Annotated in this window: 56 protein-coding genes and 1 tRNA gene (2 of these 57 only partly in view); 24 read left to right on the top strand and 33 right to left on the bottom strand. The window is 71.3% G+C overall.

Annotation, left to right across the window (positions count from 1 at the left end; all coding sequences use genetic code 11):
• The 9 genes from ACYVP9_RS03045 to ACYVP9_RS03005 all read left to right on the top strand — a co-directional run.
• Positions 1-251, top strand: partial view of a 3'(2'),5'-bisphosphate nucleotidase CysQ gene (locus ACYVP9_RS03045; protein ID WP_460603212.1) — the end only. It extends 532 nt beyond the left edge of the window; the window shows 251 of its 783 coding nt (coding positions 533-783); its start codon lies off the left edge, out of view; the stop codon is at positions 249-251.
• A gap of 123 nt (positions 252-374) precedes the next feature.
• Entirely contained in the window at positions 375-1,205 is an 831-nt protein-coding gene (locus ACYVP9_RS03040) for a ferritin family protein (protein WP_460603211.1), read from the top strand.
• Complete coding sequence (locus ACYVP9_RS03035; protein ID WP_460603210.1) at positions 1,205-2,059, top strand: ferritin family protein; 855 nt, start codon at positions 1,205-1,207, stop codon at positions 2,057-2,059. Before ACYVP9_RS03040 ends, ACYVP9_RS03035 begins: the two co-directional genes overlap by 1 nt.
• A 31-nt stretch (positions 2,060-2,090) precedes the next feature.
• Entirely contained in the window at positions 2,091-2,492 is a 402-nt protein-coding gene (locus ACYVP9_RS03030; protein ID WP_460603209.1) for a cupredoxin domain-containing protein, read from the top strand.
• A gap of 182 nt (positions 2,493-2,674) precedes the next feature.
• Positions 2,675-3,106 (top strand): STAS domain-containing protein, encoded by a 432-nt coding sequence (locus ACYVP9_RS03025; RefSeq protein ID WP_460603208.1) that lies wholly within the window; start codon positions 2,675-2,677, stop codon positions 3,104-3,106.
• An 18-nt stretch (positions 3,107-3,124) separates the two neighbouring features.
• Positions 3,125-4,909 carry an AMP-dependent synthetase/ligase gene (locus tag ACYVP9_RS03020; RefSeq protein ID WP_460603207.1) on the top strand — a complete coding sequence of 595 codons (1,785 nt, stop codon included), beginning with the start codon at positions 3,125-3,127 and terminating at the stop codon, positions 4,907-4,909.
• Position 4,910: 1 nt separating this feature from the next.
• On the top strand, positions 4,911-5,960 hold the full coding sequence (locus ACYVP9_RS03015; protein ID WP_460603206.1) for a potassium channel family protein: 1,050 nt from the start codon (positions 4,911-4,913) through the stop codon (positions 5,958-5,960).
• A 4-nt stretch (positions 5,961-5,964) separates the two neighbouring features.
• Entirely contained in the window at positions 5,965-7,956 is a 1,992-nt protein-coding gene (locus ACYVP9_RS03010; RefSeq protein ID WP_460603205.1) for a potassium transporter Kup, read from the top strand.
• Positions 7,957-7,970: 14 nt separating this feature from the next.
• Positions 7,971-8,363 (top strand): hypothetical protein, encoded by a 393-nt coding sequence (locus tag ACYVP9_RS03005; protein WP_460603204.1) that lies wholly within the window; start codon positions 7,971-7,973, stop codon positions 8,361-8,363.
• On the opposite strand, the gene ACYVP9_RS03000 is transcribed toward ACYVP9_RS03005, so the two are convergent.
• Genes ACYVP9_RS03000 through ACYVP9_RS02985 form a run of 4 tightly spaced genes read right to left on the bottom strand, consistent with a single transcriptional unit; the run spans position 8,338 to position 11,772 of the window.
• The gene (locus ACYVP9_RS03000) at positions 8,338-9,354 is read right to left on the bottom strand and encodes an agmatine deiminase family protein (protein WP_460603203.1); all 1,017 of its coding nucleotides are present in this window, start codon (positions 9,352-9,354) and stop codon (positions 8,338-8,340) included. The genes ACYVP9_RS03005 and ACYVP9_RS03000 overlap by 26 nt on opposite strands.
• Positions 9,351-10,325 carry a nitrilase-related carbon-nitrogen hydrolase gene (locus tag ACYVP9_RS02995; RefSeq protein ID WP_460604278.1) on the bottom strand — a complete coding sequence of 325 codons (975 nt, stop codon included), beginning with the start codon at positions 10,323-10,325 and terminating at the stop codon, positions 9,351-9,353. The genes ACYVP9_RS03000 and ACYVP9_RS02995 overlap by 4 nt, the downstream gene beginning before the upstream one ends.
• A 35-nt stretch (positions 10,326-10,360) precedes the next feature.
• Positions 10,361-11,035 carry an NADPH-dependent F420 reductase gene (locus ACYVP9_RS02990; RefSeq protein WP_460603202.1) on the bottom strand — a complete coding sequence of 225 codons (675 nt, stop codon included), beginning with the start codon at positions 11,033-11,035 and terminating at the stop codon, positions 10,361-10,363.
• A 38-nt stretch (positions 11,036-11,073) separates the two neighbouring features.
• Positions 11,074-11,772, bottom strand: a complete 699-nt coding sequence (locus ACYVP9_RS02985) for a peptidoglycan recognition protein family protein (RefSeq protein WP_460603201.1) — start codon at positions 11,770-11,772, stop codon at positions 11,074-11,076.
• 60 nt (positions 11,773-11,832) lie between these two features.
• On the opposite strand from ACYVP9_RS02985, the gene ACYVP9_RS02980 reads away from it, so the two are divergent.
• Both ACYVP9_RS02980 and ACYVP9_RS02975 read left to right on the top strand, forming a co-directional pair.
• A complete protein-coding gene (locus ACYVP9_RS02980; RefSeq protein ID WP_460603200.1) occupies positions 11,833-12,216 on the top strand; it encodes a GNAT family N-acetyltransferase in 384 nt (127 codons plus the stop codon).
• Positions 12,213-12,968, top strand: coding sequence for an endonuclease/exonuclease/phosphatase family protein (locus tag ACYVP9_RS02975; RefSeq protein WP_460603199.1), 756 nt, complete (start codon positions 12,213-12,215; stop codon positions 12,966-12,968). Before ACYVP9_RS02980 ends, ACYVP9_RS02975 begins: the two co-directional genes overlap by 4 nt.
• Here the strand turns inward: ACYVP9_RS02975 and ACYVP9_RS02970 are convergent.
• The 5 genes from ACYVP9_RS02970 to ACYVP9_RS02950 all read right to left on the bottom strand — a co-directional run bounded on the left by ACYVP9_RS02970 (position 12,961) and on the right by ACYVP9_RS02950 (position 18,789).
• Entirely contained in the window at positions 12,961-13,494 is a 534-nt protein-coding gene (locus tag ACYVP9_RS02970) for a hypothetical protein (protein WP_460603198.1), read from the bottom strand. The genes ACYVP9_RS02975 and ACYVP9_RS02970 overlap by 8 nt on opposite strands.
• Before the next feature lie 76 nt (positions 13,495-13,570).
• Positions 13,571-14,260 carry a fructosamine kinase family protein gene (locus tag ACYVP9_RS02965; protein ID WP_460603197.1) on the bottom strand — a complete coding sequence of 230 codons (690 nt, stop codon included), beginning with the start codon at positions 14,258-14,260 and terminating at the stop codon, positions 13,571-13,573.
• On the bottom strand, positions 14,257-15,348 hold the full coding sequence (locus tag ACYVP9_RS02960) for a DNA topoisomerase IB (protein ID WP_460603196.1): 1,092 nt from the start codon (positions 15,346-15,348) through the stop codon (positions 14,257-14,259). Before ACYVP9_RS02960 ends, ACYVP9_RS02965 begins: the two co-directional genes overlap by 4 nt.
• A 42-nt stretch (positions 15,349-15,390) precedes the next feature.
• Positions 15,391-17,382 carry a purple acid phosphatase family protein gene (locus ACYVP9_RS02955; protein WP_460603195.1) on the bottom strand — a complete coding sequence of 664 codons (1,992 nt, stop codon included), beginning with the start codon at positions 17,380-17,382 and terminating at the stop codon, positions 15,391-15,393.
• Between the two features lie 99 nt (positions 17,383-17,481).
• Complete coding sequence (locus tag ACYVP9_RS02950) at positions 17,482-18,789, bottom strand: PP2C family protein-serine/threonine phosphatase (RefSeq protein ID WP_460603194.1); 1,308 nt, start codon at positions 18,787-18,789, stop codon at positions 17,482-17,484.
• A 74-nt stretch (positions 18,790-18,863) separates the two neighbouring features.
• Between ACYVP9_RS02950 and zwf the strand changes: the two genes are divergently transcribed.
• Complete coding sequence (zwf, locus tag ACYVP9_RS02945) at positions 18,864-20,252, top strand: glucose-6-phosphate dehydrogenase (RefSeq protein ID WP_460603193.1); 1,389 nt, start codon at positions 18,864-18,866, stop codon at positions 20,250-20,252.
• A 3-nt stretch (positions 20,253-20,255) separates the two neighbouring features.
• Here the strand turns inward: zwf and ACYVP9_RS02940 are convergent, their stop codons facing one another.
• The 4 genes from ACYVP9_RS02940 to ACYVP9_RS02925 are packed head-to-tail and all read right to left on the bottom strand — an operon-like array spanning position 20,256 to position 23,927.
• Entirely contained in the window at positions 20,256-20,897 is a 642-nt protein-coding gene (locus ACYVP9_RS02940) for a class I SAM-dependent methyltransferase (RefSeq protein ID WP_460603192.1), read from the bottom strand.
• The gene (locus tag ACYVP9_RS02935) at positions 20,894-21,997 is read right to left on the bottom strand and encodes a prenyltransferase (RefSeq protein ID WP_460603191.1); all 1,104 of its coding nucleotides are present in this window, start codon (positions 21,995-21,997) and stop codon (positions 20,894-20,896) included. Before ACYVP9_RS02935 ends, ACYVP9_RS02940 begins: the two co-directional genes overlap by 4 nt.
• Positions 21,994-22,701 carry a class I SAM-dependent methyltransferase gene (locus tag ACYVP9_RS02930; RefSeq protein ID WP_460603190.1) on the bottom strand — a complete coding sequence of 236 codons (708 nt, stop codon included), beginning with the start codon at positions 22,699-22,701 and terminating at the stop codon, positions 21,994-21,996. Before ACYVP9_RS02930 ends, ACYVP9_RS02935 begins: the two co-directional genes overlap by 4 nt.
• A complete protein-coding gene (locus tag ACYVP9_RS02925) occupies positions 22,695-23,927 on the bottom strand; it encodes a glycosyltransferase family 4 protein (protein WP_460604277.1) in 1,233 nt (410 codons plus the stop codon). Before ACYVP9_RS02925 ends, ACYVP9_RS02930 begins: the two co-directional genes overlap by 7 nt.
• A 132-nt stretch (positions 23,928-24,059) precedes the next feature.
• Here ACYVP9_RS02925 and ACYVP9_RS02920 point away from each other — a divergent pair, with 132 nt between their 5' ends.
• Positions 24,060-25,052 (top strand): SGNH/GDSL hydrolase family protein, encoded by a 993-nt coding sequence (locus ACYVP9_RS02920; protein WP_460603189.1) that lies wholly within the window; start codon positions 24,060-24,062, stop codon positions 25,050-25,052.
• A gap of 2 nt (positions 25,053-25,054) precedes the next feature.
• Here the strand turns inward: ACYVP9_RS02920 and paaK are convergent, their stop codons facing one another.
• Genes paaK through paaZ form a run of 7 tightly spaced genes read right to left on the bottom strand, consistent with a single transcriptional unit; the run spans position 25,055 to position 32,028 of the window.
• A complete protein-coding gene (gene paaK / locus ACYVP9_RS02915) occupies positions 25,055-26,356 on the bottom strand; it encodes a phenylacetate--CoA ligase (protein ID WP_460603188.1) in 1,302 nt (433 codons plus the stop codon).
• Positions 26,340-27,386: a 1,2-phenylacetyl-CoA epoxidase subunit PaaE gene (gene paaE, locus ACYVP9_RS02910; RefSeq protein ID WP_460603187.1), complete on the bottom strand. Its 1,047-nt coding sequence runs from the start codon at positions 27,384-27,386 to the stop codon at positions 26,340-26,342. The genes paaK and paaE overlap by 17 nt, the downstream gene beginning before the upstream one ends.
• On the bottom strand, positions 27,383-27,871 hold the full coding sequence (gene paaD / locus ACYVP9_RS02905) for a 1,2-phenylacetyl-CoA epoxidase subunit PaaD (RefSeq protein WP_460603186.1): 489 nt from the start codon (positions 27,869-27,871) through the stop codon (positions 27,383-27,385). Before paaD ends, paaE begins: the two co-directional genes overlap by 4 nt.
• A complete protein-coding gene (gene paaC / locus ACYVP9_RS02900; RefSeq protein ID WP_460603185.1) occupies positions 27,865-28,716 on the bottom strand; it encodes a 1,2-phenylacetyl-CoA epoxidase subunit PaaC in 852 nt (283 codons plus the stop codon). The genes paaD and paaC overlap by 7 nt, the downstream gene beginning before the upstream one ends.
• A gap of 8 nt (positions 28,717-28,724) precedes the next feature.
• Complete coding sequence (gene paaB / locus ACYVP9_RS02895) at positions 28,725-29,078, bottom strand: 1,2-phenylacetyl-CoA epoxidase subunit PaaB (protein ID WP_460603184.1); 354 nt, start codon at positions 29,076-29,078, stop codon at positions 28,725-28,727.
• Positions 29,075-30,010 carry a 1,2-phenylacetyl-CoA epoxidase subunit PaaA gene (paaA, locus tag ACYVP9_RS02890; RefSeq protein WP_460603183.1) on the bottom strand — a complete coding sequence of 312 codons (936 nt, stop codon included), beginning with the start codon at positions 30,008-30,010 and terminating at the stop codon, positions 29,075-29,077. The genes paaB and paaA overlap by 4 nt, the downstream gene beginning before the upstream one ends.
• Positions 29,998-32,028, bottom strand: coding sequence for a phenylacetic acid degradation bifunctional protein PaaZ (gene paaZ / locus ACYVP9_RS02885; protein ID WP_460603182.1), 2,031 nt, complete (start codon positions 32,026-32,028; stop codon positions 29,998-30,000). Before paaZ ends, paaA begins: the two co-directional genes overlap by 13 nt.
• Positions 32,029-32,140: 112 nt before the next feature.
• Between paaZ and paaI the strand changes: the two genes are divergently transcribed.
• Complete coding sequence (gene paaI, locus ACYVP9_RS02880; RefSeq protein WP_460604276.1) at positions 32,141-32,524, top strand: hydroxyphenylacetyl-CoA thioesterase PaaI; 384 nt, start codon at positions 32,141-32,143, stop codon at positions 32,522-32,524.
• The gene (locus ACYVP9_RS02875) at positions 32,521-33,129 is read left to right on the top strand and encodes a TetR/AcrR family transcriptional regulator (RefSeq protein ID WP_460603181.1); all 609 of its coding nucleotides are present in this window, start codon (positions 32,521-32,523) and stop codon (positions 33,127-33,129) included. Before paaI ends, ACYVP9_RS02875 begins: the two co-directional genes overlap by 4 nt.
• Here ACYVP9_RS02875 and ACYVP9_RS02870 read toward each other — a convergent pair.
• The 3 genes from ACYVP9_RS02870 to ACYVP9_RS02860 are packed head-to-tail and all read right to left on the bottom strand — an operon-like array spanning position 33,119 to position 34,988.
• Positions 33,119-33,967 (bottom strand): mycofactocin-coupled SDR family oxidoreductase, encoded by an 849-nt coding sequence (locus ACYVP9_RS02870; RefSeq protein ID WP_460603180.1) that lies wholly within the window; start codon positions 33,965-33,967, stop codon positions 33,119-33,121. The two genes, ACYVP9_RS02875 and ACYVP9_RS02870, sit on opposite strands and share 11 nt — an antisense overlap.
• A complete protein-coding gene (locus tag ACYVP9_RS02865; protein WP_460603179.1) occupies positions 33,967-34,380 on the bottom strand; it encodes a DUF3237 domain-containing protein in 414 nt (137 codons plus the stop codon). The genes ACYVP9_RS02870 and ACYVP9_RS02865 overlap by 1 nt, the downstream gene beginning before the upstream one ends.
• Complete coding sequence (locus tag ACYVP9_RS02860) at positions 34,377-34,988, bottom strand: TetR/AcrR family transcriptional regulator (protein ID WP_460603178.1); 612 nt, start codon at positions 34,986-34,988, stop codon at positions 34,377-34,379. The genes ACYVP9_RS02865 and ACYVP9_RS02860 overlap by 4 nt, the downstream gene beginning before the upstream one ends.
• A gap of 96 nt (positions 34,989-35,084) precedes the next feature.
• On the opposite strand from ACYVP9_RS02860, the gene ACYVP9_RS02855 reads away from it, so the two are divergent.
• Both ACYVP9_RS02855 and ACYVP9_RS02850 read left to right on the top strand, forming a co-directional pair.
• Positions 35,085-35,966 carry a sugar phosphate isomerase/epimerase family protein gene (locus tag ACYVP9_RS02855; protein ID WP_460603177.1) on the top strand — a complete coding sequence of 294 codons (882 nt, stop codon included), beginning with the start codon at positions 35,085-35,087 and terminating at the stop codon, positions 35,964-35,966.
• Positions 35,957-36,030, top strand: a tRNA-Ile gene (locus ACYVP9_RS02850). Before ACYVP9_RS02855 ends, ACYVP9_RS02850 begins: the two co-directional genes overlap by 10 nt.
• Positions 36,031-36,715: 685 nt before the next feature.
• On the opposite strand, the gene ACYVP9_RS02845 is transcribed toward ACYVP9_RS02850, so the two are convergent.
• From ACYVP9_RS02845 to ACYVP9_RS02815, 7 genes are all read right to left on the bottom strand, one after another.
• On the bottom strand, positions 36,716-36,907 hold the full coding sequence (locus tag ACYVP9_RS02845; protein WP_460603176.1) for a hypothetical protein: 192 nt from the start codon (positions 36,905-36,907) through the stop codon (positions 36,716-36,718).
• Between the two features lie 266 nt (positions 36,908-37,173).
• Positions 37,174-38,487 carry an NAD(P)/FAD-dependent oxidoreductase gene (locus ACYVP9_RS02840; protein ID WP_460603175.1) on the bottom strand — a complete coding sequence of 438 codons (1,314 nt, stop codon included), beginning with the start codon at positions 38,485-38,487 and terminating at the stop codon, positions 37,174-37,176.
• A 2-nt stretch (positions 38,488-38,489) separates the two neighbouring features.
• Positions 38,490-39,680, bottom strand: coding sequence for a saccharopine dehydrogenase family protein (locus tag ACYVP9_RS02835; RefSeq protein ID WP_460603174.1), 1,191 nt, complete (start codon positions 39,678-39,680; stop codon positions 38,490-38,492).
• 120 nt (positions 39,681-39,800) lie between these two features.
• Positions 39,801-40,553, bottom strand: coding sequence for an SDR family NAD(P)-dependent oxidoreductase (locus ACYVP9_RS02830; RefSeq protein ID WP_460603173.1), 753 nt, complete (start codon positions 40,551-40,553; stop codon positions 39,801-39,803).
• Between the two features lie 22 nt (positions 40,554-40,575).
• Complete coding sequence (locus ACYVP9_RS02825; protein ID WP_460603172.1) at positions 40,576-42,150, bottom strand: flavin-containing monooxygenase; 1,575 nt, start codon at positions 42,148-42,150, stop codon at positions 40,576-40,578.
• Complete coding sequence (locus ACYVP9_RS02820) at positions 42,143-43,102, bottom strand: alpha/beta hydrolase (RefSeq protein WP_460603171.1); 960 nt, start codon at positions 43,100-43,102, stop codon at positions 42,143-42,145. The genes ACYVP9_RS02825 and ACYVP9_RS02820 overlap by 8 nt, the downstream gene beginning before the upstream one ends.
• Before the next feature lie 13 nt (positions 43,103-43,115).
• Positions 43,116-44,489 carry an NAD-dependent succinate-semialdehyde dehydrogenase gene (locus ACYVP9_RS02815; RefSeq protein ID WP_460603170.1) on the bottom strand — a complete coding sequence of 458 codons (1,374 nt, stop codon included), beginning with the start codon at positions 44,487-44,489 and terminating at the stop codon, positions 43,116-43,118.
• 176 nt (positions 44,490-44,665) lie between these two features.
• Here ACYVP9_RS02815 and ACYVP9_RS02810 point away from each other — a divergent pair, with 176 nt between their 5' ends.
• From ACYVP9_RS02810 to ACYVP9_RS02800, 3 genes are read left to right on the top strand one after another with little or no spacing between them, the layout of a single operon-like run.
• Positions 44,666-45,436: an SDR family NAD(P)-dependent oxidoreductase gene (locus tag ACYVP9_RS02810; protein ID WP_460603169.1), complete on the top strand. Its 771-nt coding sequence runs from the start codon at positions 44,666-44,668 to the stop codon at positions 45,434-45,436.
• Between the two features lie 48 nt (positions 45,437-45,484).
• Complete coding sequence (locus ACYVP9_RS02805; protein ID WP_460603168.1) at positions 45,485-47,080, top strand: AMP-binding protein; 1,596 nt, start codon at positions 45,485-45,487, stop codon at positions 47,078-47,080.
• The gene (locus tag ACYVP9_RS02800; RefSeq protein ID WP_460603167.1) at positions 47,077-48,231 is read left to right on the top strand and encodes an acyl-CoA dehydrogenase family protein; all 1,155 of its coding nucleotides are present in this window, start codon (positions 47,077-47,079) and stop codon (positions 48,229-48,231) included. The genes ACYVP9_RS02805 and ACYVP9_RS02800 overlap by 4 nt, the downstream gene beginning before the upstream one ends.
• Before the next feature lie 10 nt (positions 48,232-48,241).
• Here ACYVP9_RS02800 and ACYVP9_RS02795 read toward each other — a convergent pair whose 3' ends face one another.
• Positions 48,242-49,420, bottom strand: a complete 1,179-nt coding sequence (locus tag ACYVP9_RS02795; RefSeq protein ID WP_460603166.1) for an NAD(P)/FAD-dependent oxidoreductase — start codon at positions 49,418-49,420, stop codon at positions 48,242-48,244.
• A gap of 11 nt (positions 49,421-49,431) precedes the next feature.
• Entirely contained in the window at positions 49,432-49,635 is a 204-nt protein-coding gene (locus ACYVP9_RS02790; protein WP_460603165.1) for a ferredoxin, read from the bottom strand.
• A gap of 233 nt (positions 49,636-49,868) precedes the next feature.
• On the opposite strand from ACYVP9_RS02790, the gene ACYVP9_RS02785 reads away from it, so the two are divergent.
• The 3 genes from ACYVP9_RS02785 to ACYVP9_RS02775 are packed head-to-tail and all read left to right on the top strand — an operon-like array spanning position 49,869 to position 53,120.
• A complete protein-coding gene (locus tag ACYVP9_RS02785) occupies positions 49,869-51,128 on the top strand; it encodes a cytochrome P450 family protein (protein ID WP_460603164.1) in 1,260 nt (419 codons plus the stop codon).
• 1 nt (position 51,129) lies between these two features.
• Complete coding sequence (locus ACYVP9_RS02780; RefSeq protein WP_460603163.1) at positions 51,130-52,002, top strand: NAD(P)-binding domain-containing protein; 873 nt, start codon at positions 51,130-51,132, stop codon at positions 52,000-52,002.
• A gap of 11 nt (positions 52,003-52,013) precedes the next feature.
• Positions 52,014-53,120 carry an NDMA-dependent alcohol dehydrogenase gene (locus tag ACYVP9_RS02775; protein WP_460603162.1) on the top strand — a complete coding sequence of 369 codons (1,107 nt, stop codon included), beginning with the start codon at positions 52,014-52,016 and terminating at the stop codon, positions 53,118-53,120.
• A 13-nt stretch (positions 53,121-53,133) separates the two neighbouring features.
• On the opposite strand, the gene ACYVP9_RS02770 is transcribed toward ACYVP9_RS02775, so the two are convergent.
• On the bottom strand, positions 53,134-53,790 hold the full coding sequence (locus ACYVP9_RS02770) for a response regulator transcription factor (protein ID WP_460603161.1): 657 nt from the start codon (positions 53,788-53,790) through the stop codon (positions 53,134-53,136).
• Between the two features lie 211 nt (positions 53,791-54,001).
• Here ACYVP9_RS02770 and ACYVP9_RS02765 point away from each other — a divergent pair, with 211 nt between their 5' ends.
• Positions 54,002-56,247, top strand: the 5' portion of a protein-coding gene (locus ACYVP9_RS02765) for an ATP-binding protein (protein ID WP_460603160.1). 115 nt of this gene lie beyond the right edge of the window; 2,246 of the gene's 2,361 nt are visible here — the first part of the coding sequence; the start codon lies at positions 54,002-54,004; the stop codon falls past the right edge of the window.

Genomic DNA, 56,247 nt, shown 5'->3' with positions numbered 1-56,247 from the left:
GCGCCAAGGCCATGGCCGTGCTGCGCGGCGACGCCGCCGCGTACCTGCACGACGGCGGCCAGTGGGAGTGGGACTCCGCCGCCCCCGTCGGGGTCGTGCAGGCCGCGGGTCTGCACGCGTCCCGGGCCGACGGCTCGCCGCTGCGCTACAACGAGCCGCACCCCTACCTGCCCGATCTGCTGATCTGCCGCGAGGACCTGCGTGACGACCTGCTCGCCGCGATCGGCGAGGCCCGCTCGTCCGGGTCGTGATCACGCTTAAGTAACGCTGTTCGCCCGGGTGAAACCACCACGCCCGGTGCGGTCGAAAGGGCCAGTGCAAGGTCACGGTCCCTGTCGTCCTCCCCCCGGAGGGCGCGCAATGAAGGTGGTGCTATGCCGTCCTCGTTCGACGAGGCCCGGTTCCGCGAGCTCATGGTGGAATCCGAGGATCTCCAGTCCGATGCGATGAAGGGGGCGAAGACCGACCTCGACGACTACGTCGCGGCCGCGCTCGAAGCCCGATACGTTGCCCGCAACGACGACCGTCCCCGCCCGCGGCCCAGCCGCTCCGGCATCGGGGTGGGCGGTGCCCTCGTGGGCGCCGGCGCCCTCGGCCTCGCGGGTCTCGCGCTCGCCGGCCCGGCGAGCGCCGCACAGATCGACGTCCAGGTGCTGCAGACCGCGGCGAGCCTGGAGAACCTCGCCGTCGCGACCTACAAGAAGGCGCTGACGCTGCCGTTCATCGGCGGCGGTTCGGCCAACCCGGTCGTCAAGGCGTTCGCGCAGAAGACCCAGTCGCAGCACGCCGAACACGCCCAGGCGTTCAACGCCGCCGTGAAGAAGCTCGGCGGCAAGGAGCAGAACAGCGTGAACCCGACCTACAACAAGGTCGTGCAGTCGGCGCTGCCGGGCATCAAGGGTCCGGGCGACGTGGTGAGCCTCGCGGTCACCCTCGAGGACATCGCCACCCAGACGTACGTCAAGAACGTCAGCCAGGTGTCGACCAAGGAGCTGCGTCAGCTGTTCGGGTCCGTGGCCGGTGTCGAGGCGCAGCACAAGGCCGTGCTGCTCGCCGTCGGCGCGCTGCTGACCGCGGCACCCGCGCAGATCAAGCTGCCGCCGGACGCCGCCAAGCTGCCGGCCGCCGCCGGCAAGGTCGGGTTCCCCGACGCGTTCTTCCCGACGAAGAAGGCCGCCCCGGCGACCTCGGGCCAGGTGAAGTGATGAAGCTGTTCAAGAACACCAAGGGCGACCTGCAGATCAGCGAGCACGAGCTCGACGCGATGACGCGCCAGCTCGACGAGATGCACCAGGAGACCTTCCCGGGCGTCCGCCGCACGATGGACGAGTTCGCGGCCAACGTCGCGCACGAGCAGGGCCAGAACCCCGACCTGCGCATCCCCGGCTTCGGCCGTCGCGGCTTCCTCGCCGGCGTCGGCGGCGTCGCGCTGCTCGGCACGCTCGCCGCGTGCTCGAGCGACGGCGGTTCCGGCGGCGGGTCGGGCAGCCCGTCCGAGGCGCCGACCTCGTCGGCGATGGGCTCGGGCAGCAGCAGCAGCGCCGGCGGGTCCAAGTACACCGGTGACCTCAAGGTCGTGGCGCTCGCCGCGGCGCTCGAGAACCTCGCCGTGGGTGCGTACACGCTGGCGATCCAGGCCGCCGGTGCCGGCAAGCTCGGCGCCGTGCCGAAGTCGGTGGCCACCTTCGCGGCCACCGCGATGAGCCAGCACAAGGATCACGCCGCGGCGTGGAACGGCGTGCTCGGCAAGGCCAACCTGCCGAAGATCACCGGCACGCCGGTCACCATCGCCGCCGACCAGGTCAAGCAGCTCAAGGCGGCGACCTCGGTCGCCGACGTCGCGAAGCTGGCGCTCGGGCTCGAGGAGGCCGCGGCGCAGACCTACCTGTTCGCGGCGTCGAACGTCACCGACACCGGCGGCATCATGACCGCCGCGACGATCGAGCCCGTCGAGCAGATGCACGCGGCGATCCTGAACTTCGTGCTCGGCCAGTACCCGGTGCCGGTCAGCTTCCTCGGCACCGACAAGGCCGCCAGCACCGACATGCTGACGGTCTGATCCACCGCACCACCGACGCAGGAGATCCAGGATGAGACTCACCGCCCGTCCCGCCGCGGCCCTCGCGACCGCGGCCCTTGCTCTCACCCTGGCCGCCTGCGGTTCGTCGGACGGGGACGGCGGTTCGCCGTCGTCCCCGTCCGGCGGCACGTCGGCGCCGGCCCCGGCCGGCGGCGCGCCGAAGTCGGCCGTCACCGTCGACGTCAAGAACTTCTCCTTCGAACCGGGATCGATCACCGTCGCCAAGGGCGGCAAGGTCACCTGGAAGTTCGAGGACTCCACACCGCACAACGTCGACATCGAGAAGCTGAAGAAGACGTCACCGAACCTGGCGAGCGGCAAGACCTACTCGCTCACCTTCAACCAGGACGGCACCTACGACTACCTGTGCACCCTGCACCAGTACATGACCGCCAAGGTGATCGTGAAGTAGACCGTGGAGTGGATCGCGCACGGTTGCGCGGTCAACTGTGCGGACGCCGTGCAGCACGGTCGTCGAACGCCGTCGGCGCCCGGACCGCGCTACTGTCGGGTTGCAGTCCGTACTCCGTGAGCCCAGCCACGGCCGCGGCCGGACTGGCAAGGGGCGGGTCCTCCCGCCGGAGGGCGGCAGCGATGTCCGCAGCGATCACCCAGTCCCCCGGCGCCGACGACACCGCCGAGAACGCTTCCACCCAGGTCCCGCCCCCGCGCCGACGCGCCGGCATGTCGGTCGACACCGTGCGGTTCGACGACCTGCGCGCCCTGGTCCGCGTCGTCGGCGACCTCGACATGGCGACCGTCGCCCCGCTCGCCGCGGTGCTGCGCTCCCACCTCGACGCCGGTCGGCGCTTCCTGCGCCTCGACGTCTCGGGCGTCCGCTTCGTCGACGCGACGGCGCTCGCCGGCATCGTCGCCGCGCACGAGCAGGCCCTCGCCGCCCGCGGCACCCTCGTGATCACCGGCGTCCGATCGCTCGTCGGACGGGTGCTGCGCATGTCCGGGCTCGACCGGGTGCTGCTCATCGGCGGCCCGCGCGCCGACGACGACCTGTCCGCACCTCGGTAGGCGGGTTAGTCTCCGGGCGTGTCCGCCCCCGCGCTCGCGCCGACCTTCACCGAGACCTTCCAGGCGACGGCGGCCCGGCACCCGCACCGGCTGGCGGTCAGCGACCCCGAGGGGCGCGTGCGGCTCACCTGGCGGCAGTACGCGAAGCGCGTCGAGTCCATCGCGGCGGGCCTGGCCTCGCTCGAGGTCGGCCGCGGCGACACCGTCGGCCTGATGCTCGCCAACCGGCCGGAGTTCCACCTCGTCGACACCGCGGCACTGCACGCCGGGGCGACCCCGTTCTCGATCTACAACACGCTCGCCCCCGAGCAGATCACCTACGTCTTCGGCAATGCCGGCAACCGGGTCGTCGTCACCGAGCGCCAGTTCCTCGACCGGGTCCGCGCCGCCGTGGCGGGAACCGCCGTCGAGCACGTGGTGTGCATCGACGCGCCGGACGAAGCCGACGTCGTGGCCCTGTCCGAGCTGGAGACCCGCCGCCCGGAGGGGTGGGACTTCGAGTCGTCGTGGCGCGCGGTGCGCCCGGACGACCTGCTGACGATCATCTACACCTCGGGCACGACCGGCCCGCCCAAGGGTGTCGAGCTCACCCACGCCAACCTGATGGCCGAGCTCGACTCCACCCTGCGCATCTCGCTGCCGGGTCCCGACGACGTCATCATCAGCTACCTCCCCGATGCCCACATCGCGAACCGGTGGGGCGCCCACTACACGAGCCTGGCCACCGGCATGCACGTCGTCGCGCTCGCCGACCTCAAGCAACTGGTGACGGCGCTGCCCCAGGTGCGGCCCACGCGCTTCGGAGCCGTGCCCCAGGTCTGGTACAAGCTCAAGGGCGGCATCGAGGCGCAGCTCGCGGCGGAGAGGTCTCCGCTCAAGCGGCGCATCGCGACGTGGGCGTTCGACGTCGGCGTGCGGTACGCGAAGCTCCGCTCCGACGGCGGTCGTGTGTCCCGTCCGCTCGCGGCGCAGCAGGCACTCGCCGAGCGGCTGGTGTTCTCGAAGGTGCGCGCGGCCCTCGGGCTCGACCGCGTCGAGTACGCGGCCACCGGCGCCGCGGCCATCGACCCGGACGCCCTGGCCTTCGTGCTCGCCCTCGGCCTGCCGTGCTGCGAGATGTGGGGCATGTCGGAGCTGTCCTGCGCGGTGACGATCAACCCTCCCGACGGCATCCGCATCGGCACCGTCGGACTGCCGGTGCCCAACGCCGAACTGCGCCTGGCCGACGACGGCGAGCTGCTCGTCCGCGGGCCGTTGGTGATGCGCGGCTACCGCAACGACCCCGAGCGGACGGCCGAGGCCGTCGACGCCGACGGCTGGCTGCACACGGGCGACATCGCCACGATCGACGACGACGGCTACGTCCGCATCGTCGATCGCAAGAAGGAACTGATGATCAACGCGTCCGGCAAGAACATGTCGCCGGCCAACATCGAGGGCACGGTCAAGGCGGCGTCGCCGCTGGTGGGCTCCGTGGTCGCGGTCGGCGACGACCGTCCCTACGTCGTCGCGCTCGTCACCCTCGAGCCCGACGCCGCGGCCGCGTTCGCGCGGCAGCACGGCCTCGCCGGCACCGACGTCGCGGCGCTGGCCGCCGACCCCGCGGTGCGCGACGCCGTCGCGAGCGCGATCGACGCGGCGAACCAGAAGCTGGCCCGGGTGGAGCAGATCAAGAAGTTCGAGATCCTGCCCGACGTCTGGGAACCCGGCGGCGACGAGCTCACGCCGACGATGAAGCTGCGGCGCCGCCCGATCGCCGTCCGGTACGCCCAGCGCATCGACTCGCTCTACGCGGCGCGCTGACGTGCCCGACAACGCCCCGCCGCCCGTCCGGCTGCCCGAACGCGGACGCATCCGCAGCCCGCTGGTCGCCATCTCGATCCGCTTCGCGATCGCGATCGGCATCGTCCTCGTCAACTGGCTCATGGTCGTCATCGAGCGCGGCGGGTACCGCGACAGCTACGACCAGGACGTGTCCGTGCTCGACGCGCTGTACTACACGACGGTCACGCTCACCACGACCGGCTACGGCGACATCACGCCGGTGACGCCGACGGCGCGGGCCATCAACGCCATCGTGGTCACGCCGCTGCGCCTGGTGTTCGTCATCCTGCTGGTCGGCACGACCATCAACGCCCTGACCCGGCAGTCCCGTCACGAGTTCCGGCATGCCCGGTGGAGGAAGCGCGTGCACGACCACATCGTCGTCCTGGGCTACGGCACCAAGGGACGCAACGCGGTGCGGGCCATGGTGCTCAAAGGCACGCCCGCCGACCGCATCGTCGTGGTGGACGAGAAGCACACCAACGTCAAGGACGCCACCGAGGCCGGGCACGTCGCCGTGCTCGGCGACGCGACCACCGAGCAGACGTTGCGGCAGGCCCTCACCGACCGCGCAGCGTCCGTGATCATCGCTCTCGACCGGGACGACGCGGCCATCCTCGCGACGCTGACGGTGCGGCGGCTGACCCCGACCGCGACCGTCGCCGCGTCCGCGCGGGAGGGCGAGAACGCCGACCTGCTGCGCCAGAGCGGCGCCAACTCGGTGATCGTGTCGTCCGAGACGACCGGACGGCTGCTGGGTCTCGCCCCGAGCAGCCCGGAGTCCGTGGCCGTCGTCGAGGACCTGCTCGCCTTCGGCGTGGGCCTGGACATCGCCGAGCGGCAGATCCGGCCGGACGAGGTCGGCAAAGCGCCGCTCGACCTCGCCGTGCCCGTGCTGGCGGTGCTGCGCGACGGCGCGATCCTGCCCTACGACCACGTGCACTGCGAGCACCTGAGAGCCGGCGACCGGATCGTGCACGCGATCACGGTCACCGACGACGTGGGCACGACCGCCGAGGGTTCACACTGACCCTGTGAACGACGACAGCGGCACCGCCGTGGAGTCAGCGAAGACCGCGGCCGAGGGTCCCGACCACCAGGACCCGGCGCCCAACGCACGGGGTACCGCGTCCCACCCGTCCGCCCGTGGCGCCGGCGTGATCGGACTGGCCGTCGGGGCGTTGGGGGTCGTCTTCGGCGACATCGGCACCAGCCCGCTGTACGCGCTGAAGACGGTCTTCCAGATCGACGGCGGCAAGATCGCCCCCACGGAGGGTGACGTCTACGGCGTCATCTCGCTGGTGTTCTGGTCGGTCACGCTGATCGTGTCGTTCAAGTACGTCGTCTTCATCATGCGCGCCGACAACGACGGCGAGGGCGGGGTCATGGCCCTCGCCGCGCTCGTGCACGGTGCCGTCACCGGTCGCCGCAGCCTCGTGGCCGTCGCGTTGCTGCTCGGCGTCGTCGGGGCGTCGCTGTTCTACGGCGACAGCGTGATCACCCCGGCCATCTCGGTGCTGTCGGCGGTCGAGGGGCTCGAGATCGCCGAGCCCGGCCTCGCCGACGCCGTGCTGCCCATCGGCATCGCCATCCTGGCCGTGCTGTTCGTCGTGCAGCGGTTCGGCACCAACCTCGTCGGCAAGGCATTCGGGCCGATCATGATCGTGTGGTTCCTGGCGCTGGCGGCCATGGGGTTGCCCGAGATCCTGCGCGAACCGGAGATCCTGGGCGCGCTGTCGCCGCACCACATCGTCGGGTTCGTCGCCGACCACCCGTATCTCACGTTCATCGCGCTGGGTGCGGTCGTGCTGGCGATCACCGGCGCCGAGGCGCTGTACGCCGACATGGGCCACTTCGGACGTGCCCCGATCCGCCGGGCGTGGTTCTTCGTCGCCTTCCCGTGCCTGATGCTGAACTACCTCGGGCAGGGCGCGCTGCTGCTCGGCAACGAGAAGGCGGTCTCCAACCCGTTCTACCTGCTGGCCCCCTCGTGGGCACGGTTCCCCCTCGTCGTGCTCGCGACCGCGGCCACCGTCATCGCCTCGCAGGCCGTCATCTCGGGGGCGTTCTCGGTGACCCGGCAGGCCGTCCGTCTCGGGTACCTGCCGAACCTGACGGTGCGGCACACCTCGACCCGCGAGAGCGGCCAGATCTACCTGCCGGCGGTCAACTGGCTGATCTTCGGCAGCGTGCTGGTGCTCATGCTGGCGTTCAGGTCGTCGGACAAGCTGGCGACCGCCTACGGCCTCGCCGTCACCGGCACGTTCCTCACGACGTCGGCGCTGTTCCTCATCGTGGCGCGGACGATCTGGCACTGGGCCCTGTGGCGGCTCGTCGCGCTGGGTTTCGTGCTCGGCGTCGTCGAGATCGCCTTCTTCGCCGCCAACATCACGAAGGTCGCGCACGGCGGCTGGCTGCCGCTGGTCATCGCGGTCGTCGTCATCACGGTGATGGTCACGTGGCAGGAGGGCCGGCGCATCGTCACGAAGCGTCGCGTCGAGATGGAGGGGCCGCTGCAGAAGTTCATCGACGAACTGCACGACACCGACATGCCCCGTGTGCCCGGCGCCGCCGTGTTCCCGCACCCGACCAAGAAGACGACCCCCATCGCGCTGCGGCAGAACGTCGAGTTCAACAAGGTGCTGCACGAGACGGTCATCCTGGTGACGGTCACGTCGCTGAACGTCCCCTACGTACCGATCGAGGAACGGCTGCGCATCGACCCGCTCGTGCACGCCGACGACGGCATCACGCACATCGACATGCGCTTCGGCTTCCAGGACGACCAGGACATCCCCGAGATGCTGCGCCTGGCCGTGGGGCGCACCGACGAACTCGACTTCGACCCGAACCTGGTCACGTACTTCCTGTCGCGGTTGACCATCGAGCGCGGTGACGCCGAGGGGCTGTCCACCTGGCAGAAGCGGCTGTTCATCGGCCTCGCGCACAACGCGGCCAACCCGGCTCTCAACTTCGAACTGCCCATCGATCGGACGATCGTCATGGGCGCGCACCTCGACCTCTGAACGGGAGACCCGTGATGCCGCACCTGTCGATGGACGACGTCGCCGCCCTCGCGCTCGCGTTCCCCGGCGTCGTCGAGACCGAGAGCTACGGCCACCGGGCCTGGGCGGTCCCGACCGGCCGGCCGAAACCCGCGCGGTTCGCATGGGACCGTCCGTTCAGCAAGGCCGACGTCCGGCGCTTCGGTGACGACCCGGTGCCGCAGGGCGAGATCCTCGCGGTCGCCCTGGCCGACCTGAACGAGACCGAGGCCGCACTCGCCGCCCATCCCGGCACGGTGTTCACCATCCCGCACCTCGCCGGCTACCCCGCGGTCCTGGTCCACCTCGAGCGGGCGACCCGCGAGGTCGTCGCCGAGCTGCTCGAGGACGCCTACCTCGCGCTCAGACCGCCGGCTGCTGCTGGGTGATGCAGTGAACGCCGCCGCCGCGTTCGAACAGCGGACGGGCGTCGACGGTGACGAGGTCACGGCCCGGGTAGGCGTCGCGCAGGATCGCCGTCGCGTCGGCGTCGTGGGGGTCGTCGAAACCGCAGGCGATGACGGCGCCGTTGACCAGCACGTGGTTGACGTAGCTGAAGTCGACGAAGCCGCCCTCGTCCCGCAGCACCTGCGGGGCGGGCAGGTCGACGATCTCGAGGTGCTCGCCGCGCGCGTCGATCGCGTCGCGCAGCACGGCGCGGATCTCGGCCGTGACGGCGTGGTCGGGATGTCCCTCGTCCCGCTGGTCGTGCAGCAGCACGCGACCGGGCGACGGGAAGGTGGCGACGATGTCGACGTGGCCGCGGGTGCCGTAGGTGTCGGAGTCGCGGGTGAGTCCGCGGGGCAGCCAGATCACCCGGGTGACGCCGAGGGTGCGCGCCAGTTCGGCGTCGACGTCCGCCTTCGACAGCGACGGATTGCGTCCGGGATCGAGCTGCACCGTCTCGGTGACGAGCACGGTGCCGAGGCCGTCGACGTGGAGGCCGCCGCCCTCGTTCACGAGGTCGGAGTCGACGCGCTCGGCGCCCGACCAGTCGGCGACCGCGGGGCCGAGGGTGGCGTCGTGGTCCCACGACGCCCACTCCTGCTGTCCCCAGCCGTTGAAGACCCAGGTGACGGCACCCAGGCGGTCACCGTCGCGCACGAAGGTGGGTCCCGAGTCGCGGATCCACGCGTCGTCGATCTCGCGCTCACGGATCTCGATCGACGCCGACAGGTACTCGCGGGCGAGCGCGGCGTCGGCGGGACGCGCGACGACGGTGACCGGCTCGTAGTCGGACGCGGCGTTGGCGACCGCCGCCCACGTGGTGCGCGCGACCTCGGCATCGGCGGCCGTGTCGCCGAGCGTGTAGCCCTGCGACGGCCACGCGAGCCACAACCGGCTCTGCGGGTCGCCCTCGTGCGGCATCGTCCAGGTCACGCGCCGCCCCCGTAGGGGTGGTCGGGATCGACCGGGCTGACGAGGGGCGCGTACGTGTCGGGACGCCGGGTGCGCAGGAACGGGAACAGGTCGAGCCAGTCCCGCCGTTGGGCGAGGTCGAGATCGGCGACCAGCACGCACGGCTCGTCCCGGGGTGCCTGCACGAGCACGCGGCCGTAGGGGTCCGACACGAACGACGAGCCGTAGAACGTGTTGCCGGGCGTGCCGTCGGGTTTCGTCTCGGTGCCGGTGCGGTTCGGCACCACCATGAACAGGCCGTTGGCGATGCCGTTGCCGACGATCACCTGCTGCCACAGCGGCTGGGTGTCGAAGTCGGGGTGGTCGGGCTCGGACCCGATCGCCGTCGGGTACACGACGACGTCCGCACCGCCGAGCGAGTAGGCCCGCGCGACCTCGGGGAACCACTCGTCCCAGCACGTGGGCATGCCGAGGCGAAGGCCCGCCACCTCGTGCACGCGGTACGGGTCGTCCGGGCCCGCGGGCCCGGCGCGGAAGTACTTGTCCTCGTAGTAGCCCGCCGTCACGGGGATGTGCAGCTTGTTGGTGAGGGCGACGACCTCGCCCGACGGCGCGACCACGACCGCGGTGTTCAGCCCGAGGCCGTCGTCACCGTCCGCCCGCCGGTAGAGCGAGGTGTGCACGAACACGTCGGACGCTTTCGCGCACCGCCGCGCAAAAGCAACCGTCGGACCGGTCCCGAGGTCCTCGGCCGTCTCGCTCGCCACGCCCGTGGGCAGCGTGTCGGCCGGGTAGCGCGACAGCGTCACCTCGGGCAGGAAGACGATGCGGGCCCCGCGCCGTGCGGCGGCGTCGACCGCGGCCGCGAGCCAGTCGGTCAGACCGTCCCGCGACCAGGCGTGCTGAACGACGCCGACGCGCACCGGCGGGTCGGACGGTTCGTGCACCCGGGCGAGGGACGGGGGCGGCGGCGGGGCTTCGATGACCCGGATGTCAGCCATGCCCCCATCCTCGCAGCCACGCAGGATCAGCGGGTGCCGCGGGCCAGCAGCTGCTCGAGCTCGGCCCCGTCGCGGCGCACCGGGGGCTGGGTGAAGTCCCCGTGCTCGGAGTACGCCAGCGTGTAGGCGGGCTGATCGCGTTCGAAGCGCCAGCTGTCATCCAGGGTGCCCGTGTCGTGGACGTCGTAGCCCAGGCTGTCGATGAAGCGGGTCGCCTCCTGCTTGGCCTCGGCCTCGTCGCCCGCGATCAGCAGGACCGCGCGATCGGGGTCACCGGCCGGCCGCGCCATCGAGCCGAGGTACTGGAAGTAGATGTTGTTGAACGCCTTGACCACGTGTGACGTCGGCAGGTGACGTTGCAGCATGCCGCTGGTCGTCACGCGCTTCTCGTCCAGTTCGGCGATGCGGCCGTCCCGCTCGAAGTAGTAGTTGTTCGTGTCGATGACCGTCTTGCCGGCCAGCGGCTCGACGGGCACCTGGTCGTACGCCTTCAGGGGCACGCTCACCACCACGAGATCGCCCGCCGCGGCCGCCTCCGCCGCCGTGGCGGCGCGGGCCCGCGGACCGAGCTCGGTCACGAGGTCGGCGAGGGTCTCGGGACCCCGCGAGTTCGACACGACCACGTCGTGGCCGGCAGCCACGGCCAGCCGTGCGACGGTGCCGCCGATGTTTCCGCTTCCGATGAATCCGATCGTTGCCATGTGAGCGGTAAGTCGGCGACGGTGCCCGACATTCCCGGTTACAGGCGCGCGTTCACCTGCGCGCGCACGGTGTCCATGTCGAAGAACGACGGATCGATCTTGCCGGTCACGCTCGTCTCCCGGTGGGCGCGCACGTAGCTGCCGTCGTTGCCGTAGTGGCGCACGATCGCCGTGGCGGCGGCGACGGCGGCCTCGCGCTGCGCGCTGCTCGGGTGCTGCCCGGTGTCGACGCCGGTGGCGTTGTAGTCGATCTCGATGCCCACGAAGAGGGTGTTGCCGTCACCGGCCGGCATCGGCCCGCTGGCCCGCGCCTCGCCCGCGTGGTTGGCCCGTCCGCCCGCGATGAGGCGGCACGCGCCGTTCCGGTCGATCAGGATGTGGCACAGCGGGCCGGCGAGGTCCGACCGTCCGTCGATCACGGTGTTCAGCGTCGGAGCCGGGTTCGACGACGAGGCGTCGACGCCGCCCGCGGTGTGGTGCAGCAGCACGCCGTAGGGCGTGAAGTCACCCGTCGGCCGGCTGCGATCGAGCCAGTCACCCTGCTCGATCACCGTGCAGCCCTCGGCGCGCAGCACGTCGGGCAGCCAGGTGAGGCGCACCTGCACCGCCTCGGCGGGCGGCGCGGCGGCGAGCGAGCCGAGCGCCGTCACACCGAGGGCGGCGGCCGCGGCGCCGGCGAGAAAGGCGCGCCGGCTCGGAGGTGCGGCGAGATCGATCGCGTCGTCATCCGAGCACATGACATCCCTTTCGTACAGGTATGTACCTCTTGTCCGAGTGCATCGGACCAGCCCGGGTGCGTGTTGTCAACGTCCCGGACGGCGTGCAGGATCGCGCGCGCGCCGTCCCCGACCGTGGTCGCGGTGGACGGGCCGACGGTGCTCGGCTTCGCCGCCTTCGGCGCGAACCGTGACGACGACGCCGACCCTGGGACGGGCGAACTGCACGCCATCTACGTCGACCCGGCCGCCTGGAGCACGGGCGTCGGCCGGGCGCTCATGGCCGCCGCCGTCGGCGGACTGCGCGCCCACGGCGACCGTGCCGCGATCCTGTGGGTGCTCGTCGGCAACGAGCGCGCCGAACGCTTCTACTCGCGCGCCGGGTGGCAGCCGGACGGCGCGGCCAAGCAGGACACGCTCGCGGGGACGGCCGTCACGGAGCGCCGCTACCGTCGGACCCTGTGACACCAGTTGCGGTCCGCGTCGCGTCGTTCAACGTCCGCACGTCGACCGGCATGGACGGGCGCAACCACTGGTTGCTGCGGCGGCGAGCCTTCGTCGCCTCGCTGCGCGCACTGGACGCCGACGTCGTCGGGCTGCAGGAGGTGCGCCCCGGGCAGCTGCGCGACCTGCGGCACGACTTCGCGTCCGACACGCTCGTCGGCGACGGACGCGACGCGGACGGCGGGGGCGAGCACGCCGCAGTCCTCGTGCGTGCGGGCGAGTGGCGGGTCGAGTCGCACGAGACACGGTGGCTCTCCCCCACCCCGGACGTGCCCGGCTCGACCGGGTGGGGCGCGGTGCACCCGCGTGTCGCGACCCTGGTGCGGTTGCGGCGCGGCGACGCGCGCCTCGGCGTCGTGAACACCCACCTGGACCACTCGCGGCCCGAGGCGCGCGAGCACGGCGCCGAGCTGATCGTCCGCTGGACCCGCGATGAGCCCGACCGGCCGTGGGTGGTGGTGGGCGACCTCAACGCGCCCGCGCAGGACCCGCCCGTCCGCATCCTGCTCGACGCCGGGTTCACCGACGCGCTGGCGACCGTCTCCGGCGGCACCGAGCACGGGTTCACCGGGGCCCGCGACCGGGTGCGCATCGACCACGTGCTCGCCGGTCCGGGTGTCGAGGTCACGGGCGGCCGCATCGACCACTCCCGTCCGCACGGGCGGTTGCCCAGCGACCACTGGCCCGTCGTGGCGGACCTGCTCGTCAGCTGACGAGGGCGCCCGCCCGGGTGGCGAGGCCGATCGCGACCGCGTCCTCGACCACGGCGACCGGCCAGTCGCGACCCAACCGGGGCGCGGCCGCGCCCCGCGCACGCGCGCCGAGCCAGGCGGCGGCACCGGCCGCCGCGGTCGCGACCACGACGCAGACGGCGTCGCGCACCCGTCCGTCGGTGACCGGACCCGGGGCGACGGGCTCCCCGGGCGGCCCGGATGGCTCGACGTACGGTCGCCGGCGCGCCGCGACCAGGCCCGACACCGCCCCGAACGCGAGCCGGCCGGCGAGGCCGGGAACCTGCAACCGGCTCGGTGCCTGCGGCAGCTTGTCGCCGACGTACTCGCCCAGTGCGGCGAGGCCGAGCACGGCCTTCGTCGCGGGGTGGGCCAGCACGCGGTCGGGCAGCTCGGCGGGGTCGGGCGGTGTCGCCGCGGCGAGCGCGGCGATGCCGGTGAACGTGCGGCAGCCGCCGGCGGCACCGGCCAGGGCAGCGGCGACGACGGCGTCGCGAGTGGTGGCCATGCGCGTCTGCCTACCCGCGCCGTCCCCACCGCAACCTCGAGGCACCGGGCGGGATCGACGGCGCGCCGGCCGTCGCTCAGCGGGTGTACCGCCGGGAGACGTCACGCGCCCGTGCGGCATAACCGCCACCGAAGAGCACCGCGTGCACGAGCAGCGGGAACAGCTGCCACAGGCCGATGCGCTCGCGCCACTCCGGGTCCAGGGGCGCGACCTCGTCGTAGGCGGAGACGGTGCGTTGCGGAAGGCGTCCGAAGAGCTCGAGCATGGCGAGGTCCAGCTCGCGGTGACCGCCGTAGGCGGCCGGGTCGATGAGCCACGGACGCCCGTCCCGGTCGGCGAGCACGTTGCCGCTCCAGAGGTCGCCGTGCAACCGGGCGACGGGCTCGACCGGCGCCTCGACGCGGACGGCCGCCACCTCCCGCTCGAGACCGACCCGCCTGGCCAAAGGCAGGCAGCGGTGCTCGAGGTAGTAGGTGTTCCAGTCGTCGCCCTCGGGCGACTCCAACTCGCAGCGCCCGACGAGGAACCGTCCCGGCGCGGGCAGCGACCCGAAGTGCGGCGCACCCGCCGAGTGCACCGTGGCGAGCATCCGTCCGAGCTCCTCCTCCCCCGCGGCGTCGAGGGACCCGGACTCGATGCGCTGCAACTCCAGCCGCTGCGGCGACGACGAGACGATGGCGGGCACGCGCGCACCGGCGTCGGCCAGCCAGCGCAGGCCGGCCGCCTCGAGCGGGGACGGGTCGTTCTTGACCCAGACCGCGCTCACGTGAACAGCTCGCCCGCCCGCGCCTCGAGGCAGCGGCTGAGGTACGAGGTCAGCAGGCGCTCGTCCGCATCGAGGTAGTTGCCGCCCCGGTCACGCTTGCCGCGCAGGAAACGGGCGAGCTCGCCGGACGTGTAGCCGGCCACGACCTCGGGATGCACGTAGTGCGCCCGGCACACCGATCGAGTGTTGCCCAGTTTGAGCGAGGCCGCGTCAATGGCCGCCAGCACGTGGGTGTCGGCGTCCTTCTGTGTCTGCTCGCCCTTCGGCAGGTGCGCCCGCAGGTGCCGGAAGGCGGTCACGGTGCCGTTCCACGTCCGGAAGTCCTTCGCCGTCAGGTGCGTGCCCGACAGTTCCGCCAACCGCTCGTTGACCTCGTCCGACCCGATCGGCTCACCGTCGACGGCGAACAACCGGCGGCCCCGTCGTTCGGCGAGGGCCTCGACGACCCGGGCCACGCCACCGTCGTCGACCGTGACCTCGGCCTGCTTGCCCGACTTGGCCCGGAACCGGAAGTCGACCTTCGTGCCGCGCACCTTGACGTGCTTCTTCGTCAGGGTGGTGAGGCCGTAGCTGTCGTTCTCCTCGGCGTACGCCTCGTTGCCGACGCGGAACCCCGCCACGTCGATGATGCGCAGCATCGCGCCGGCGACCCGGTCGCGGTCGAGCGTGCGGCGCCGCAGCTGCTTGTCGACGTCCGCCCGGATCAACGGCAACGCGGCCGCGAACCCGATGAGCCGGTAGAAGTTCAGCTGGTCACGGATCGAACGCCAGCGCTCGTGGTAGATGTACTGGCGCCGGCCGCGCTCGTCGTCACCGACGGCCAGCAGGTGGCCGTCCGGCAGCGTGCAGATCCAGACGTCCTGCCACGCGGGAGGGATCGCGAGCTTCTTGATGCGCTCGCGCACCTCGACGTCGACGACGGTGACGCCCTTGTCGTCCTGGTAGGTGAAGCCCTTGCCGCGGCGCTTGCGCGTCATCCCCGGTTCGTCGGTGCTGACGTACGTGAGGTTCGCGATGCGCGCGCACTCCTGCGGATCCTCGTACAGCGTCTCGATGAGGTCCGCTGCTTTCGTCGACCGTGCCGCCACGCCGTGGATTTACCCACGGCGCAGCGACATGCGACACGTTCGTCAGTGACGGTGCGGTGTGCGCCTGATCGCACCGTCACCGGCGATGCGCTTCAGGGTGATGCGGTCGATCTCGCTGAACTGCTCGTTCGTACCCGGCAGGGCGTCGGCGAGGGTGCGGATCGTGAACGTCGTGGTGCGGCCCGGCGCGGCCGGCTTCACGTCCACGGCGATGAAGGCGTACGCGTCGTAGCGCACCTGCGACCAGTCGACCGCCTCGGGCACCTTCGTGCCCGCCCGGTATCCCGCCGCGTTCACGGCGCTGCCGTCGAACGACCAGACGTAGCTGTTCAGGACGTTCTCGGTGTTGTTCTCGGACGTGTTCGCGCCGCCGGCCGGGCGGTAGCCGCGGTAGCGCTGGCCCTCGGCGAGGGCGGTGGGGCCGGACGGCGTGGTGCCGGGCGCCGCCGGCGCGGCATCGCTCGGCGCGGGCCGGAACGGGTACCGCGGACGTCCGCCGGAGCCGGCGCAGATGTAGGTGACACCGTCGACCGCGGGACGGATCGTCGAGCCGTCCGGCGCGTCACGGGTCTTCCTCCCGTTCCGGATCGGGTCGGTGCGCTCGAAGAGGTGGTTGTGGCCCTGCACGACCAGGTCGACCTGGTACGTCGAGAACAGCGGGTCCAGCGCGGCGCGCACGCCACCGTCCGACGCGTGGTTGTTTGTCGTCGAGTACGCGCAGTGGTGGAAGAACGCGACGACGAAGTCGATGCCCGGCGCGACGTGCGGGTTCGTCCGCCACTCCTTCAGGGTGTCCTCGAGCCACTTCAGCTGGGCGCCGTCGGAGTAGCCGGTGTTCGTCTGGATCTCGGCGGACAGGTCGTTGGCGTCGACCGAGATGACGGCCACGTTCGCGTACACGAAGCTGTAGACGGACGGGCAGGAACGAGGCCCGTTCTTCGGCAGGTCGAGCCGCTTCGCGTGGCCGCCGTAGCCGTGCGACGGGCTGCCGCCGAGCTGCTCGGTGTCGCCGTAGAGCGGCTCCATGTCGTGGTTGCCGGTGGCGAACATCCACGGCGTGAACGCCGCTTGGCTCTCGATCTGGTCGAGGAAGACGTCCCATACGTAGGGGTTGTAGGCGTTCTTGCCCGGCGGGGTGGGCTGCGTGTCGTCGGCCGGCAGGCCCGAGCCGGAGGGGTCGGCGTAGCAGATGTCGCCGGCCAGCAGCGTGAACACCGGCCGCTGCGAAGCCATCTGGAACGTCATCGAGCGTGCCGGCGTGAGGTCGGTCCCGTTCGCGCCGGCGATCGGGTCGGTGGCCGCGTAGTAGTTGTTGTCGAAGACGCCCTTCGGCCACGTGCCGCCGTTGGCGGTCACCGTCGCGGGGTCGTTGCCCCATGCGTACTTCGGGTCGGTGGGCGCGTTGTTGGTGCCGACGTCGGCGAAGGCGGTGAACGTGAACTCGTCCGCGACGCGGTGGTGGCGCCCGACCGTCCGCGCCGGGGCGGTGGTGAAGTACGCGTCGCCGGTCCGCGTCCCGTCCGACAGCCGGATCCGGTAGTGGTACACGCTGTCGGGACGCAGCCCCTCGATGCGGGCCTTCACGTAGAACTGGCTGCCCACCGGGCCGTTCGGAATGGCGTACCGGCCGACCAGGTGCGTGATGTCGGCGTCGAGGCGGTGGCCGTAGCGGCCGGGTTCGGTGCCGACGTCGACGAAGGCCCGCAGGCCGCGCGGCAGTGAGCCGGTCCTCGACACGACCTGCGCGGTGACCGCCATGGCGTTCTCCGGACGGCCGTGCCGGTCGTTCACGAACGCGAGGTGGCGGCCCGACACGACGACGCCGCTGGTGCCCGGCGTGCCGCCGGCGGCGGCGAACGAGGCGTTCGCGATGCCGAACTGCGCGAGGGCGATACCGCCGGCGCCGGCGGCGATCCCGGCCAGGACGCTGCGCCGGGTCACCCCCTGGCGGGCGAGCTGGGCCGTGTTCCACTCGCTGTACTCGTCGACGGTCAGCGGGCGGTGCGAGACGGTGCGGGGAGGCTCGAGTGGCATGTCACCAGTTCCGCAACCGGGCGTGGCCATCGAGCCCCCCGGAGGTGACGACGGGGCGAACAACTCCGAAAGTGTGAATTACCTAGGAACCGCGGACGGTCACGTCGGCGCGACGGCGGACGACCGCGGCAGCGGGTCGAGCTCGACGAGCAGCACGGCCACGTCGTCCTCGGGCCGTGGCCCCACGAGCTCGTCGATGACCTGCTCGATGCGTTCGGACGCCGGCAGGTGGCGGAGCCGCGTCAGCGACTCCTGCACGATGCGGGTGCGTTCGACGATGTCGCCGCCGCGGGCCTCGACCAGGCCGTCGGTGTAGAAGCAGAGGGTGGCGCCCGGGGTCAGGACCACCTCGTGGTCGTCGCGGACGACGTCGGGCGCGACGCCCAGCAGCAGCGCCGGGGGCCACGGGTTGAGCAGCCGGACGTCGCCTGCGGCGTCGACGAGAATGGGCGGCGGGTGCCCGGCGTTCGTCCAGGTGACCAGCCGCTCGCCGGCGAGTGCGGACGCGGCGGGCTCGCTGATGTTGGCGAGCACCACGCTGGCGTAGGTGTCCAGGCGCAGGTCGCGCATCGCCCGGTCGAGCTGGGACATGATCGTCGACGGCGGCGCGTCGGACGCCCAGGAGAACGCCCGGAGCATGCTGCGCAACTGGCCCATGAGGGCGGCGGCGCCGATGTCGTGACCGACGACGTCGCCGATCATGACGGTGGTCGACCCGTCGCCCATGCGGACGGCGTCGTACCAGTCGCCGCCGACCTTGTCGCCCTCGGCGGCGGCGCGGTAGCGGGCGGTGAGGCGCAGCGGGTCGACGTCGGGCAGCTTCGTGAGCATCGCCTGCTGCAGCGCCTCGGCGATGGAGCGGTCGCGCTCGCTGGCCAGCCGCAGCCGCTCGTTGAGGACCTCGAGCTCGTCGGCGCGCCGGCGCAGGTCGGCCTGGGCGGCGGCGACGCGCAGCTGCAGCCGCTCGTTGACGGCCGCGGTCTCCTCGCGCTCCTCGCGCTGCTGCACCAGCTCGGTGATGTCCTCGGTGTAGTGCAGGACGAACTCGGTGCGCCCGTCGGCGTCGAGGACGGGTACCTCGGTGACGTTCCAGTACCTCACCTCGAACCCGCGCGGGCCCAGGATGTCGTAGCGGTAGGCGGCGAGCACCTGGGTCTCGCCGTGCTCGATCGCGCGTCTCATGATCAGTTGCAGCGCGGCCGACTGGTCGAAACCCTCCCGCGCGGGGTTGTTCACGAAGACGTCGAACACGCGGCGGCCGCGGATCTGCTCGACGCGCATGCCCACCGCGTCGAGGTAGGCCTGGTTGGCGTCGACCATGGTCAGCTCGGCGTCGAAGACGAGCAGGGCGACGGGAGCGGCCGCGAAGAACGCGGCGTAGTGCCGGTCGGTCAGTGCCGGGGCCACAGGGCGCTCCAGAGCCGCAGGGAAACTGCTGTCAGCCTACGGCCCGCCCCCGATTCGGCGTAGCGTCCGCGGTCGTGAGCGAGCGAGCCGATGCGGTGGTGCTGTTCGGCGTCACCGGTGACCTGGTGTTCAAGAAGCTGTTCCCGGCGCTGCACGAACTGGCGGCGACCGACCGGCTGCCGGCGACCGTCATCGGCGTCGCGCGGTCGGCGTGGGACGACGAGCAGCTGCACGACTACGCCCGCAAGGCGGTCGACGCCTCCGCGGTGACCGCGGAGCCGTCCGCGCTCGAACGGCTCACCTCCCGGCTGTCGATGGTGACCGGCGACTACGGCGACCCCGAGACGTACCGGACGCTGGCGCGCCGGCTCGAGCGCGCGCAGCGCCCGGTGTTCTACCTGGCCATCCCGCCGTCGGTCTTCGGCGACGTGGTGCGCGGCCTGTCCGAGGTGGGATTGGCCGGGCACGGCCGGGTCATCGTCGAGAAGCCGTTCGGACGCGACCGCGAGTCGGCGCGCGAGCTGAACGCCGTGCTCGACGGGGCGTTCGCGCAGCAGGACATCTTCCGCATCGACCACTACCTCGGCAAGGAGGCGGTCGAGGGCCTGCTGGTGTTCCGGTTCGCGAACGCGCTGCTCGAGCCGCTGTGGAACCGGCACTACGTGGCCGGCGTGCAGATCACGCTGGCCGAGGAGTTCGGGACGCAGGGCCGCGCGGGGTTCTACGACGGTGTCGGCGCGATCCGCGACGTGCTGCAGAACCACCTGCTGCAGGTGGTGGCCCTGCTCGCGATGGAACCGCCGATCGCCGACGACGCCGACGCCTACCGCGACGAGGAGGTGCGGGTGCTGCGGCAGATCGAGCCGCTCGACCCGGCCCGGACGGTGCGCGGACAGTACGTCGGCTACCTCGACGAGGGCGGCGTCGACCCCGACTCGACCACCGAGACGTTCGTGTCGACGACCCTGACGATCGACTCGTGGCGCTGGGCGGGGGTGCCGTTCCACCTGCGCGCGGGCAAGTGCATGCCGGGCACCGCCACCGAGGCGGTCGTCGAGCTGCGCCGTCCGCCGCGGTTGCTGTTCACCGGTGCCGACCAGCTGCTGCCCGAACCCAACCTGCTGCACTTCCGGCTGGGCCACGACGACGGCGTGACGATGTCGCTGCAGGCGAAGTCGCCGGGCTCGGCGGCCACCAGCCAGCCCGTCGACCTCTCGGTCGACTTCGCCACCGCGCTCGGCCACCGGCAGGAGGCGTACGAGCGCCTGCTCGACGACGCCCTCGACGGCCGGCGGCACCGGTTCGCGCGCGAGGACACCATCGACGAGGAGTGGCGCATCGTGTCGCCGGTGATCAACGCGACCGAACGCCCGGTGCCCTACTACCGCGGCACCTGGGGTCCGGCGCAGGCCGAGATCGCCACCGGCGGATGGCACGAGGTCTCGCTGAAGACGACCCGCTGACGTTCAGACGACGGGCGCGTCCGTGCGCCGCAGCACCCGCAACGACCCTTTTACGCGGATCTGCTCGAACGCGCCGGTTCCCGTCGCGCGCTGCACGACGTGCCATGGCGGCTGACCACCGTCGGCGGGGTCGGGAAACACGTCGTGCACGGCCAGCAGTCCGCCGGGCACGACGTGCGGGGCGAACGCCCCGTAGTCGTGCTGCGCCACCGCCTCGGTGTGGTTGCCGTCGAGGAACAGCCACTGCAACGGCGTCGTCCACCAGGCGGCCGCCTGCTGGGTCGTCGTGACGAGCACGGTCACGACGTCCTCGACCCCCGCATCCGCGAGGGTGTGCCGCAGCGAGGGCAGGGTGTCGAGGCGCCCGGTGTGGGGGTCGACGAGGCTCTCGTCGTGCCATTGCCAGCCGGGCTGGTTCTCCTCGGACCCGTGATGGTGGTCGAGGGTCACGAGCTGCGCCCCGACGCGACGGGCCGCGACCGCGAGGTGGACGGTCGACTTGCCGCAGTAGGTGCCGATCTCGAGCCAGACGCCGGGGTTCGCCGAGGCAGCGGCGTCGCGCAGGGCGTCCGCCTCGTCGGACGGCAGGAACCCCTTGGCGCGGTCGGCGACACCGAGTGCGGCGAGGTCGTCGGAGGAGGTCATGGGCAGTGCGGACCGCACCCCGGGTCGGCGAGCGCCGCCAGCCCGTCCCCCCGGAACACCCCGGACCCACCCGTGGTGACCGTGAGCGCGTCGACCGCGAGCAGCAGTGCGCCGGCGGTCCAGGTGGTCTGCTGGCGTGGCCAGACGACCTCCTCGGGGAACACCCAGCCCGTCCAGTAACCGCCGGAGCCGTCGCGCAGGAACTGCACATCGCGCAGCAGCGCGAGGCCGCGCCGGCGGTCACCCATGGCGTCGAGCGTCAGCACGAGTTCGCAGGTCTCGGCCGCGGTGACCCAGGGGCGGTCGGCGACGCAGCGGCACCCCCGTCCGGCGACCACGAACTCGTCCCAGCGGCGGGCGATCGCGTCGTGGGCCGCGTGGCCGCGGACGGCGCCGCCGAGCACGGGGTAGTACCAGTCCATCGAGAACCGGCTCCGGTCGGCGAACGCGTCCGGGTGCGCCGCGACGGCGTGCGCGAGCCGGGTCAGCGCGGGCGTCCAGGACGGTTGCGGGTCGCCGACCAGGTCGGCGAGCGCGACGCCGCAGCGCAACGACAGCACGAGGCAGGCGCTGCCGGTGAGCAGCGCCTCGCGGGTCGGCTCCCCGGCCGCGTCGCGGGCCCACGCGACGGTGCCGTCGGCCCGTTGCGCGGCGAGCGCGTAGCGGACGGCGGCGCGCACGGCCGGCCACAGCTCGCGGGCGAAGCCGATGTCGCCGGTGACGAGCCAGTGGTGCCACACGCCGACGGCGAGGTAGGCAGCCTGGTTGGTGTCGCCCGCGGCCTCGCGGACGACGCGGTCGGCGCCCTCCCCCACGACCTCCATCGGCCAGCTGCCGTCCGGACGCTGGCTCGCGGCGCTGAAGCGGTAGGCCGCGGCAGCCGCGTCGAGCCGACCGGCGACGGTGAGTCCCATCGCCGCCTCGACGTGGTCCCACGGGTCGGCGTGGTAGCCGGCGAACCACGGCAGCAGCCCGTCCGGGTGCTGCTCGCCTTCGATGGCGGCGGCCGTGCGAACGAGGTCGTCGGCCGACGCCACGCCGTCGATGGCGGGCAGCCGCGGCGGGGCCGATGCGCCGACGCCGGCGGGGACGGCGGTCACGGCTTGGTCAGGTACAGCACGAGGCTCTTGCCGACCACCGGGTCGAGCGCGCGCTCGGCGGTGCGGGTGAGCCACGGCCGGCGCATCAGGTCCCACACGAGCATGCGGTGGTACGTGCGCGGCAGCACGTGGTCGCGGTCGACGCCGACCGCGCACTTGAGCCACCAGTACGGCGAGTGCAGGGCGTGCGCGTGGTGACGGGAGGTGAGGCGCAGCCCGGCGCGCTCGAGCTTCGTCACGAGTTCGCTGCCGCGGTAGATGCGCACGTGGCCGCCCTCGACCTCGTGGTAGGCGTCCGACAGCGACCAGCAGATCTTCTCGGGCCAGCGCCGCGGCACGCTCACCGCCACGGTGCCGCCGGGCCGCACGACGCGGGCGATCTCGGCGATGGCCGTCTCGTCGTCGGGCAGGTGCTCGAGGATCTCCGCGGCGACGACGCGGTCGAAGTGTCCGTCGTCGAAGGGCAGCGCGAGCGCGTCGGCGTCGAGGGTGACGGGGCCGTCGGGACGCTTGATCTCCCCCGCCTCGGCCATGGCCTCGACCATCTCGTCGATGCCGCGCAGGTCGTCGGTGTTGCGGTCGAGGGCGACGACGTCGGCCCCGAGCCGCAGCGCCTGGTAGGTGTGGCGGCCGGCGCCGCACCCGACGTCGAGCAGGCGGTCGCCCTCGACGAGGCCGAGCCGGTCGAAGTCGACGGTCAGCACGGGGTACCTCCTGGGGTGGTGAGCACGTCGCGGTAGGCGGCGACGGTGCCGCGGGCGGTGGCCGCCCACGTGAAACGGGTGACGGCGCGCTCGCGTCCGGCCGCCCCCATGGACGCCCGCCGCTCCGGCGCGGCCAGCAGGTCCGTCAGGGCCCGCGCGAGCGCCACGTGGTCACCGGGCGGCACCAGCACGCCGCTGCGGCCGTCGCGCCCGACGACCTCGGGCAGCGCACCGGTGTCGGACGCGACGAGCGGGGTGCCCGAGGCCATGGCCTCGACGGCCGGCAGCGAGAAACCCTCGTACAGCGAGGGCACGCACGCCACCTCGGCCGACGCGAGCAGGTCGGCGACGCCGTCGTCGGTGAGGCCCGACACGAAGCGGACGCGGTGCGCGATGCCGAGGTCGGCGACCAACTTCTCCGTCCGCCCGCCGGGCTCGGGACGGGACACGACCGTAAGGGTCGCGCCGTCGATGACGGCCAGCGCGCGCAGCAGCACCGACAACCCCTTGAGGGGGACGTCGGCACTGCACATGGCCACGATGCGTCCGGGCTCGCGGGCGCCGCGCGGCCGGAACCGGTCGACGTCGACGCCCACGGGCACGACCCGGAACTGCTGCGGACGCGCGCCGAAGTCGCGCATGGCGTCGTCGGCACTGTTCTGCGACGGCGTCAGAAGCGTGCCGATGCGCTGCGCGACCCGCGCCTGCATGCCGACGAAGCCGTACCAGCGCCGCAGCGAGGCCTTGCGCTTCCAGCTCGTCGCCGCGGCGAGATCGACGTCCCGGTCGACGGATATCGGGTGGTGCAACGTCGCCAGCAGCGGCAGTCCCGCGGCAGGCAGGCGCAGCAGTGCGGCGCCGAGCGTCTGGTTGTCGTGGACGAGGTCGAACTCGGCGGCGCGCGCTCGCAGCAGCGGCACGACGCGGCGGCTGAAGGTGCGCGGCTCGGGGAACCCCGCGGTGCACATGATCAGGTACTCGAGCACGTCCGTGCGGGTGCGGAACTCGCGCAGTGCCGGGCGGCGGAACGGGTCGTCGTCGCGGTACAGATCGAGCCCGGGCACGCGCGTCAGGCGCACGCCGGGGTCGAGATCGGGGTACGGGGCGGCCGAGAAGATCTCGACCCGGTGCCCGAGGGCGACCAGTTCGCGGCTGAGGTTGCGCACGTACACGCCCTGGCCGCCGCAGTGCGGCTTGCTGCGGTACGAGGTGAGCGCGATCCGCAGCGGGCGGTCGTCCACGCGGCCTCCTGTTCTGCGCCACCGGTCGGGCGGCGGGCGCGTCCCGGCACGATATACCGGCTGGTAGCTCCGGTCGGCGGCCACCTGTCACGATCGGCTGGTCCGTACGCTGGCCCGATGCGCCGCCGACACGTGATCGCCCTGCTCGCCTGCGTCGCGACCGCGGTGGCCGGCTGCACCTCCGACGGCGGCAGCGGCCCGTCCGGGTCGGCGACGCCGCCGACGACGGCGCCGACCTCGGGTGGCGCCTCGGGTGGCGCGTCGGGTGGCGGCTCGTCGAGCGGCTCGTCCGCCGCGGGCGCGCAGTACTACCTGTCGGTCGGCGACTCGTACGCCGCGGGCTACCAGCCGGCGTCCGGCGGCGGGGTGGGGACGACGAGCACGGCCGGCTTCGCCTACCAGGTGGTGGCGAAACTGAAGGGGCGGCTGGACCTGACGCTCGAGAACCTCGGGTGCTCGGGCGCGACCACGACCGAGGTCCTGACGCGCAAGGGCTGCGCGCTGGGCACCCGCGGTCTGGGTCCGGGCGCGACGCCCTACCCGGACCGCACGCAGGCCCAGGCCGCCGTCGACTTCCTGAAGGCGCACGCGGGCAAGGTCCGCCTGATCACGGTCTCGCTGGGCGGCAACGACATCCGCACCTGTGTCGCGGCGGGCTCGGTGTCGGCGGTGACGTCGTGCGTGTCGCAGAAGCTCACGACCATCGTCACCAACCTCACCAAGCTGGTCGGGCAGTTGCGGGCGGCGGCGGGGCCGTCCACCACGATCGTCGGGGTCGGCTACCCGGACGTCTTCCTCGGCGAGGCGCTGTCGAAGTCCCCGCAGAGCCGCCAGCTCGCCGAGCTGTCGGTGATCGCGTTCCGGTCGTTGATCAATCCCCAGCTCAAGCTGGCGTACGCCTCGGCGAAGGGCGAGTACGCCGACGTCGCGGCGGCCACCGGAGCGTTCCTGCCCACCACCGGGACCACGACGCTGCCGGGCTACGGGCGGGTCCCCACGCGCGTGGCCAAGGTGTGCGAGCTGACCTGGTACTGCCAGTACAAGGACATCCACCCGAAGCCGAACGGCTACAAGATCATCGCGAACACGGTCGTCCCGTTCGTGCTCTGACCTCAGCGCGGCCGCTCGTCGACGATGCGCCGCATCTTGCCCATCGATCGCTCGATGGTGTCGGGGTTTTGCACCAGCACCGCCGTGCTGACCCCGATGGTGTTCTTGATGAGCCGCCCCAGCTCCCGTCCGGCGGCGGCACCGTCGTCGGCGCTCGCGCCCGGACGCCGTTCGACGTGCACCGCCAGCTCGTCCATCCGTCCGGGGCGCGACAGATGCAGCTGGAAGTGGGGTGACAGCGCGGGCGTGCGCAGGATCAGTTCCTCGACCTGCGTCGGGAACAGGTTCACCCCGCGCAGGATGATCATGTCGTCGGTGCGCCCGGTGATCTTCTGCATCCGGCGCATGGTGCGGGCGGTGCCCGGCAACAGCCTGGTGAGATCGCGGGTGCGATAGCGCACGACCGGCATCGCCTGCTTGGTCAGCGAGGTGAACACGAGCTCGCCCTCTTCGCCGTCGGGCAGCACCTCGCCGGTGACCGGGTCGATGATCTCCGGGTAGAAGTGGTCCTCCCAGACGTGCAGGCCGTCCTTCGTCTCGACGCACTCCTGCGCCACGCCCGGACCCATGACCTCCGACAGACCGTAGATGTCGGTGGCGTCGATGCCCACCCGCTGCTCCATCTCGCGGCGCATGTCGTTCGTCCACGGTTCGGCACCGAAGATGCCGTAGCGCAGCGAGCACTCGCGCGGGTCGATGCCCTGGCGCTCCATCTCGTCGACGACGGCGAGCATGTACGACGGCGTCACCATGATCACGTCCGGACGGAAGTCACGGATGAGCGTCACCTGCCGCTCGGTCATGCCACCCGAGACGGGCACGACGGTGCAGCCGAGCTTCTCGGCGCCGTAGTGGGCGCCGAGACCTCCGGTGAACAGGCCGTAGCCGTAGGCGTTGTGCAGCACGTGTCCCGGACGGCCGCCGGCCGCGCGGATCGAGCGCGCCATCACCGTCGCCCACGTGTCGATGTCGCCGGAGGTGTAGCCGACGACGGTCGGACGGCCGGTGGTGCCCGAGCTCGCGTGCACCCGCGCGACCTGCTCGCGCGGCACCGCGAACATGGCGAACGGATAGTTGTCGCGCAGGTCGGCCTTGGCGGTGAACGGGAACTTCGCCAGGTCGGCGAGGTCCTTGCAGTCGTCGGGGTGCACGCCCGCGGCGTCGAACGCCTGCCGGTAGTGCGGCACGTTGTCGTACGCGTGGCGCAGTGACCACTGCAGCCGTTCGAGCTGCAGGGCGCGCAGCTCGTCGACCGACGCGGTCTCGATGGGCTCCAGGCCCGGCGTCTCAGGCGTCGTAGTCAACGGTGACCTCGTCGGTGGTGGGGACGGACTGGCAGGTGAGCACGTAGCCGCGCTCGACCTCGTCGTCCTCGAGGGCGTAGTTGCGCCGCATGCTCACCTCGCCGTGCGTGACGAGCGCGCGGCAGGTTCCGCAGACGCCGCCCTTGCACGCGAACGGCAGGTCGGGACGCGACTTCTGCGCACCGTCGAGCACCGTGCTGCCGGCGGGCAGCGTGACGGTGGACGACCGGCCGTCGAGCACGACGGTGACGGTGGCGCCGTCACCGGCGGGCGCGTCGGCGTGCGTGGCCTCGACGGGCGGGTCGTCGCCCACCCAGAACAGCTCGCGGTGGATGCGGCCGCGCTCGACGCCGAGCTCGGCCAGCAGTTCGAGCGCGTCGGTGACCATGCCGAACGGGCCGCACAGCCACCAGTGGTCGACGGCCGGGACGTCGACGGTCACGGGCAGCAGCGCGGCGAGGCGCTCGCGGTCGAGGCGGCCGCTGAACAACTCGACCTCCTGCGCCTCGCGCGACAGCACGTGCACGATGCGCATGCGCGCGGGGTGGGCGTCCTTGAGGTCGGCGACCTCGTCGGCGAACATCACGGTGTCGCTGCGCCGGTTGCCGTACAGCAGCGTGACCTCGGACTTCTCGTCCGCGGCCAGCACGGACGCCGCGATCGACAGCATGGGCGTGATGCCCGACCCGGCGGCGATCAGCACGTGGTGCCCGGGGGTGCCGAGATCGGGTGTGAAACTGCCGGACGGCACCTGCACCTCGACGGTGTCGCCAGGGGTGACGTCGTGCACGAGCCAGCCGGACACCTTGCCGCCGGCGACCTCCCGTACGCCGATGCGCGGCGCGGCGCCGGCGGGGGCGCAGATCGAGTACGAGCGCCGCTCGTCGCCGCGCTTCACGGTCAACGACTGACCGGCGCTGAAGTCGAACGCCTGCCGCAGTTGCTCCGGGACGTCGAACGTGATCGCCGCCGAGTCGTCGGTCAACCGGTCGACACGGCGGACGGTCAGCGGGTGGAAGTCCGTCCTCATATCGGCTTCACCGCCTCGAAGGGCTCGTCGCACGCGCCGCAGCGGTACAGCGACTTGCACGCGGTGGCGCCGAACTCGGCGGTGCGGCGGGTGTCGGCCGAACCGCACGCGGGGCAGGCCGGCGCCGGAGGCGGCCCGAAGCTGATCGGGATCGGCCCGGCCTTCCGCGCCGCCGCGGGCGGCGCGATGCCGGCCTCGGCGAGCTTGCGGCGGCCGTCGTCGGTGATCCAGTCGCTGCTCCACGCGGGCGCCAGCGCCGTGCGCACCTCGACGGACGCGTAGCCGCCGCGTTCGAGCCGGTGGCGCACGTCGGCGGAGATCTCGCGCATGGCCGGGCACCCGCTGTAGGTCGGGGTGATCGTGGCGACGACCCGTCCGTCGTGCTCGGTGACGTCGCGCAGGATGCCGAGGTCGCCGATGGTGACCATCGGCAGTTCGGGGTCCGGGGTCGCGGCTGCGACCTCGTACGCGGTGGCGGTCACCACTGCGCGTCCGGGTACTGGCGGGCGACGGCCTGCAGTTCGGCGAGGACATAACCCAGCGCCTCGGTGTGCACGCCGTCGCGGCCGTAACGTCCGCCCACACCGGCGAGCGGCGAGACGGTCGGACGATCCAACCCACCCGTGGCGAGGACGGTGTCGAGCACGGCGTCGACGGTGTCGCGCTTCACCAGGCCGAGCGCGTGCCCCTCGGCGCGGAACAGCTCCTCGACGTAGGGCCAGACGGCCACCAGCGCGGTCTGCATGCGTTCGTGCGAGAACGGTGTGCCGTCGCCGAGGCGCACGACCCACTGCGCGGCGTAGTCGCGGTGGTACGTGAGCTCCTTGACGCTCTTTGCCGCGATGGCGGCGAGCACCGGGTCGGGGCACGAGGCGAGGTCCTCGAACAGCGCGAGCCGCCACGTCGAGAACACCAGCAGGCGCGCGGCCAGGTCGGCGAAGTTCTCGTCCTCGCGCTCGACGAGCCGCACGTTGCGGAACTCGGCCTCGCCGCGGAAGAACGCGAGCTCGTCCTCGCCGCGGCCCAGGATGCCGCCGGCCCGCGAGAGCAGCATGCGCGCCTGGCCGAGCAGGTCGAGCGCGATGTTCGCGAGCGCGGTCTCCTCCTCCAGCTCGGGCATGCGCGTCATCCACTGCTGCAACCGGTGGCTGTAGACCAGCGCGTCGTCGCCGAGGCCGAGGCAGTAGTGCGCGAGGGCCTGGGCGTCGAGGTCGGCGGGCACGGTCGTGTCGATGCCCTCGAGCGGGTCCTCGAAGCCGGTGCCGAACGCCCAGCGGTGGTCGCCGTCGTCGTCCCCGAGCAGGTCGTACGGGTTCTCGTCGTGGCTCATGTCGTCACTCACATGTGGGGGACGTCGTCGGGGATGTCGTAGAACGTCGGGTGCCGGTAGACCTTGTCGCCGGCGGGCGCGAAGAACGGGTCCTTCTCGTCCGGGCTCGACGCCGTGATGTGTGCCGACTCGACGACCCAGATCGACACGCCCTCGTTGCGGCGGGTGTAGAGGTCACGCGCGTGGTGCAGCGCCATCGTCGCGTCGGCGGCGTGCAGCGAGCCGACGTGCACGTGGTTGAGCCCACGCTTGCCGCGCAGGAAGACCTCGTACAGCGGCCAACCGGAGCGGGTCGCGTTCTCGACGGGGACGCCCTCGGTGGGGACGGCGCCGTGGCCGCCCTCGGCGGTGAACTGTGTCATCGGGTGCGTCCCTTCGCGGCGTGGGCGGCGGCCGCCTCGCGGACCCAGGCGCCGTCCTCGTGGGCGCGGCGACGGTGCTCGACGCGCTGCGCGCTGCACGGGCCGTTGCCCTGGACGACCGCCTTGAACTCGTCCCAGTCGATCGCGCCGAAGTCGTAGTGACCGCGCTCGTCGTTCCAGCGCAGGTCCGGGTCGGGCAGGGTGACCCCGAGCCGTTCGGCCTGGGGGACGGACATGTCGACGAAGCGCTGCCGCAGCTCGTCGTTGGTGTGTCGCTTGATGCCCCACGCCATCGACTGCGCGGTGTTGGGCGAGTCGGCGTCGGGCGGGCCGAACATCATCAGCGAGGGCCACCAGAAGCGATTGGTCGCGTCCTGCACCATGTCCCGCTGCTCCTGGGTGCCGCGCATCATCGTCATGAGCAGCTCGTAGCCCTGCCGCTGGTGGAAGGACTCCTCCTTGCAGATGCGGATCATCGCGCGGGCGTACGGCCCGTACGACGAGCGGCACAGCGGCACCTGGTTGCAGATCGCGGCGCCGTCGACGAGCCAGCCGATGACCCCGACGTCGGCGTACGTGAGCGTCGGGTAGTTGAAGATCGAGCTGTACTTCTGCCGGCGGCTGATGAGCTTCTCGGTCATGTCCTCGCGGTCGGCGCCGAGGGTCTCGGCCGCGCTGTAGAGGTACATGCCGTGGCCGGCCTCGTCCTGCACCTTCGCGAGCAGGATCGCCTTACGCCGCAGCGACGGCGCGCGGGTGATCCAGTTGCCCTCGGGCTGCATGCCGATGATCTCCGAGTGCGCGTGCTGCGCGATCTGCCGGATCATCGTCTTGCGGTAGCCCTCGGGCATCCAGTCGCGCGGCTCGATGCGCCGGTCGTGCTCGATCGTCGCGTCGAAGTGCGACTCCACCGTCTCGGTCACTGCGGCCACTCCTTCGCGACCATCGTCAGCACGTCGTACGTGGCGACGACGGCGTCGTCCTGGTTGGTGACGACGGCGTCCCAGCGCACCTCGCCGTACTCCCCCGGACGGGGGCTGATCTGCTTGCAGGTGAGCGTCACCGACATCGCGTCCCCGAGTTTGAGCGGGGTCACGAAACGCAGGTTGTCGATGCCGTAGTTGGCGAGCACCGGCCCGAAGTCGGGCTGCACGAACAGGCCGGCGGCGAACGACACGATCAGGTAGCCGTGCGCGACACGGGTGCCGAAGAACGGGTTCTTCGCGGCGGCGGCCTCGTCGGTGTGGGCGTAGAAGGTGTCGCCGGTGAACTCGGCGAAGTGCTGCACGTCCTGCTCGGTGACGACCCTCGGGCCACCGGACATGGTGTCACCGACGCGCAGGTCGGCCAGCGATTTGGTGAACGGGTGCGGACCCTCGGTGGCGCGCGGCGCGCCGGTGACCCACCGTCCGGTGATCGCCTGCTGCATGCGGGGCGACGCCTGCACGGCCGTCCGCTGCATGTGGTGGAAGACCCCGCGCATGCCGCCCATCTCCTCGCCGCCACCGGCGCGACCCGGACCGCCGTGCACGAGCATCGGCAGCGGCGACCCGTGACCGGTCGACTCGGGCGCGGCGTCGGAGTCGAGCACGAGCAGGCGGCCGTGCCACGGCGCGGTGCCGAGCACGACGTCGCGCGCGAAGTCGGCGTCGTCGGTGACGACCGACCCGGCGAGGCTGCCCTTGCCGAGACCGGCGAGCTCGACGACGTCGGCGGTGTCGCGGTAGCCGATCAGCGTGCTGACGGGGCCGAACGCCTCGACCTCGTGCACCTCGGCGCGACGGGCGTCGTCCGCCCGCACCAGCACCGGCGAGATGAACGCGCCGCGCTCGGCGTCGGCGCCGACCACGTCGACCCGCTCGGGGTCGCCGAAGACGATGCTGCCGCTCGACTCGAGGGCCTTGAGGCTGCGCCGCACCTCCTCGCGCTGTTCGAGGCTGGCCAACGCCCCCATGCGGACGGACTCGTCGGCCGGGTTGCCGACGACGACGCGTTCGAGGCGCGCCGAGACGGCCTCGGCCACGTCGTCGAGACGGTCGGCGGGGACGAACGCACGGCGGATGGCGGTGCACTTCTGACCCGCCTTGGTCGTCATCTCGGTCACGAGCTGCTTGACGTAGCGGTCGAACGCCGGCGTGCCGGGCGCGGCGTCGGGTCCGAGCACGGACATGTTGAGCGAGTCGGCCTCGGCGTTGAAGCGGACGGAGCGGGCGACGACGTTCGGGTGGGTGCGCAGCCGCTGCGCGGTGCTGGCCGAGCCGGTGAAGCCCAGCAGGTCCTGCTCGCCGAGGTGGTCGAGCAGATCGCCCGCGCTGCCGCTGACGAACTGCAGCGAACCCTCGGGCAGCAGGCCCGATTCGATGATCAGCTCGACCACGCGAGCGGTGAGGTACCCGGTCTGCGAGGCGGGCTTGACGAGGGTCGGCACACCGGCGACGAAGGCCGGGGCGAGCTTCTCGAGCGGCCCCCACACCGGGAAGTTGAACGCGTTGATCTGCACGGCCACGCCGAGCAGCGAGGTGAGCACGTGCTGGCCCAGGAACTGCCCGCCGCGGCCGAGCTGCTCGAGCGGCGCCTCGACGACGACCTTGTCGTTCGGCAGCTCGCGCTTCGCCTTGCTGGCGTAGCTCAGCAGCACGCCGAAGCCGCCGTCGATGTCGAACTTCGAGTCACCCAACGTGGCGCCGGTGCGGTACGAGAGCTGGTACAGCTCGTCGCGGTTCTCCTTGAGCAGCAGGCCGACCGACTTCAGGATCGCGGCGCGCTCGTGGAAGGTCAGCTCCCGCAGCGCGGGGCCGCCCACGGTGCGGCCGTGGTCGAGCGCGGCGGCGAAGTCGACGCCCTCGGACGAGACCCGGGCGACCTCCTCCCCCGTGACGGCGTCCCGCACCGGGTCACCGTCGGACGGGGCGACCCACCGGCCGCCGACGTAGCTGCGCAGAACCGCCATCGCGTGGTCCTCTCCTTGTGCCCGACTGAGGTTTTAGACCGATCGTTCGGTAGGTTACGCTACCGCCGTGAGCGCTGACCAGACCTCGGACGTTCCTGAGCAGGTCCGTTCGATGATGGCCGCGGACGAGGCGTCGCGGGCCCTCGGCATCACCCTTCTCGAGTGCCGCCCGGGGTACGCGCGCACGTCCATGACCCTGGGCCCGACGCACTGCAACGGGTACGGCATCGCCCACGGCGGTCTGGTCTTCACGCTCGCCGACACCGCCTTCGCGTGCGCCTGCAACAGCCACGGCGCGGCGACGGTCGCCGCCGGCGCCGACGTCACCTTCGTGGCGCCCGCGCGCGACGGCGACGTGCTCGTCGCGGACGCCGTCGAGCGCACCCGGTTCGGCCGCTCCGGCATCTACGACGTCACCGTGCGGCGGGGGGACGACGTCGTCGCCGAGTTCCGCGGCCGCAGCCACACCCTCGCCCGCCCCGGGACCGTGTCGTGACGGCGAGCCCGGCGGAGGCGCGCCGTCCCGGCCGTCCGGGTTACGACCAGGAGCGGCTGCTGGCCGTGGCCGTCGACGTCTTCAACGAGCGCGGATACGACGGCACGTCGATGGAGGACCTCGGCAAGCGGCTCGGCATCGCCAAGTCGGCGATCTACCACCACGTGTCCGGCAAGGAGGAGCTGCTGCGGCTGTCGGTCGACCGCGCACTCGGCGGCCTGTTCGCGGTGGCGGACGAGGTGCGCGCCACCGACGTCCGCGCGGTCGCCCGTCTCGAGCTGCTCGTCCGCGGGTCGGTCGAGGTGCTGCAACGCGAGCTGCCGCACGTCACGTTGCTGCTGCGGGTGCGCGGCAACACCCCCACCGAGCGTGACGCGCTCGAACGGCGGCGGGAGTTCGACCGTTACGTCGCCGGTCTCGTTCGCCAGGCCGGACGGGACGGCGACCTGCGCACCGACCTGCCGCCCATGCTCACGGCGCACCTGCTCTACGGGCTCGTGAACTCGCTGACCGAGTGGTACCGGCCCGGCCGCCGCGCGGCCGGGCCCTCCCTCGCCGACGCCGTCGTCGCATTCGCGTTCGACGGCCTGCGGACTACTTCGTGACCATGCCCAGATCGACCGGCAACTGGATGCCGGTCACGTAGCGTCCGCTGTCGGCGACGAGGTACAGGATCGCCTCGCTGATGTCCTCGGGGTCGACGGCGGGCTCGGGGATGAGGTTGAGCGTCTGCAGCATCGGACCGGCCTCCTCGCGCGTGACCGTGCTCGGGTCGCGGTCGGGGAAGAACACCCGGTAGGTGAACGGGTTGTGGATCATCCGCGTGTGCACGTTCGTCGGGTGCACCGTGTTGACGCGGATGCGGTGCTCGGCCAGCTCGATGGCCATCGACTTCGCGAGGCCGACGAGGCCGTGCTTGGCGGCCGAGTAGTGCGCGATGTTCGCCATGCCCTTGAGCCCGGCGGTCGACGACGTGAACACGATGGCGCCGCCGTCGGAGTTCTTCTTCAGGTGCGGGATCGCCGGACGGACGCTGCGGAACTGGCCCGACAGGTTGATGGCGATCATCTCGTCCCACTGCTCGTCGGTCATGTCCTCGACGGGCACGAACGCGGCGATGCCCGCGTTGGCGATCACGATGTCGAGCCGCCCGAGCTGGGCGACGCCCTCGTCCACGGCCTTCGTCAGGCCCGCGGAGTCGCGGATGTCGACCTGGCTGGTGACGATGCGGCGGTCGAGCGCCTCGACGGCCTCGACGGTCGCCTGCATGTCCTCGGCGGTCGCCATCTCGTACCCGACGGTCGCGATGTCGGCGCAGGCGTCGACGCCGATGATGTCGGCGCCCTCCTGCGCGAGCCGGATCGCATGGGAGCGGCCCTGCCCGCGCGCCACACCGGTGATGAAGGCGACCTTGCCCGCCAGCCGCTGTCCCTGCTCGGTCATCAACGCACCTCGAACATCTCGTAGTTGAGCCGGCCGTCCTCGAACCGGCCCTGGCCGACGGCCTGCACGGCGTTCAGCCACGCGTAGCGCTCGTCGGAGGTCTCGAACGTGGGCGCAACGGTGTAGGTGCCGCGAGCCCGGTCGCTCCTGCCGTGATAGGTCACGTACACGGTCGCGCCGTCGTCGGTGCGCACGACCTGCCGCACGTCGAGCAGCATCGAAGCGCCGTCGCGGGACGGCATGGCCCAGTCGCCACCGGCCCCGACGATGTCGCCGCTGAAGCGCTCGCCTTCCCAGCGGCCGTCGCTGATGCCGGCGACCACACGGTTGCCGTACGGGCCGTCGTCGACGGTGAACATGTCGCCCGCCGCAACGCTCACGCGGGCGAGCGGGACGAGTTCGGGTGCTGTCATGACGTCCTTCCGTGGTGATGGTTGCCGCTGTGCGGCGCACAGGCGGCGACGAGTCGTTCGACGAGGCGTCCGGCGAGTGCGCGTTCGACACGACGATGCTCGACGAAGCGCACGTGCGTGATCGGGGCGAGCAGCATCCGCGTCTCGAAGGCGAGGTCCGTGCACGAGCAGAGTTCACCGCGGCGGACGGCGTCGCGCAGCAGCGAGCGCAGCACGCGCGTGCGCTCGGCCAGCAGCGCCCGATGCGCGTCTGCGTAGGCGGGATCGGCGTTTGCGACCGCGAGCAGCGACAGCGTCACCGTGGCGTAGGACGGGGTGTTGACCCGCTCGACCACGTGCGCGAGATAGGCGCGGACGTCGACGCGGACGTCGCCGACGACGGGCGCGTCCTCGGGGCGCTCGGTCAGCGGTGCGAGCGCCTCGAGGTGCAGGGCCGGAAGGGGCTGCGGCCAGTGGCGGTAGATCGAGCTGCGGGCGACGCCGCTGCGTTCGGCGATGCGCTCGACGGTGGCGCCGGCGAAGCCAACCTCCGAGATGAGCTCGTAGGTGGCGGCGAGCACGAGACGGCGGGTCTCGACGACGCGCGGGTCGACACGGACCGCTGTCACGCTGCACCTCCGTCCGAAGTTACTGGAGACAAACTCCACTTCAGGACGCTAGTGTCCGAGACCCGCGCACACAATGCCTCACGATCGGGAGACCCGATGCCCCCTCAGGACGAACCCCTCATCCTGGCGAGCGGGTCCCTGGCGGCCTTGCCGTTCCGCGACCGGGTCGCCGCCGCCGCCGGCGCCGGCTTCGACGCGCTCGGGCTGTCGATCTTCGAGTACGACCGGTTGCGGGCCGAGGGGACGAGCGACGCCGAGATGCTGACCGTTCTCGACGACCACGGGCTGCAGATCCTCGAGTTGGAGGTGCTGCTCGGCTTCGATGCGAGCGACGAGGCCAGGCAGGCGGAACCCATTCCGGGCGTGGCTTATCCGGACGCGGTCACCGAGTCGCGCATGCTCGATCTCGCCGGCACCTTCGGCATCCGGCACATGCAAACCGTCGGCACCTTTGGCACCGAGACCTTCCAGGCGTACGCCGTCGAACGCTTCGCGGCACTGTGCGACCGCGCGGCCGCGTTCGACCTGCTCGTCGCGCTCGAGTTCGTCCCCGGCACGAGCGTCCCGGACGCCGGCACCGCCACGCGCATCGTCACCGAGGCGGGCCGACCGAACGGCGGGATCTGCGCCGACATCTGGCACCACACCCGCGGCCGGAACGACGACACGCTGCTCGCTGCCATCCCGTCCGACCGGGTCGTGATGATCCAGCTCGACGACGGTCCGGCCGAGCCCGTGCTGGACGACTTCGTCATGGACACGCTGCTGCACCGCCTGCCGCCCGGACACGGCGATTTCGACGTCGTCGGGTTCCTCGACCTGCTGTGGTCGGACGGCGCGTCCGCCCCGATCTCGGTCGAGGTGCTGTCCGGCGACCTCGCCGCGCGCCCGGCGCACGAGGTCGCCGCGCTGCTCGCCGCCACGACCCGTGACGTGCTCGCTGCCGCTGCCAGTAGGTTGGTCACGCCGGGGCGGTAGCTCAGCAGGTCAGAGCAGGGGACTCATAATCTCTTGGTCGCGGGTTCGAGCCCCGCCCGCCCCACAGCCCCGGAATCGTGGGGTCGGTCGCACACCGAGTAGCGAACCTGTGCCCGCACAAGGGTGCGACCGAGCGAGAACGCCCCTACCGGGCAAGCCGTGTGCGCCTATGCCGGGGTGGGCAGCGCTGCTCCGGATTCGCATTGAACCCAAGATCGTCACGATTGCACCGGCAACGTACGCCGAGGGTCGACTGTCTCAATTCGGTGCAGCAGGCGCCTCGCGTGTCGGCCCCGCTTCAAGGGATGAGGCCCGGCGCCAATCCTCCTGGTAAAGAAGGGGGCCCCGCCTAGGTGTGCTCGGTCCCTGTTGGGCGGAGAGGGGCCGTCACTGACCGAAGGCGGAAGCGGACGTCGACAACGCAGTTGGTGATGACCGTTGCCGAGGGGTGTGCGCTGCTCGGTGAGGCGTTCGACGACCTGGTCGAGGTGCGGGACCCCGCAGCGCATGGACGGCGGCCGGTAGTGCTGGCGCCGGGTGATGTTCGTGGTCGCCGTCGCGCGTACTTCGGGTGTGTACAGGGAGGACGAGCGAAAGCGCGAGCACGAAAGGCCGATCCAACTGCACACTTGGCGGTGCCGACGCGCAGGATGCTGTCCGCGTGACCGAACAACGGCGCCGAAAGATTCCAGGAACGTATTGAGGTGATCGGCGAGCGGCTCGACGAGCTCAGAGTCGGTCGTCCTAGCTCACCGGTGGCGGTCGAGCGCTCGACGCAGCATGCGGGCGAGGCTCGCCAACACAGTGCGCACGCACATCGAGCAGGTGCGCGGCAGCACGATGAGCTGGCTGACGCAGGCATCGGGGACGTCGATCGTCACCGACGCGCCGTCCGAGAGGATTACGACGCTGCGGAGCACGACGACGCGGGTAGCTGACACGCCCGCGGTCACTCTTCGCACTCAGACTCTTCGCAACCCTTGTGAGCAGGACACAGGCTGAATGGGCGGCGCCGAGCCGGACGCTGAGCCCCCCGACTGGTGCTGCGGGCGGCCGGGATGATTGGTGAGTCGTATTGGCTCGTGGTTCGCGACGATGTTGCCGCGGCCCGACGGAAGTGTGACGGCATTGAATGCCACCGCGCGTATGTGACAGACCGCGATCGCAACAGGCGGAGCCGTCCCCGGGCACCCCGGCCGAGCCCTTGTCAGCTGATCGGCCGCCGCGACTGGTCACAGCGATCGCGGACGCGGTCGGCGACCCAGCCGAGGCGCAGGGTCATCGGGTTCACAACCCCCGGGGCCGCTCGCGGCGAGCGCCGCCACACCGCGGCGAGGTCGTCGGGCATCTCCACCCCGGCGACATGATCGGCGAGCAACGTACCCAGATAAGGAGCTTGCGGCAGGCCGTGCCCGTTGCAGGCGAGGGAGTAGTAGACGTTCTCGCCGACCCGACCCACGGCCGCCATGTTCGACGGCGTCACTCCGATCCAGCCGCCCCACGCCCGCGCGGGCCCGACGTGGCCTAGCGTCGGGAACCGCTCCCGGAAACCGCGGACGAGATCGTCGACCACGGAGACGTCGGGAAGCCTGTCCACGATGCGAGAAGGCATCTGCAACCTGCGTGTGGTGAACACGATCGTTCCACGGTCGGTGGTCCGAAAGCTCTGCATGATCAGGTGATTCGTCGTGATCGGCGCCCGACTCGTCCATCCGGCGGCGTCGAGATCGGCCGGTGACACCGCCTCGGTCTCGACGGCCGTGACCCAGACCGGCGTGGCCAGGTGGCGCGAGACGATCCCCAGCTCGCGCGTGTGGGCATTGGTCGTGACGATCGCCCGGCGGGCGATCACACTGCCGCCCGCGCAGTCGACGCGCACCCGCTCACCGGCGTCCTCGACGTGCAGCACCCGGCTCTGCTCGAAGACCCGGGCGGGCGACGCTCGCACGCGGTCGCGCATGCCGAGCGCGAACCGTCCGGGATCGAGAACCCCGCCGATCTTGATGTGGACGCCGCCGTGGAACGCGGGCGGGATGCCCAATGTCTGTGCGTCCCCCACGACCGATCGGCGGCTTGATCTCATCGTCGACCGCATGCTCGCGAACGCCGACGCCGTTGGGGCGGCGGCGACGTTGCCTGTCGCGTGGTAGCCGCAGTCGAGCCCCTGATCGGCGATGAGCTTCTCAGTGAAGGACACCGCGTTGTTCGCGAACCGGTACAGCGAGGCGAGCCGGTCGCGGTAGAAGCGCTCGAGGATGCGCTGGTCGCTCCCGAGCGTGTTCGTCACGTAGCCGGCGTTCCGTGCACTCGCCGCCCATCCGCACACGTCCTGGTCGACGAGCACGACGTCCTTGCCCGTTTCTGCGAGCCGCAATGCGGCCGCCATGCCGCCCAGGCCGCCACCGACCACGACAACATCGCACCTCACCTCGCCGGACACGGACGGGGCGAGTTCGGTGGGACGCGCGACCCAGCCGCTGCCCAGGACGCGGTCGACCGTCGAGGCGGCGGAGGGTGACACCGTCAGACCGCCTCGTGGATGACCAGCAGATCATCGACGGACGGGACGGCGGGTTCGACGAACCGTCGGAAGACGTCGAAGAAATCTTCGGGCTCGAGGGCACCCTCCGGCGCGTGCACCCCGGTGGCATCGATGCGCCCCTGGCGGAGCAGTTCGAGACCGACGGCGAGGGCGACTCCGGTGCCCCCGCCCATCTTGCCGGGAGGCATCGCGGCCGGCTCGACGGAGATGCTGACGGCGTCGCCGTCCCGCTCGCCACGCACCAGGGCCCAGACCTGGCCCAGTGGGTCGCGACGGCCCGTGGTCGCGTCCGCGGGGCGTTCGGGGTTGTTCAGACGTGCCGCTCCCTCGGCGAGGGTGATCCGCCCGGCGTCGAACTCGGCCGCGACGCTGCGGGCGTGCTCGAAGACCCACGCCGGGCCCGAGGTGTAGTTGCCGGCGAACGTCACCCCCGCGAGGTAGCGCGGCAGGGTCACTGCCTCGGGATGGCCGACGGTGTACGCCTGCACCGTCCCCAGGCCGGGGTAGTCGAACTCGGCCGGTTCGAGCGGTGCGACGTCGCGCTCGGCGCCGTCCCGCCACGCGCGGATGCTGCCGCTGACCTGGATGAGCCAGTGCTCGACGGCCGCGCCGGCAGCTCCCGCCGACGCAGGGCAGTCCGCCTCGTCCTCGAGCACGGCGCCTCGCATCGACCATCCGGTCAGGACGTCGTGCACCTTGTCGAGCCGGCGCGACACCAACAGCGCCATGAGGTTGGAGATGCCGGGGCTGCCCCCGATGCCCTTGACGATCGTGAGCCCGCGCTCTCGCGCCCGTGCGTCGTGCTCGAAGGCGTCGAGCGTCGACTCCCAGTCGTCGTCGATGTCGAGGTAGTCGCACCCGCTGTCGATCGCTGCGTCGAGGACGGGGCCTGCGAACCGGGAGAACGGGCCCATCGTGTTCAGGACGACATCGGCGCCGTCGAAGCAGGCGCGCAGAGCGTCCGGGTCGGTCGCGTCGAGTTGCACGGCTATGCACGGATCTCCGACCTCGTCGGCGACCCGCTGAGCACGCGCGAGGTCGATGTCGGCGATCACGAGCCGCGCGGTCGAGCCCAGCCGTGCGATGGCGCGGACGGCCCAGCGGCCCATCGCACCGGCACCGCCGACGATCACCACCTCGGGCAGCGGGGCGGCCGTCGTCACGTCGTTCATCGCAAGGTCCTCTCGTCGGGCGGCGCCACGACCGCGTCATGTCGAACGTCCCACCTCCGCGGCGACCGGGCCGCGGTTCGGCGGCCTCACCACCCTGCCGGGGGATGCCGCCGGGCCGGGTCACTCCGCGGTGTAACCGCCGTCGACCAGGTGGCAGCTCCCCGTGATGAACGACGCGGCGTCGGACGCGAGGAAGGCGATCAGGTGGGCCACCTCGTCGGCGCTACCCAGCCGACCCATCGGGTGCCGGCCGGCGAGCATGCGCTCGGCGTGCGCGTCGATGCCGGCCAGCAGACGAGTGGCGACGAAGCCGGGCGCGACCGCGTTGACACGCACTCCGGCCACCGCGTGCTCCACGGCGGCGGACTTGGTCAGGCCGACGACGCCGTGCTTGGACGCGACGTACGCACCGGTGCCGTAGAAGGCGACCGACCCGAGGACGGACGCCACGTTCACCACGGCGGCGCCGCCGGCGCCCATCATCGCGGGCAACTGCGCGCGCATCCCGTAGAAGACGCCACTCAGGTTGACGCCGACGACCTGGTTCCAATTGTCGACGGCCATCTCCGGGACCGGAGCGTCGATCCCGGTGATGCCGGCGTTGTTGACGGCTATCCGTAGGGGCCCGAGTTCGGCGGCGGCGGCCACCGCCTGCTCGTTCGACGTCGGGTCGGCCGCGTCACCGACGAAGGCCCGCGCCGTCCCGCCCGCCTCGGCGATCTCCTCGGCGACCCTGGTGGCCCCGGATCCGGAGATGTCGTGGACGAGGACTGCGGCGCCGTTGGCGGCGAGCAGTTTCGCCGTGGCCTCGCCGATGCCGGAACCTGCTCCGGTGACGATGGCGGCCCGGCCGGCCACGTCGTAGGTCGCCATCAGGACGGTCCTTCCGCGTGGATCATGCGAGTTCGAACCCGTGGTAGTAGGACGTGGCGATGCCGTCGCAGACCTGCCGGTAGAGCCCGACCCCGCCGGTGAACGGCATGAAGACCCGTTGTTTGCCCGGGATGTTCGAGCCGAGGTACCAGGACGCTGCCTTCGGCATCAGGGTCAGGTCGGCAAGGTCGTTGTTCGTGGTCACCCAGTTGTCCTGCGCCTCCGGCGTCGCCTGAATACGGGTGAGTCCGCGCTCACGCAAATGCACCAGGGCGTCGGTGATCCAGTCGACGTGCTGCTCGATGGAGGTGAACATGTTCGTCAGCACGGACGGGCTCTGCGGGCCGCAGATCGTGAACAGGTTGGGGAAGCCCGCGCTCATCAGGCCCAGGTAGGTCCGTGGCCCGTCCGCCCATGCGTCGCGCAGGCTCGTCGTGCCGTTCCGTATGTCGATCGCCTTCAGCGCCCCCGTCATCGCATCGAAGCCGGTGGCCAGGACGACGACGTCGAACCGGTGTTCCCGCGGCCCGGCCTGGATGCCGTCGGGAGTGAACCGCACGATGGGCTCGGCGTTGAGGTCGACCAGCGACACGGTGTCGCGGTTGTAGACCTCGTAGTAGCCGGTGTCGACGCACAGCCGCTTCGCCGCGATGGGATAGGTGGGCAGCAGTGTCTCGGCCACGGCCGGGTCGAGCACCTTCTCGCGAATACGCTCACGGACGTAGTCGGCCGCCAGCTCGTTGGCACGCGGGTCGACGAGGACGTCCGTCAGACCGTCGGCGAAGCACAGGCCGCCGAACTCCCACCGCCGGTCCAGGGTCCGTCGCACGTCCGTCCCCGGCGCGGCGAGTGCCGTGTCAACACCGTCGCACTGGAATCCGCTCACGGTCGTCCGGCTGGCCGCACGGATCTCGTCGTAGCGGGCCTTCACCCCGGGCAGGGTGTCGGCGAGCGGCTCGTTGTGAGCCGGGACCGCGTAGCACGGGGTGCGCTGGAAGACGGTGAGGCTCCCGACGAGGGGAGCGATCGCCGTGATGGTCTGCAGTCCGGACGAGCCCGTTCCGATGACACCCACACGCCTGCCCCGCAGGTCGGCGTTCTCGGGCCAGTCGGACGTCCACAGCAGCTCACCCGCGTAGTCGTCCATGCCGGCGAAGACCGGCACGGCCGGAACGGACAGCACCCCGGTCGCGGCGACGACGTAGCGGGCCGACAGGGTTCGGCCGCTGTCCGTCTGCGCTGTCCATCGACGTGTCGTGTCGTCCCATGCGAGGGCGGTCACCCGTGTCCTGAACTCGATGTGGTCGCGCAGCCCGTGACGGTCCGCCACGTGGCGGGCGTAGGCCAGCAGTTCGGGTTGCGCCGCGTAGCGCTCGGACCACTCCCACTCCTGCTGCAGGGCAGAGTCGAACGAGTAGGAATACTCGACCGACTGGATGTCGCACCTGGCGCCGGGGTACCGGTTCCAGAACCACACTCCCCCGACGTCGCTGCCCGCCTCGACGATCTTCGCTTCGAACCCGTGCGCGCGCAGCGCATGCAACTGGTACATGCCGGCGAAGCCGGCGCCGATGACGAGCGCATCGAGCTCAGCCACGGGTCGACACCTTTTGCGCGACGGCGCCTACCGTCCGGCGCAGGTGCGCAGCGACGAGGCCGATCCCTGTCGCGTAACCGGGAAGGACGCCCGCCATCTGGAAGAACGTGTGCATCTCCCCCGTCGCCTCCGCCAACGTCACCTCAACACCGGCAGCCGCCAGCGCCTCGGCGTAGGCCACCCCCTCGTCGCGCAGCGGGTCGTACTGGGCGACGTAGACCAGGGCAGGCGGAAGCCCGCGCAGGTCGGTAGCGCGCAGTGGTGATGCGTCCGGATGGCGCCGCGCATCCCGGTCGGGCAGGTAGTGGTCCCAAAACCACCCCATGCCGTCGCGGGTGAGCAGCAGCTGGTTCTCGGCGGCCGAGTAGGACGGGGTGTCGAGATCGCAGTCGGTCACCGGATACACGAGGACCTGCAGTCGGACGTCGGGACCCCCCGCGTCACGAGCCCATCGGGCGAGCACCGCCGCGAGATTGCCGCCGGCGCTGTCACCGGCGAGGACGACGGGCGCGCCGTCGGCTGCGAGTCGACCGGTCCGCTCGGCCGCCCACTGCAGAGCTGCCCAACCGTCGCGCAGCGCGGTCGGGTACGGATGCTCCGGCGCCTTGCGATAGTTCACCATCACGACGGTCACGCCCGCCTCGTTGGCGAGGTCCCGACCGACGTGGTCGTGCTGCAGGTCGATGTCCCCCAGCACCCAGCCACCGCCGTGGAAGTACACGACGACCGCAGCCGACACGCCGTGCGGCTTGAGCACGCGGACGCGCACGGTGCCCGCGTCGTGGCCGACGTGGTGCTCCTCGACCGAACCCACGTCGGCACCGGGCCCGCTCACACCCGCCATGACGATCTCGCCGAGGCGGGCGATACCCGGCGTGGTCTCGTGCAGGGCAGGGTCACCCGACTCGCGGTAGCTGCGGACGAGTTCCGCGGATGTCTGCTCCAGCGTCATGCGCGATTCCCGGTTAGGCGCCGGTGCGGACGAGCTTGCGGTTCGCGAACTCGTCCACGCCCCACGGGCCGAGTTCGCGACCGAAGCCGGAGTTCTTGACCCCTCCGAACGGCAGTCCGGGCTCGTCGGCGCCGACGATGTTGACGAACACCATGCCGGCCTCGAGGCCGTTCGCCACGCGCTGGCCCTGATCCCTGTCGGTGGTGAAGACGTAGGAGCCGAGGCCGTACGGGCTGTCGTTGGCGACGTCGAGCGCCTCCTGCTCGGAGCCGACGCGGTACACGCTGACGACGGGACCGAACAATTCCTCCTTGCCGGCGGCGTTGCCCGGTGCAATGTCGACGAGGACGGTGGGCTCGAAGAACGCGCCGATGCGGCCGCCGCCGAGAACTGCCTTGGCGCCGCCGTCGACCACGCGCCGGACCTGGTCCTCCAGGTGTTCCGCGGCCGCCACCGACGACAGCGGTCCGACGACCGTGCCCTCGGCGGTGGGATCGCCCGGCCGGATCTGTTCGAGCACGGCGCCGACCCTCTCGAGGAAGGCGTCGTAGAGCTCGTCGATGACGATGAACCGCTTGGCACCGCAGCACATCTGGCCGGCGTTGTCGTAGATGCGTACCGTCAGCGCGGCTTCCACGGTTGCGTCGAGGTTGTCGGTGCTCAGCAGGATGAACGGGTCGGCGCCGCCGAGTTCGAGAACGACCTTCTTCAGATGACGGCCCGCGATCTCGGCGACATGCGCGCCCACTGCTTCGGAACCGGTCACCGAGACTCCGGCGACCCGGGGGTCCGCGATGATGCGGTCGACCTGCTCGTAGGTCGCGTACAGGTTGCTGAAGGCGCCGGCCGGGAAGGCGGCGTCGGTGAAGATCTCGGCGATGGCGCTCGACGACTCGGGGCACTGCGACGCGTGCTTGAGCAGGATCGGATTGCCGAGCATCAGATTCGGGCCCGCGAACCGGGCCACCTGGTAGTACGGGTAGTTCCACGGCATGACGCCCAGCAGCACACCCGAGGGCGAGCGACGGATGACGGCCGTCCCTTCGCCCCACACGAGCGGCACCGGCTCGTCGGCGAGAAAGTTCTCGGCGTTCTCGGCGTAGTAGCCGTAGATCGCCGCGGCGAAGTCGACCTCGAGGAGGGCCTGGTCGAGCGGCTTGCCCATCTCCCGGCTGATGATGGCGGCCAGGGTCTCCCGGCGCTCGACGTACAGTTCCGCGACACGCGCCAGCAGCGCTGTGCGTTCCGCCGGCGTGGTCGTCCGACCCCAGGTCCGGTAGGCGTGCTCGCCGCGCTGGAGCGCCGACTCAATCTCGTCGTCGGTCGACGAGTCGAACTCCTTGATGCGGTCACCGGTACTCGGGTCGACGACGGCGTACTGACTCACGACGGGTCCTCCACTCGCAGGCGTGCATTCGGCAGCGCGAGCCTGACGTCGACGCTCTCCCCCAGCCGGACGCGCCGACGAAGCACCCCCATCCGGGGGACGGCCCCATCACCCATCCGGGTACTGCCCGGCGCTCTCGCCGACCACGTCCCGCGCGGCACCACATGCTCCGCGTCATGACCACTCCCATCGCCGACCTGTTCGACGTCTCCGGCAAGCGCGTCATCGTCACGGGCGCCAGCCGCGGGATCGGCCGCGCTCTGGCCGTCGCGTTCGCTCATCGTGGCGCGCACGTTCTCGGTGTGGCCCGGTCCGAGGACGGGCTCGCCAAGACCGGAGAGCTCGCCGAAGGTGGTTCCGGCCGCTACGAGCACCTCGCGACCGACCTGCGCGCGCCGGAGTCGGTCGAGGCCGCTGTCGCGTCCGCGGCCGAACGCCTCGATGGGATCGACGTACTGATCAACAACGCAGCGGACGACCACGACTCTGCGATCGAGAAGACCGATCTCGAGGTGTACCAACGCGTTCAGGACCTCAACGTCCGGTCCGTGTGGGTGGCGCTCAAGGCGGCGTCGCCGTTCCTCAAGGACGGCGGCGGGTCGGTGATCAACATCGCGTCCGTGCTCGGCCTCGTGGGCATCCGCGACGACAGCGCGTACATCGCCGCCAAGCACGCGCTGGTGGGCGTCACCCGGGCCATCGCGCTGGAGTGGGCACGCAAGGGCGTACGGGTGAACGCCCTTGCACCGGGATACGTCGACACCGCCATGCTCGGGGACATCTCGGCCGACCAGGACCTCGCCGCGTACGCCAAACAGACGACGCCGATGAACCGGTGGTCCCAGCCCGAGGAGTACGCCGGCCCGGCCATCTTCCTGGCGTCCGAGGCGTCGGCCTTCATGACGGGCCAGGTGCTGGTCGTCGACGGTGGCTACACCGCGCAGTGACGCGGGCGTTGCGCATCGACCCCATCCATCCAGTCCCGGAGGCGCACTGTGACCGCCCGTGATCTGACGGTGTACTCCGCCCTCGCCCAGCAGGCGGAGAAGGCACCGGACTCGCCGCTCATGCGCTTCGGTGGCCAGGACCACAGCCGACGACAGATCTTCGACACGGTCACCTCGGTCGCAGCGGGATTGCGGGGACTCGGCCTCAACCGCGGAGACCGGGCGCTGCTCGTCGCGGACAACAGCATGGAGCACGTCGCGGCCTGGCTCGGTGCCGACGCGGCAGGGCTGATCGACGTGCCGATCAACAACGAGGCACGCGGCGCGCAACTGCGCTACCTCGTCGAGGACGCCGCTCCCAGGGTGCTCATCGGTCACCCCCACCGTCTGCACGCACTCGCCGGCGCCCTGCCCGCCCCGCCGGACCATGTCGTCGTCATCGGCCCGGACTGCGGCGACACCTTCTTCGGCGACGGCGCGCAGCACCTGACCCTCGACGACCTGATCGAGTTCGGGCGGGACGGCGACGTCGTCCCGCCGGGCAACTCCGACAGCGCCACGATGATCTACACGTCCGGCACGACCGGACCGTCCAAAGGGGTGCTCGTCCCGCAGGCGTCATACGTTCGTTGGGCCGAACGCGGACTCGCCCAACTCGGCATGACCGAGGGGGAGACCGTCTTCACCCCGGAACCGCTGTTCCACTCCGACGCCCGCGCCTACGTGATCGCTGCGCTGATCAGCGGCGGCCGCGTCGCGGTGGGCGACCGCTTCAGCGTCAGCGGCTTTTGGGACGCGGTGCGCGAGGCCGACGCCAAGTACTTCGCCTACCTCGGGACCATGCTGTCGATGCTGTTCGCGGCAGCGCCCCGCGACGACGATGACGACAACCCCGCCGTCGTCGGCACCGGAGCAGCGGCACCGGCGGCGATCCACGAAGCGTTCGAACGCCGCTTCGGCGTCCGGCTGCTCGAGATGTACGGCATGACCGAGTCGATGCTGATCACGGCCAACTCCCTCACGGACTCCCGGATCGGCTCCGTCGGCAAACCCGTGCCGGAACTCGAGGTCGCGCTGGTCGACGAGGACGACGAACCCGTCGCCGTGGGCGAGGTCGGTGAGGTCGTGCTCCGGCCACACCACCCGGACCTGATCATGAACGGCTACTGGGGCAAGCCCGACGCCACCGTCGCGGCCTGGCGGAACCTGTGGTTCCACACCGGCGACAGGATGCGCGCGGACGACGACGGCTTCTTCTACTACGTGGGCAGGCTCAAGGACTCCATCCGGCGCCGCGGCGAGAACGTCTCCGCCTGGGAGGTGGAGATCGCCACCGGCAGGCACCCCGACGTGCTGACCTCGGCGGCGATCGGCGTCCCGTCCGACCTCGGCGAAGAGGACGTCGCGGTGCTGGCCGTTCCCCGCGGCGGACACGTCATCGACCCGGCCGGGCTGCACGCCTTCCTCGCGGCCGAACTCCCCCGCTACGCCGTGCCGCGCTTCATCGAGATCGTCGACGCGCTGCCGAGGACACCGACCGAACGCGTCGACAAGAACGCCGTCCGGACGCGTGGACTCACCGACCTCGCCTGGGACGCCACCCCCGACGGCCGACACGCCGCACCTGACAGGAGCCCGACATGAATCGCACCGTCTACGACGCCGACCACGAGGCCTTCCGCAGCACGCTGCGGTCCTTCCTGGAGGCGGAGGTCGTGCCGCACTACGACACCTGGCTCGCCGACGGACTCGTGCCGCGCGACCTGTACCGACGCCTCGGCGACCTCGGCGTGTTCGGCATCAGCGTCCCCGAGGAGTTCGGCGGCGCCGGCCTGGACACGCACAAGTTCATCGCCATCCAGTCCGAGGAGACCGCGCGGCTCGGCGTCACCGCCGGTACGAACGTCCACGTGCTGCTCGCCCTGCCGTACATCAAGCACCTCGCGACCGACGAGCAGAAGAAGCGCTACCTGCCCGACTTCGTCAGCGGCGAGCAGATGTGGGCACTGGCGATGACGGAGCCGGACACCGGTTCGGACCTGAGCGGGATGCGCAGCACCGCGGTCCGGTCCGAGGACGGGTCGCACTACGTGCTCAACGGCGCGAAGACGTTCATCACCGGCGGCGTGCACGCCGACCGGGTGATCGTGGCGGCCCGCACGAGTGGACCGCGGCCGGACGACCGCCGCTTCGGCATCTCGCTGTTCGCCGTCGACGCCGGCGCACCCGGCTACACCGTCGGACGCAAGCTCGACAAGCTCGGGCTGCGCACGGAGGACACGGCGGAGTTGTCCTTCGTCGACGTGCGCGTGCCGGCCGAGGACCTGCTCGGCGAGGAGGACCACGGCTTCGGTTACCTGGGCCAGAACCTTCCCTCCGAGCGGTGGGGCATCGCCCACGGCGCGTACGCACAGGCGGCCGCAGCCGTGCAGTTCGCGCACCGCTACGTCGAGCAACGTGAGGTGTTCGGCCGTCCCGTCGCCTCGTTCCAGAACACGAAGTTCGAACTCGCCGCGTGCAAGGCCGAGGTGGACGCGGCGCAGGCCGTCACCGACCGTGCCCTCGAAGCACTGGACCGCGGCGAGCTGACTGCCGCGGAGGCCGCGTCGGCCAAGCTGTTCTGCACCGAGGTCGCGCACCGCGTCATCGACCGGTGCCTGCAACTGCACGGCGGCTACGGCTTCATCAACGAGTACCCCATCGCCCGCCTGTACGCCGACAACCGGGTCAACCGGATCTACGGCGGAACGTCCGAGGTCATGAAGATGATCATTGCGAAGGACATGGGACTCTGAGGCGCGGTCGCTAGCTCACCGTGTCGAGGGCGTCCGCGAACGGGACCCGGTCCTGGATTCCCCGCTTCAGACGTGCGAGGTGGCGCGGCGCATTGATGCACAGCGCGCCCCGCAGGACGCCGCCGCGACCGTAGAGCGCGACGGTCGCACGGTCGCTGACACGCTGCACACGGGTGGTGTCGGCGGCGTCGGCCCGGCCCACGAAACGCACCATCGCGTCGAACTGGTCGGACCAGAAGTAGGGCACCGGGCGGAACGGCTCCCGCTCCCCCAACAGGGTGGCGGCTGCGTGGCGACCCTGGTCGACGGCGTTGAGCCACTGCTCCACCCGCATGGACTCACCGAACAACTCGTTCGGCCATCGCACGACGTCGCCGGCCGCGACGACGTCAGGCGCCGATGTCCGCAGGAACGCGTCGCACAGCACCCCGTCCGCGGTGTCGATTCCCGATCCGGCCAGCCAACCGACAGCAGGCGTGACGCCGACGCCCGCGACCACCAGGTCGGCGTCGAGCACCGACCCGTCGGACAGCGTCAACCGCGTCCCACGAGCGGTGGTCGCGAGGTGCGTCACGCTCGTCCCGCAGCGCAGGTCGACACCCCGCTCGGCGTGCAGGTCGACGAACCACCGACCGGACTCGTCGCCGAGCACACGCTTGAGTGGCACCGGCGCGAGTTCGACGACTGTGACGTCCAGGCCCAGAGCACGCGCGCTCGCCGCCACCTCGAGCCCGATGAACCCGGCGCCGAGCACGACGAGGTGACGGCCGGCAACCAGCTCCGCGTGCAGCGCCGCCGCGTCGCCGATCGTGCGCAGGACGTGCACCGGTGCGCCCTCGAGCGCCGGCACGACCCGCGGGGCGCATCCGGTGGCGATGACCAGCCCGTCGTACCCGATGACGTCACCGCCCTCGAGCACGATCCGCCGGTGCGCCATGTCGAGCGCAGCCGCCCGCAGGCCGAGTCGCAACCGGACGCCCTGCTCGTCGTACCAACTCTTCGGCCTCAGCTCGAGCGCGGCGAGGTCGGGGCCCTCGCGCAGGGCAGCCTTCGAGAGCGGCGGCTTGTCGTACGGCAGCTCGGGCTCGGAACTCACCAGGGTCACGTCCCCGTCGAACGCCCGCGCCCGCAGGCCCTCGACGGCGTTCACGCCGGCGACCGATCCACCGACGACGACGATGCGCTGCACGGCTGCTCCCCTCACACCACGTGAAGGGTGATCACGTTCTCGGGACAGGAACGGACCCCGCGTTCGGCCTCGTCCCGCTGGTCCTCGGACGGGAACTCCTGCAACAGGACGACCTGGCCGGTGTCGTCGTCGATGTCGAACAGGCCCGGCGCCTCCATCATGCAGCAGGCACACGCCGTGCATTTGTCCATGTCGATCGTGAGGCGCAGCGCCACGGTCGCTCCCTTCGTCTCGCGTCGTGCGGGGCACGCGCTGTCGTCGGACCACCGTGCGTCCCGCCGACCCTGATCACCGGACGACCGCCCGAATCGTGCCCACCTGGGGGGTGCCGCGGCGCGCGCTCCTGATCCCCCACCCGGGGGGACGTTGCCCCGTCATCTCCGATGCGCTCCGGCGATCGACCTAGCTTCGCCCGCAGTTGGCAGCCCGACCGATCCCAGGAGAAGCGATGACAAGCCCCGGCCACGCATCCGACAACCTGACCGTCGCCGACCCGGAGAAGTGGGTCGAAGGCCCACCGCACGCCACGTTCGCGGAACTCCGCTCGAAGTGTCCGGTGCACTGGTCGCCCGGTGTCGCGGGTGTCCCCGAGCTGGCCGGCTTCTGGTCCGTCACCACCGCGGACGACATCGGCCGGGTGAGCCGCGACTGGAAGACGTTTTCGTCGAACGCCGACGGCGCCGTCGACCTGACCTGGGAGGGCATGCCCGAGCATCTGATCGAGCTCGCCAAGACCGACATGATCAACCTGGATCCCCCGCGGCACGACCGGCTCAAGCAGCTGTTCCTCGCCGGCTTCACCCGCGACCGGATCGCGGCCGAGGAGGAGCGGGTCCGCGAGGTCGTCCGCACCGTGCTGGGACGCCTCGAGGGGAAGGAGACCGCCGACCTCGTCACCGACGTGTCCAAGCCGATCGTCGCGCGCGTCATCCACGGGTTCATGGGCATCCCAGAGGAGGACGATGCCCGGTGGATCCACAACCTGAGCCGTTACATCGCGCTCGACGACCCCGACTTCAACCCCGGAGGCGTCGACGAGTGGCTCGAGGTGTTCATCCCCCAGCTCATCGAGGAGTGCGGCGCCCTGGTGCAGGCCCGCCGCGAGAACCCGGGCGACGACCTCATCAGCATCCTCGTCCACTCCGAGGTCGAGGGCGACAAGCTCGGCGACGAGGACATCATCGGCGGCATGCTGCTGCTGCTCGCCGCGGGCAACGACAGCACGATGGCGACCTACGTGAGCGCGATGAAGGCGCTCTGCGACCACCCGGACGAGCGGCAGAAGGTGCTCGACGACCTTTCCCTCGTGCCCGGCGTCGTCGAGGAGGCGCTGCGCATGTTCCCGGCCTTCGCGATGATGCGCCGCACCGCGACGACCGACACCGAACTCGGCGGCCAGCAGATCGCGGCCGGCGACAAGGTGATCATGTGGTATCCGTCGTCCAACCGCGACGAGTCGAAGTACGACGACCCGGACCGTTTCGACGTGACCCGCAACCCCGAGCACCAGGCGTTCGGCGCGGGGGGCCGGCACTTCTGTCTCGGCAACGCCCTCGCGCGGCTCGAGCTGCGGCTCATGGTGGAGGAGACGCTGCGGACGTACCCCGAGATGCAGGTGATCGGCGACGCGCCCTTCACCCAGTCGTTCTTCGTCAACCAGCGCAAGAGCCTGCCCGTCCGGCTGGGCCCGCGAAAAGAAGGTGCGTGACATGAGCAGCGACTACGACGTCGCCGTCATCGGCTGCGGCCCCATGGGTTCGGCGATCGCGACGACCTTCGCCGCCCGGGGACTGCGCGTGGCCGCGTGGAACCGGAGCCCCGAGAAGGCGGAGGCACTCGCCGGCGAGAACCTCACCGCCGTCGCCGACGTGCGCGACGCGGTGCGGTCGGTACCTCTCGTCGTCGCCTGCACGGCTACCTACGACACGACCAAGGACGCCCTGACACCCGTGACCGACTGGGCCGGGACGACGCTCGTCAACGTCGGGACCGGCGTCCCGACCCAGGTCGAGTCGTTCCGGACCTGGGCCGCCGACCGCGGCGCCGCCTACCTCGACGGCGCCATCCTCTGCTACCCGCAGCACATCGGCACCGACGAGGGGATGATCATCTACTCCGGGTCGGCCGAGGCGTGGGCGGAGCACGAGAAGGCGCTGGTGCTGCTCGGGTCGCCGTCCACCATCGTCGCCGAGGACCCGTCCGGCGCGAGCGTCCTGGACGTCGCCCTCACCGGCGCGTTCTACGTCAGCGCGCTGAGCGCCTACGTCGAGGCGGCCACCTACGCGCTCGAGCAGGGCATCGACCCGGCCACGCTCAAGGCCATGACCGAGGTGTCGCTCGGTGCCCTTGCGATGACGACCGCCGAGGCGGTCGACGCGATCGCCGCCGACGCGCACGAGACCGATTCGGCCACGCTCGGGGTCTACGCCGAGGGTTCGCGGGCCACCCTGGACGCGCTGCGCACGGCCGGGCACCACGGCCGCGTCCTCGCCGCCGCGGTCGACAACCTCTCGGCCGGGGAGCGCGCGGGCCTGGGCCCGCTCGGCTTCTCCGCCCTCACCCGGGTCGCCCGGACCTCCTGAGGAGACACGCCATGAAGACACGCGCTGCCGTGCTCACCGAGGTCGGCGCCCCCTTCGAACTGCTCGATCTCGACCTCGAGGGACCGCGGGGGGGCGAGGTCCTGATCCGGTACGTCGCCGCCGGTCTGTGCCATTCCGATCTCCACCTGCGCAAGGGCGACTTCCCCTCGCGGCTGCCCATCGTGGGTGGCCACGAAGGAGCCGGCATCGTCGAGGAGGTGGGCCACGGGGTCTCGAAGGTCAAGGCCGGTGACCACGTCCTGGTCAGCTTCATACCGAGCTGCGGCGAGTGCCGCTGGTGCCGTACCGGCCAGCAGAACCTCTGCAACCTCGGCGAGTTCCTGCTCGACGGACAGTTGCCCGACGGCACCTTCCGCTTCAGCGTCGACGGAGTCGACGCCGGCGGCATGTGCTCGGTGGGCTCCTTCTCCGAGTACGGCACGCTCTCCCAGCACTCGGTCATCAAGATCGACGAGTCGCACCCGCTCGACCGCGCCGTGCTCGCGTCGTGCGGCGTCCCGACCGGCTGGGGCACCGCCGTCAATGCCGCCGGCGTCGGCGTCGGTGACACCGCGGTCATCTACGGGTGCGGCGGCGTCGGCATCAACGCCGTGCAAGGCGCGGCGGCCGCCGGCGCCCGTCATGTCGTCGTCGTGGACCCGGTCGCGTTCAAACGCGACACCGCCATGAAACTCGGCGCCACCCACACCTTCGCCGACGCCGACTCCGCCCTCGAGGCGGTCTGGGAACTGACACACGGCGAGGGTGCGGACCAGGCGATGGTCATCGTCGGCGATGTCGACCCGGCCGTCGTGACGTCGGCCTTCACCGTCGTGGGCAAGGGCGGCACCGTGGCGATCACCGCGATGGGAGCCTGGGACGACCTGAGCATCCAACTCCCTGCGGCCCAGCTGGCCATGTTCCAGAAGACGGTGAAGGGCTGCATCTTCGGCCAGTTCAGCCCGCAGTACGACGTTCCCCGCCTGCTCGGCCTCTACCAGGCGGGGCAGTTGAAGCTCGACGAACTCGTCACCCGCGAATACACCCTCGAGCAGGTGAACCAGGGTTACGACGACCTGCTCGCCGGAGAGCTGATCCGCGGCGTGATCAGATTCTGACCGTCGGCGCGGTTCACACCAGCAGGCCGAGCTCCTGGCCCCGGCTCGCTGCTTCGGCCCGGTTGCGCACGCCCAGCTTCCGGTACACGGCGCTGGTGTGCTGCTTGATCGTGTGACGCGAGAGGTTGAGCTCGAGCGCCATCTCGGGATTGCTGCGGCCCGTCGCGAGCAGTTGCAGGACGTCGAGTTCGCGGGCGGACAGCTTCGTGCCGGCTTCGGCGCTCTCGCGGGGGAAGACCCGCCCGCCTTCGGCGACCCTGCGCAGCGACGCTGCGAGCACGCTGGTCGGCAGCTGCTTGCTGATCGACGCGACCGCTCCGTTCAGCAGGGCGAGAGCCGCCGAGACGCGGCCCTCGCTGGACATCAGGGCGACGCGGACGTGCGGCATGCGGACCTTGAACAGCCGACAGAGCTCCAACGACGTCCGACCCGGGAGCGAGGTGCTGATGATCACCAGCTGCGGATGGTGGCGGGTGGCGATCTGCCACGCGACTTCTGCCGTGGGCGCCACGAGGCAGTCCGACACCCACGACTCGTGGGTGAGGACGGCGCGCAGGCCCGCAAGCAGCAGTTCGTGTTCCTCGACGACCAGGACGCGTTGGAGCTGGCACCGGTCGACGTCGAACGAACCGGGGCGGATCATCGGGCGTGCGGGTGCCATCGTCGTCATGCGTCTCTCCCCTGCATGGACCACCTGACCTGTGAGGTCGACAGCGTCGCCGACCCCCGGACCGGGCACACGCGTAGAACTACGCGTCCGGGTACCTGTCCCGGCGATGCGTAGTCCGCACACCCGACGGTCGGCAGGCCCGGAGAGCGGTTCCGGCGACCCGGGCCCCGACGTAGCATGCGGGGGTTCGTTCACCACGCACAGGGGATCCATGGGCGCACCCGCAGGACGGCTGCCGAGCACTGTGCCGGCGGACCTCACGAGCTTCGTCGGGCGCGGCAGCGACGTCGCGGCCGTCCGGTCCCTCGTTGCCGGTGCCCGCCTCGTGACGCTCACCGGCTTCGGTGGCGTCGGCAAGACGCGGCTCGCCTACCGGGTGGCGGGCGACGTGGCCTCGGACTTCACCGACGGCGCCTGCGTCGTCGACCTGGCAGCACTCGACACCCCCGATCTCCTCCCGCACGCCGTCACGGACGCCCTCGCGCTGCGCCGGTCTTCGAGCCGCGATCTCGTGGACATCCTGTGCGACTACCTGCGCGACCGACGTGTTCTGCTCGTGCTGGACAACTGCGAGCAGATCGCCGAGGCGGTCGCGGCCTTCGCCGAACGCCTGCTGCGCGCCGCGCCCGGTGTCCACATCCTCGCGACGAGTCGCCACGCGCTGCGCGTGTCGGGCGAGTACGTGTTCCCCGTGGCCCCGTTGCCCACGCCCCACCCCGGCACCGTCGTGCGGCCCGGGACCGCGTTGCAGTACCCCTCCGTGGCGCTGCTCGCCCAACGCGCTGCGGCCGTCGTCCCCGGTTTCGTCCTCGAGCCCGAACACGAGGCATCGGCAGTGGCCCTGTGCCAGCGCCTGGACGGCATCCCCCTGGCGATCGAGCTCGCGGCGGTGCGGCTGCGGGTACTGACCATCGACGAGCTCGTCGCCCGCTTGGACGACCAGCTCGCGATGCTGGGAGACGGCAACCGGGACCACCCCGAGCGACACCGCACCCTCGAGTCGCTCATCGACTGGAGCCACGACCTGTGCACCGCCGCGGAGAAGCGCCTCTGGGCACGGGCCTCGGTCTTCGCAGGCGGGTGCACCCTGGATGCGCTGGAGGCCGTCTGCTCCGACGACACCCTGCCGCGGAGCGCGATCCTGGACACGCTGGCGCACCTCGTCGACAAGTCGATCCTCGTCCGCGAGGTCCACGGCCCGGTCATCCGTTTCCGGATGCTCGAGACGCTGCGCTCTTACGGTGCGGCGCGGCTGGTCGCCGCGGGCGAACAGGCGTCGTTCGACCGGCGACACCGCGACTGGTGTCTCGAGGTCATGGACGAAGCCGGAGCGGAATGGGTGGGCCCAGGTCAGCAACGCTGGGCCGACCGCCTCGTGCTGGAGATGCCCAACCTCCGTCGTGCTCTCGCCTTCTGCGAAGCGAACCCGGACGAAGCGAGGGCGGGCATGCGACTCGCCGCCGTCCCGTGGTTCTGGGCGACCGTCGGCAGCCTCGGCGAAGCCGCTCTGTGGCTCCGCCGCTTCCTGGCGCTCGACGACAGCCCCAGTCGGGAACGGGCGTGGGCGCTGGCCACCTTCGCCTACATCGCCGCATTCCACGGCGACGAGGAGGTCCTCGCCACGGCTCCGGACGAGGCGTACTCGGTCGCGTCCCAGATCAACGATCCGGCGACGCTCGCCTATGCGATGCACGTCAGAGGGACGGCCTGGGTGGTGGAGGGTCCGGGTCGCGCCATCCCGCTGCTCAACGATGCCCTGGAGCAGTACGCCGACACCGACGTTCCGGCGCAGTACCCCGACAGCCTCCGCATCGAGCTGGCCGCCGCCCACATCCTCAACGGTGACAACGACGGGGCCAGCCGCGTGCTCGACGACGTCTTCGCGACGTGCGCCACCAACGGTGACGGCTGGAACCTGTCGTACGCGCTGTGGGGACGCGGCTATCTGCGACTGCTGGACGGACGGCTCGACGAGGCCCAGGCCGACCTGCGGGAATCGCTGGCCATCAAGCGCCCGCTGCGGGACACGTTGGGGCTCGCGTTCGCACTCGAGACCCTGGCGTGGACCGACGTCGCCAAGGGCGACCACATCCGCGCCGCCATGCTCATGGGCGGAGCCGACGCGCTCTGGGAAGGGGCCGGAGCCCGCCAGGTGCTGCCGTCGCGCCAGGACTTCGAAGCCATCGCTCGCGAAGCGGTCGGACAGGAGGCGTTCGACGCCGCCGTCGCCCGCGGTCACGCCCTGTCGACGGACGAGAGCGTCGAGTTCGCCCTCGGCCACGACCGTGCGATCTCGGCCCGGCCCGGTCGCGACCGGGCCGAGGGAGAGGAACAGACCGGCGCCGCGAAGTCCGCGGGCCTCACCCGCCGCCAGCAGGAAGTGGCCGAGCTGGTGGCCGCCGGGTTCTCGAACCGCGACATCGCCGCCCGCCTCGTCATCTCGGTACGGACGGCCGA

Source organism: Jatrophihabitans fulvus (assembly GCF_054781375.1).
This window is presented reverse-complemented; position numbering and strand designations above follow the sequence as displayed.

Coding starts and splice junctions, on each gene's coding strand:
- ACYVP9_RS02865 (WP_460603179.1), bottom strand. CDS start 34,380: ATGACAGCACCCGAACTCGTCCCGCTCGCCCGCGTGAGCGTTGCGGCG.
- paaB (WP_460603184.1), bottom strand. CDS start 29,078: ATGACACAGTTCACCGCCGAGGGCGGCCACGGCGCCGTCCCCACCGAG.
- paaE (WP_460603187.1), bottom strand. CDS start 27,386: ATGAGGACGGACTTCCACCCGCTGACCGTCCGCCGTGTCGACCGGTTG.
- ACYVP9_RS03040 (WP_460603211.1), top strand. CDS start 375: ATGCCGTCCTCGTTCGACGAGGCCCGGTTCCGCGAGCTCATGGTGGAA.
- ACYVP9_RS02835 (WP_460603174.1), bottom strand. CDS start 39,680: ATGAACGACGTGACGACGGCCGCCCCGCTGCCCGAGGTGGTGATCGTC.
- paaI (WP_460604276.1), top strand. CDS start 32,141: ATGATGGCCGCGGACGAGGCGTCGCGGGCCCTCGGCATCACCCTTCTC.
- ACYVP9_RS03005 (WP_460603204.1), top strand. CDS start 7,971: ATGCCGCACCTGTCGATGGACGACGTCGCCGCCCTCGCGCTCGCGTTC.
- ACYVP9_RS02920 (WP_460603189.1), top strand. CDS start 24,060: ATGCGCCGCCGACACGTGATCGCCCTGCTCGCCTGCGTCGCGACCGCG.
- ACYVP9_RS02820 (WP_460603171.1), bottom strand. CDS start 43,102: ATGACGCTGGAGCAGACATCCGCGGAACTCGTCCGCAGCTACCGCGAG.
- ACYVP9_RS02830 (WP_460603173.1), bottom strand. CDS start 40,553: ATGGCGACCTACGACGTGGCCGGCCGGGCCGCCATCGTCACCGGAGCA.
- ACYVP9_RS02970 (WP_460603198.1), bottom strand. CDS start 13,494: ATGGCCACCACTCGCGACGCCGTCGTCGCCGCTGCCCTGGCCGGTGCC.
- ACYVP9_RS02780 (WP_460603163.1), top strand. CDS start 51,130: ATGAGCAGCGACTACGACGTCGCCGTCATCGGCTGCGGCCCCATGGGT.
- ACYVP9_RS03035 (WP_460603210.1), top strand. CDS start 1,205: ATGAAGCTGTTCAAGAACACCAAGGGCGACCTGCAGATCAGCGAGCAC.
- ACYVP9_RS02770 (WP_460603161.1), bottom strand. CDS start 53,790: ATGACGACGATGGCACCCGCACGCCCGATGATCCGCCCCGGTTCGTTC.
- ACYVP9_RS02785 (WP_460603164.1), top strand. CDS start 49,869: ATGACAAGCCCCGGCCACGCATCCGACAACCTGACCGTCGCCGACCCG.
- ACYVP9_RS03025 (WP_460603208.1), top strand. CDS start 2,675: ATGTCCGCAGCGATCACCCAGTCCCCCGGCGCCGACGACACCGCCGAG.
- ACYVP9_RS02985 (WP_460603201.1), bottom strand. CDS start 11,772: ATGTGCTCGGATGACGACGCGATCGATCTCGCCGCACCTCCGAGCCGG.
- paaC (WP_460603185.1), bottom strand. CDS start 28,716: ATGAGCCACGACGAGAACCCGTACGACCTGCTCGGGGACGACGACGGC.
- ACYVP9_RS02855 (WP_460603177.1), top strand. CDS start 35,085: ATGCCCCCTCAGGACGAACCCCTCATCCTGGCGAGCGGGTCCCTGGCG.
- ACYVP9_RS02775 (WP_460603162.1), top strand. CDS start 52,014: ATGAAGACACGCGCTGCCGTGCTCACCGAGGTCGGCGCCCCCTTCGAA.
- paaZ (WP_460603182.1), bottom strand. CDS start 32,028: ATGGCGGTTCTGCGCAGCTACGTCGGCGGCCGGTGGGTCGCCCCGTCC.
- ACYVP9_RS02955 (WP_460603195.1), bottom strand. CDS start 17,382: ATGCCACTCGAGCCTCCCCGCACCGTCTCGCACCGCCCGCTGACCGTC.
- ACYVP9_RS02810 (WP_460603169.1), top strand. CDS start 44,666: ATGACCACTCCCATCGCCGACCTGTTCGACGTCTCCGGCAAGCGCGTC.
- ACYVP9_RS02940 (WP_460603192.1), bottom strand. CDS start 20,897: ATGACCTCCTCCGACGACCTCGCCGCACTCGGTGTCGCCGACCGCGCC.
- ACYVP9_RS02870 (WP_460603180.1), bottom strand. CDS start 33,967: ATGACCGAGCAGGGACAGCGGCTGGCGGGCAAGGTCGCCTTCATCACC.
- ACYVP9_RS02800 (WP_460603167.1), top strand. CDS start 47,077: ATGAATCGCACCGTCTACGACGCCGACCACGAGGCCTTCCGCAGCACG.
- ACYVP9_RS02990 (WP_460603202.1), bottom strand. CDS start 11,035: ATGGCAACGATCGGATTCATCGGAAGCGGAAACATCGGCGGCACCGTC.
- ACYVP9_RS03030 (WP_460603209.1), top strand. CDS start 2,091: ATGAGACTCACCGCCCGTCCCGCCGCGGCCCTCGCGACCGCGGCCCTT.